Origin of the sequence: Arthrobacter alkaliphilus, assembly GCF_021483235.1 — a bacterium.
GTDB classification, from domain to species: Bacteria; Actinomycetota; Actinomycetes; order Actinomycetales; family Micrococcaceae; genus Arthrobacter; species Arthrobacter alkaliphilus.
The window spans coordinates 55,143-111,887 of the sequence record NZ_JAKEEC010000009.1 but is presented as its reverse complement, the minus strand read 5'-3'; the positions used below and the strand labels follow the sequence as shown (position 1 = coordinate 111,887).

At 64.6% G+C, this 56,745-nt stretch carries 50 protein-coding genes and 1 tRNA gene (1 of these 51 cut by a window edge); 31 read left to right on the top strand and 20 right to left on the bottom strand.

Translation table 11 applies throughout. The features are described from left to right. Nucleotides 1-798: the final stretch of a peptide chain release factor 3 gene (locus L0B83_RS08870; protein ID WP_234758043.1), read on the top strand. The gene continues 816 nt to the left of window position 1, outside the view; the window shows 798 of its 1,614 coding nt (coding positions 817-1,614); its start codon lies beyond the left edge, outside the window; the stop codon is at nt 796-798. Nucleotides 799-991: 193 nt separating this feature from the next. On the opposite strand, the gene radA is transcribed toward L0B83_RS08870, so the two are convergent. Together radA and L0B83_RS08860 are read right to left on the bottom strand one after the other, a co-directional pair. Further along, nucleotides 992-2,365 (bottom strand): DNA repair protein RadA, encoded by a 1,374-nt coding sequence (gene radA, locus L0B83_RS08865; RefSeq protein ID WP_234758042.1) that lies wholly within the window; start codon nt 2,363-2,365, stop codon nt 992-994. 41 nt (nt 2,366-2,406) lie between these two features. Next, nucleotides 2,407-3,537, bottom strand: coding sequence for an FUSC family protein (locus L0B83_RS08860; protein ID WP_234758041.1), 1,131 nt, complete (start codon nt 3,535-3,537; stop codon nt 2,407-2,409). Between the two features lie 282 nt (nt 3,538-3,819). Here L0B83_RS08860 and pstS point away from each other — a divergent pair, with 282 nt between their 5' ends. The 4 genes from pstS (at nt 3,820) to pstB (ending at nt 7,950) form a co-directional block, all read left to right on the top strand. Further along, nucleotides 3,820-4,941 (top strand): phosphate ABC transporter substrate-binding protein PstS, encoded by a 1,122-nt coding sequence (gene pstS, locus L0B83_RS08855; RefSeq protein ID WP_234758040.1) that lies wholly within the window; start codon nt 3,820-3,822, stop codon nt 4,939-4,941. Between the two features lie 139 nt (nt 4,942-5,080). After that, complete coding sequence (gene pstC / locus L0B83_RS08850; RefSeq protein ID WP_234758039.1) at nt 5,081-6,013, top strand: phosphate ABC transporter permease subunit PstC; 933 nt, start codon at nt 5,081-5,083, stop codon at nt 6,011-6,013. After that, the gene (gene pstA, locus L0B83_RS08845; protein ID WP_234758038.1) at nt 6,013-7,122 is read left to right on the top strand and encodes a phosphate ABC transporter permease PstA; all 1,110 of its coding nucleotides are present in this window, start codon (nt 6,013-6,015) and stop codon (nt 7,120-7,122) included. The genes pstC and pstA overlap by 1 nt, the downstream gene beginning before the upstream one ends. Before the next feature lie 48 nt (nt 7,123-7,170). After that, nucleotides 7,171-7,950 (top strand): phosphate ABC transporter ATP-binding protein PstB, encoded by a 780-nt coding sequence (gene pstB / locus L0B83_RS08840; RefSeq protein ID WP_234758037.1) that lies wholly within the window; start codon nt 7,171-7,173, stop codon nt 7,948-7,950. Between the two features lie 132 nt (nt 7,951-8,082). Here the strand turns inward: pstB and L0B83_RS08835 are convergent, their stop codons facing one another. The 3 genes from L0B83_RS08835 to L0B83_RS08825 are packed head-to-tail and all read right to left on the bottom strand — an operon-like array spanning nt 8,083 to nt 11,160. Next, entirely contained in the window at nt 8,083-9,633 is a 1,551-nt protein-coding gene (locus tag L0B83_RS08835) for a tripartite tricarboxylate transporter permease (RefSeq protein ID WP_234758036.1), read from the bottom strand. Between the two features lies 1 nt (nt 9,634). Continuing rightward, on the bottom strand, nt 9,635-10,156 hold the full coding sequence (locus tag L0B83_RS08830; protein WP_234758035.1) for a tripartite tricarboxylate transporter TctB family protein: 522 nt from the start codon (nt 10,154-10,156) through the stop codon (nt 9,635-9,637). Continuing rightward, a complete protein-coding gene (locus L0B83_RS08825) occupies nt 10,153-11,160 on the bottom strand; it encodes a Bug family tripartite tricarboxylate transporter substrate binding protein (RefSeq protein WP_234758034.1) in 1,008 nt (335 codons plus the stop codon). Before L0B83_RS08825 ends, L0B83_RS08830 begins: the two co-directional genes overlap by 4 nt. A gap of 240 nt (nt 11,161-11,400) precedes the next feature. Between L0B83_RS08825 and L0B83_RS08820 the strand changes: the two genes are divergently transcribed. Both L0B83_RS08820 and L0B83_RS08815 read left to right on the top strand, forming a co-directional pair. Beyond that, on the top strand, nt 11,401-12,978 hold the full coding sequence (locus L0B83_RS08820; protein ID WP_234758059.1) for a sensor histidine kinase: 1,578 nt from the start codon (nt 11,401-11,403) through the stop codon (nt 12,976-12,978). Beyond that, entirely contained in the window at nt 12,975-13,649 is a 675-nt protein-coding gene (locus L0B83_RS08815) for a response regulator (protein WP_234758033.1), read from the top strand. The genes L0B83_RS08820 and L0B83_RS08815 overlap by 4 nt, the downstream gene beginning before the upstream one ends. A 14-nt stretch (nt 13,650-13,663) precedes the next feature. Here the strand turns inward: L0B83_RS08815 and L0B83_RS08810 are convergent, their stop codons facing one another. From L0B83_RS08810 to L0B83_RS08800, 3 genes are all read right to left on the bottom strand, one after another. Beyond that, nucleotides 13,664-14,677, bottom strand: a complete 1,014-nt coding sequence (locus L0B83_RS08810) for an inorganic phosphate transporter (RefSeq protein ID WP_234758032.1) — start codon at nt 14,675-14,677, stop codon at nt 13,664-13,666. A gap of 1 nt (nt 14,678) precedes the next feature. Continuing rightward, complete coding sequence (locus tag L0B83_RS08805; protein WP_234758031.1) at nt 14,679-15,296, bottom strand: DUF47 domain-containing protein; 618 nt, start codon at nt 15,294-15,296, stop codon at nt 14,679-14,681. A 237-nt stretch (nt 15,297-15,533) separates the two neighbouring features. Further along, a complete protein-coding gene (locus L0B83_RS08800; protein WP_234758030.1) occupies nt 15,534-16,193 on the bottom strand; it encodes a hypothetical protein in 660 nt (219 codons plus the stop codon). A gap of 275 nt (nt 16,194-16,468) precedes the next feature. On the opposite strand from L0B83_RS08800, the gene L0B83_RS08795 reads away from it, so the two are divergent. Then, nucleotides 16,469-16,541: transfer RNA gene (locus L0B83_RS08795), tRNA-Lys, on the top strand. A 53-nt stretch (nt 16,542-16,594) separates the two neighbouring features. Here the strand turns inward: L0B83_RS08795 and L0B83_RS19880 are convergent. Next, the gene (locus L0B83_RS19880) at nt 16,595-17,986 is read right to left on the bottom strand and encodes a CoA transferase (protein WP_234758029.1); all 1,392 of its coding nucleotides are present in this window, start codon (nt 17,984-17,986) and stop codon (nt 16,595-16,597) included. Nucleotides 17,987-18,082: 96 nt separating this feature from the next. On the opposite strand from L0B83_RS19880, the gene L0B83_RS08785 reads away from it, so the two are divergent. From L0B83_RS08785 to L0B83_RS08745, 9 genes are all read left to right on the top strand, one after another. Continuing rightward, nucleotides 18,083-18,691 (top strand): DedA family protein, encoded by a 609-nt coding sequence (locus L0B83_RS08785; protein WP_234758028.1) that lies wholly within the window; start codon nt 18,083-18,085, stop codon nt 18,689-18,691. A gap of 204 nt (nt 18,692-18,895) precedes the next feature. Then, the gene (locus L0B83_RS08780) at nt 18,896-19,198 is read left to right on the top strand and encodes an urease subunit gamma (protein WP_078106942.1); all 303 of its coding nucleotides are present in this window, start codon (nt 18,896-18,898) and stop codon (nt 19,196-19,198) included. A gap of 9 nt (nt 19,199-19,207) precedes the next feature. Beyond that, the gene (locus L0B83_RS08775; RefSeq protein WP_234758027.1) at nt 19,208-19,564 is read left to right on the top strand and encodes an urease subunit beta; all 357 of its coding nucleotides are present in this window, start codon (nt 19,208-19,210) and stop codon (nt 19,562-19,564) included. Further along, nucleotides 19,554-21,299 carry an urease subunit alpha gene (gene ureC, locus L0B83_RS08770; RefSeq protein WP_234758026.1) on the top strand — a complete coding sequence of 582 codons (1,746 nt, stop codon included), beginning with the start codon at nt 19,554-19,556 and terminating at the stop codon, nt 21,297-21,299. Before L0B83_RS08775 ends, ureC begins: the two co-directional genes overlap by 11 nt. 18 nt (nt 21,300-21,317) lie before the next feature. Continuing rightward, nucleotides 21,318-21,803, top strand: a complete 486-nt coding sequence (gene ureE / locus L0B83_RS08765; protein ID WP_234758025.1) for an urease accessory protein UreE — start codon at nt 21,318-21,320, stop codon at nt 21,801-21,803. A 168-nt stretch (nt 21,804-21,971) separates the two neighbouring features. Further along, nucleotides 21,972-22,643 (top strand): urease accessory protein UreF, encoded by a 672-nt coding sequence (locus L0B83_RS08760; RefSeq protein WP_234758024.1) that lies wholly within the window; start codon nt 21,972-21,974, stop codon nt 22,641-22,643. A gap of 16 nt (nt 22,644-22,659) precedes the next feature. Beyond that, entirely contained in the window at nt 22,660-23,277 is a 618-nt protein-coding gene (ureG, locus tag L0B83_RS08755; RefSeq protein ID WP_234758023.1) for an urease accessory protein UreG, read from the top strand. Next, a complete protein-coding gene (locus L0B83_RS08750) occupies nt 23,274-24,269 on the top strand; it encodes an urease accessory protein UreD (RefSeq protein WP_234758022.1) in 996 nt (331 codons plus the stop codon). The genes ureG and L0B83_RS08750 overlap by 4 nt, the downstream gene beginning before the upstream one ends. Further along, nucleotides 24,269-25,315, top strand: coding sequence for a HoxN/HupN/NixA family nickel/cobalt transporter (locus tag L0B83_RS08745; protein WP_234758021.1), 1,047 nt, complete (start codon nt 24,269-24,271; stop codon nt 25,313-25,315). The genes L0B83_RS08750 and L0B83_RS08745 overlap by 1 nt, the downstream gene beginning before the upstream one ends. 228 nt (nt 25,316-25,543) lie before the next feature. On the opposite strand, the gene L0B83_RS08740 is transcribed toward L0B83_RS08745, so the two are convergent. Further along, nucleotides 25,544-26,572: a PHP domain-containing protein gene (locus tag L0B83_RS08740; RefSeq protein ID WP_234758020.1), complete on the bottom strand. Its 1,029-nt coding sequence runs from the start codon at nt 26,570-26,572 to the stop codon at nt 25,544-25,546. A gap of 317 nt (nt 26,573-26,889) precedes the next feature. On the opposite strand from L0B83_RS08740, the gene malQ reads away from it, so the two are divergent. Beyond that, nucleotides 26,890-29,082, top strand: a complete 2,193-nt coding sequence (gene malQ, locus L0B83_RS08735) for a 4-alpha-glucanotransferase (RefSeq protein ID WP_234758019.1) — start codon at nt 26,890-26,892, stop codon at nt 29,080-29,082. Here the strand turns inward: malQ and L0B83_RS08730 are convergent. Genes L0B83_RS08730 through L0B83_RS08710 form a run of 5 tightly spaced genes read right to left on the bottom strand, consistent with a single transcriptional unit; the run spans nt 29,079 to nt 33,849 of the window. After that, nucleotides 29,079-30,149, bottom strand: coding sequence for a lactonase family protein (locus tag L0B83_RS08730; protein ID WP_234758018.1), 1,071 nt, complete (start codon nt 30,147-30,149; stop codon nt 29,079-29,081). The two genes, malQ and L0B83_RS08730, sit on opposite strands and share 4 nt — an antisense overlap. Nucleotides 30,150-30,153: 4 nt before the next feature. After that, on the bottom strand, nt 30,154-30,984 hold the full coding sequence (locus tag L0B83_RS08725) for an aldo/keto reductase (protein ID WP_234758017.1): 831 nt from the start codon (nt 30,982-30,984) through the stop codon (nt 30,154-30,156). A gap of 20 nt (nt 30,985-31,004) precedes the next feature. After that, complete coding sequence (locus L0B83_RS08720; protein ID WP_234758016.1) at nt 31,005-32,009, bottom strand: SDR family oxidoreductase; 1,005 nt, start codon at nt 32,007-32,009, stop codon at nt 31,005-31,007. After that, on the bottom strand, nt 32,006-32,977 hold the full coding sequence (locus tag L0B83_RS08715; RefSeq protein WP_234758015.1) for an aldo/keto reductase: 972 nt from the start codon (nt 32,975-32,977) through the stop codon (nt 32,006-32,008). The genes L0B83_RS08720 and L0B83_RS08715 overlap by 4 nt, the downstream gene beginning before the upstream one ends. A gap of 26 nt (nt 32,978-33,003) precedes the next feature. Next, nucleotides 33,004-33,849 (bottom strand): aldo/keto reductase, encoded by an 846-nt coding sequence (locus L0B83_RS08710; RefSeq protein ID WP_234758014.1) that lies wholly within the window; start codon nt 33,847-33,849, stop codon nt 33,004-33,006. A gap of 165 nt (nt 33,850-34,014) precedes the next feature. On the opposite strand from L0B83_RS08710, the gene L0B83_RS08705 reads away from it, so the two are divergent. The 3 genes from L0B83_RS08705 (at nt 34,015) to L0B83_RS08695 (ending at nt 35,535) form a co-directional block, all read left to right on the top strand. Beyond that, nucleotides 34,015-34,911 carry a helix-turn-helix transcriptional regulator gene (locus tag L0B83_RS08705; RefSeq protein ID WP_234758013.1) on the top strand — a complete coding sequence of 299 codons (897 nt, stop codon included), beginning with the start codon at nt 34,015-34,017 and terminating at the stop codon, nt 34,909-34,911. 145 nt (nt 34,912-35,056) lie between these two features. Then, nucleotides 35,057-35,260, top strand: a complete 204-nt coding sequence (locus tag L0B83_RS08700; RefSeq protein WP_234758012.1) for a hypothetical protein — start codon at nt 35,057-35,059, stop codon at nt 35,258-35,260. Next, on the top strand, nt 35,260-35,535 hold the full coding sequence (locus L0B83_RS08695; protein WP_234758011.1) for a hypothetical protein: 276 nt from the start codon (nt 35,260-35,262) through the stop codon (nt 35,533-35,535). Before L0B83_RS08700 ends, L0B83_RS08695 begins: the two co-directional genes overlap by 1 nt. 87 nt (nt 35,536-35,622) lie before the next feature. Here L0B83_RS08695 and L0B83_RS08690 read toward each other — a convergent pair whose 3' ends face one another. Beyond that, nucleotides 35,623-35,832, bottom strand: a complete 210-nt coding sequence (locus L0B83_RS08690) for a dodecin (protein WP_059388369.1) — start codon at nt 35,830-35,832, stop codon at nt 35,623-35,625. A 340-nt stretch (nt 35,833-36,172) separates the two neighbouring features. Continuing rightward, nucleotides 36,173-36,874 (bottom strand): FadR/GntR family transcriptional regulator, encoded by a 702-nt coding sequence (locus L0B83_RS08685; protein ID WP_234758010.1) that lies wholly within the window; start codon nt 36,872-36,874, stop codon nt 36,173-36,175. A gap of 178 nt (nt 36,875-37,052) precedes the next feature. Here L0B83_RS08685 and L0B83_RS08680 point away from each other — a divergent pair, with 178 nt between their 5' ends. The 3 genes from L0B83_RS08680 to L0B83_RS08670 all read left to right on the top strand — a co-directional run bounded on the left by L0B83_RS08680 (nt 37,053) and on the right by L0B83_RS08670 (nt 39,930). Next, complete coding sequence (locus tag L0B83_RS08680; protein WP_234758009.1) at nt 37,053-38,549, top strand: four-carbon acid sugar kinase family protein; 1,497 nt, start codon at nt 37,053-37,055, stop codon at nt 38,547-38,549. Between the two features lie 17 nt (nt 38,550-38,566). Further along, entirely contained in the window at nt 38,567-39,466 is a 900-nt protein-coding gene (locus L0B83_RS08675; protein ID WP_234758008.1) for an NAD(P)-dependent oxidoreductase, read from the top strand. Nucleotides 39,467-39,537: 71 nt separating this feature from the next. Further along, entirely contained in the window at nt 39,538-39,930 is a 393-nt protein-coding gene (locus tag L0B83_RS08670; RefSeq protein WP_234758007.1) for a DUF1304 domain-containing protein, read from the top strand. Between the two features lie 13 nt (nt 39,931-39,943). Here L0B83_RS08670 and L0B83_RS08665 read toward each other — a convergent pair whose 3' ends face one another. Together L0B83_RS08665 and L0B83_RS08660 are read right to left on the bottom strand one after the other, a co-directional pair. After that, nucleotides 39,944-42,742, bottom strand: a complete 2,799-nt coding sequence (locus L0B83_RS08665) for an aminotransferase class I/II-fold pyridoxal phosphate-dependent enzyme (protein ID WP_308193970.1) — start codon at nt 42,740-42,742, stop codon at nt 39,944-39,946. A gap of 116 nt (nt 42,743-42,858) precedes the next feature. Next, a complete protein-coding gene (locus L0B83_RS08660) occupies nt 42,859-43,773 on the bottom strand; it encodes an AsnC family transcriptional regulator (protein WP_234758006.1) in 915 nt (304 codons plus the stop codon). Nucleotides 43,774-43,991: 218 nt separating this feature from the next. On the opposite strand from L0B83_RS08660, the gene L0B83_RS08655 reads away from it, so the two are divergent. The 4 genes from L0B83_RS08655 to L0B83_RS08640 all read left to right on the top strand — a co-directional run bounded on the left by L0B83_RS08655 (nt 43,992) and on the right by L0B83_RS08640 (nt 48,458). Continuing rightward, nucleotides 43,992-45,410, top strand: a complete 1,419-nt coding sequence (locus L0B83_RS08655) for an MFS transporter (RefSeq protein WP_234758005.1) — start codon at nt 43,992-43,994, stop codon at nt 45,408-45,410. 11 nt (nt 45,411-45,421) lie between these two features. Then, a complete protein-coding gene (locus L0B83_RS08650; protein WP_234758004.1) occupies nt 45,422-46,618 on the top strand; it encodes an amidohydrolase in 1,197 nt (398 codons plus the stop codon). A gap of 179 nt (nt 46,619-46,797) precedes the next feature. Beyond that, nucleotides 46,798-48,105 (top strand): acyltransferase family protein, encoded by a 1,308-nt coding sequence (locus L0B83_RS08645; protein ID WP_234758057.1) that lies wholly within the window; start codon nt 46,798-46,800, stop codon nt 48,103-48,105. Beyond that, entirely contained in the window at nt 48,102-48,458 is a 357-nt protein-coding gene (locus tag L0B83_RS08640) for a GNAT family N-acetyltransferase (RefSeq protein WP_234758003.1), read from the top strand. Before L0B83_RS08645 ends, L0B83_RS08640 begins: the two co-directional genes overlap by 4 nt. On the opposite strand, the gene L0B83_RS08635 is transcribed toward L0B83_RS08640, so the two are convergent. After that, a complete protein-coding gene (locus tag L0B83_RS08635; protein ID WP_234758002.1) occupies nt 48,398-48,829 on the bottom strand; it encodes a hypothetical protein in 432 nt (143 codons plus the stop codon). The two genes, L0B83_RS08640 and L0B83_RS08635, sit on opposite strands and share 61 nt — an antisense overlap. A gap of 222 nt (nt 48,830-49,051) precedes the next feature. Here L0B83_RS08635 and L0B83_RS08630 point away from each other — a divergent pair, with 222 nt between their 5' ends. The 3 genes from L0B83_RS08630 (at nt 49,052) to L0B83_RS08620 (ending at nt 56,738) form a co-directional block, all read left to right on the top strand. Then, on the top strand, nt 49,052-51,568 hold the full coding sequence (locus tag L0B83_RS08630) for a SpaH/EbpB family LPXTG-anchored major pilin (RefSeq protein ID WP_234758001.1): 2,517 nt from the start codon (nt 49,052-49,054) through the stop codon (nt 51,566-51,568). A gap of 261 nt (nt 51,569-51,829) precedes the next feature. Then, nucleotides 51,830-55,222: a beta strand repeat-containing protein gene (locus L0B83_RS08625; protein ID WP_234758000.1), complete on the top strand. Its 3,393-nt coding sequence runs from the start codon at nt 51,830-51,832 to the stop codon at nt 55,220-55,222. A gap of 19 nt (nt 55,223-55,241) precedes the next feature. After that, nucleotides 55,242-56,738, top strand: coding sequence for a SpaH/EbpB family LPXTG-anchored major pilin (locus L0B83_RS08620; RefSeq protein WP_308193969.1), 1,497 nt, complete (start codon nt 55,242-55,244; stop codon nt 56,736-56,738). The last annotated feature ends 7 nt before the right edge of the window (nt 56,739-56,745 follow it).

Below are 56,745 nucleotides of genomic sequence, written 5' to 3'. Positions count from 1 at the left end.
ATCCTGGACGCCCTGGTGGACTTCGCGCCTCCCGCAGCGCCCCGCCCCGACGTCGCGGGCGAGCCCCGTTCCGTTGACGCTCCGTTCGCCGGGTTCGTCTTCAAAGTCCAGGCCGGCATGAACAAGGCCCACCGCGACCATGTTGCATTCATCCGCGTGTGCTCGGGTGTGTTCGAGCGCGGCATGGTGGTCACGCAGACACGCACGGGGAAGTCCTTCGCCACCAAGTACGCCCAGCAGGTCTTCGGCCGCGAACGGGAAGTCATCGACGAGGCCTATCCCGGCGACGTGGTTGGTCTGGTAAACGCGTCCTCACTCCGCGTAGGGGACAGCCTTTTCTTGGACGAACCTGTGGAATTTCCCGCCATTCCGCTCTTCGCCCCCGAGCATTTCCAAGTGGCCCGGTCCCAGGACCCCAGCCGCTTCAAGCAGTTCCGCCGCGGCATTGAGCAGCTCGAGCACGAGGGTGTCATCCAGGTGCTCCGTTCCGACGTCCGAGGCGACCAGGCACCGGTGCTAGCCGCCGTCGGTCCCATGCAGTTCGAAGTGGTTGAAGACCGCATGGCGCACGACTTCAGCGCCCCGATGCGCTTGGAGCGCCTCCCGTACTCGCTGGCAAGAATCACGACGGCGGACGCCATGCCGACGCTCGCCAACGTCCCGGGTGCCGAGGTGCTTTTGCGGTCCGACGGCGAATACCTCGCGTTGTTCAATGACGTCTGGGCGCTGCGCCGGATCGAGAAGAACCACCCGGATCTCACGCTGGTTCCGATCGGAACGCACAACCCCGCGAAGTAGCTCGTCCTCCGGACATGCCCCCCGGGTGCACCCAGGACTGGACATGCTCACCTTTGCCTCTTGCACATGCCCCTCGGGTGAGCCAAGGAATGGACATATTACGTTTATGTCCAGTCCTTGGCCTGAACAGGGGGCATGTCCCGTGGAGAGTGAAGACGGGGGGCATGTCCCCTGGAGGGCGAGGATGGGGGCGCTACGCGATCAGCAGTTCCAGGGCCTCGGCCAGGTGTGCCACCTCGCGGACTGAGAAACCATCCGGGACGGGACCCGGCCCATTGGGGCTCGCGGGCACCACGGCATGGGTAAATCCAAGCCGCTGCGCCTCATGGATGCGCTGGTTGATCCCTGGAACGGGACGGACCTCGCCGGCCAGGCCAACTTCACCGAAGGCAATGAGCCTCTGCGGGAGTGCCTTGCGCGACTTTGCCGAGGCCACGGCAAGCGCCACAGCCAGGTCGGTGGCCGGTTCGCCCAATTTCACTCCTCCGACCGTGGCCACGTAGGAGTCGTCCTTGTGCAGGACGCAGCCGGCCCGCTGTTGAAGCACGGCCAGGAGCATGGCAACGCGTGAGCTGTCCAGGCCGCTTGTGGCCCTGCGCGGCTGGGAGCTCGCGCTTTCGGCCAGGAGCGACTGCACCTCGGCCAACAGCGGGCGCCGGCCTTCCATGGTCACGGTGATGCAGGTCCCGGACACCGGCTCGCGGGTCCGGGACACGAAAAGGCCGCTGGGATCGGCCAGGCCTTCGATGCCGGCCTCGTTCAGGTCGAAACAACCAACATCGTCCGTTGCTCCGTAACGGTTCTTGACCGCGCGCAACAAGCGCAAGCGGGAATGGCGCTCGCCTTCGAATTGGCAGACAACGTCCACCAGGTGCTCCAGGAGACGGGGACCCGCAATGGAGCCGTCCTTCGTCACATGGCCAACCAGCAGGGTTGTCATGTTGCGGCGCTTTGCGGCGGCGATGATGGACGCCGCGACTTCCCGGACCTGTGAGACTCCGCCCGCGCTACCTTCGACGTCGGCACTGCTGAGGGTCTGGACCGAGTCCACGATCAGCAGCTTCGGCTCAAGCTTCTCCACTTGCCCCAGCGCCTGCCCGAGATCCGTTTCCGCGGAGAGATAGAGGGAATGCGCAACCGCATCAATCCGCTCGGCCCGGAGTTTGACCTGGGCCGCCGATTCCTCGCCAGTGACATACAGGACGTCCTGGCCCGTGCGGGCGAACTTCGCCGCGACGTCGAGCAGGAGGGTGGACTTCCCGACGCCGGGTTCCCCGGCAAGCAGGATCACCGCACCGGGAACCAGGCCGCCGCCCAGGACGCGATCCAACTCGTCGACGCCGGTGGGCAGGAACGCGGCCGTGGTCCCGTCTACCTCGGCAATCCGGCGGGCCGGCTCCAAAACCGTTGTGGCCGCCGTCGTCCGCGCAACGACGGTTCCCGTTTCCTCCACGGTGCCCCACGCTTGGCACTCGCCGCACCGGCCTACCCACTTGACTGTGGCCCACCCGCATTCGGCGCATTTGTACGCGGGTGTCTTGGAGGTGCGTGAAGTCTTTGAGGCCATGCGTACAAGGCTAGTGGAGGGGTAGGACAGTCAAGGCCGCCTCACTGCAGGGGAGGCAGCACGTCCCGGGCTTCCCGGGGGTCCATGCCCGCAGCTTCGAGCAAGTCCACCATCAGAGGGCGGAAGAGCATCACCACTGCTTCGCCTTCGAGCTTGCGCACGTGCAGCATTTTGGGGTGCAGCCGGGTGGCAATGTCAGCCAGATCCTGGCGCGCACGGCGCAGGTGGGCCCGGCGGGCGCCGTCGTGCACTTCCGCGAGCCCGAGCGACAGCTCTTCGACGGCGGCGGAAGTGTCCTGCAGGACCTCAGAGATGCTGTCTGTTGCCTCGTCAGTCAATGCGGCATGGTTGATGGCGCTTGTGAGCCTTCGTGCGAACACCCTGCTGTTGCGCAGGGCGAGGTCGATGGAATCCAGTGATTCCGCCAACATGGTCAGTTCGTCGCGGTGCCGCCGGTAGGCCGGGGCGAGCGTGGCGACTTCACCGGATGCCTTGAGGGACTGGCGCATCCGGTCCACGAGGGGCTGGCAATTCCGTCCCCGGATGAGGGCATGCCAGGCCTGTGTGGAGTCGCTGTTGATCAATGCGTCGGCGCATTCACGGAGGACTTCCGAGAGTTCGTGCAGGAGTTTGCGGACGTCCTGGCGCGGCTCCCTCCGCGGGTCCTTCGGGACCAGCATCGTGACAAGCAGCGCGAAAACCCCGCCCACAACGGCGTCAATGCTGCGGGTGAACGGGCCGCCCTCGGGTGCCGGCAGCAGGACCACGAGAAGGGACTGAAGGCCGAGCTGGGTGGTGAAGATGGTGCCGCTGTCCAGGAACCGGGCCAGGAGAATAGAGAAGAGAAGCACGACGGCGGCTTGCCAGACACCCGAACCCAGCCAGTGGAGCAGCAGATCGCCGATGACGATCCCGAGGGTGCAGCCAAGCCCGACCTCCACGACCCGGCGAAGCCGCGGATCCCGCGAGAAGCCGAGTGCGATCAGCGATGAAGTGGCGGCGAAAAGTGGTCCCTTGTGCCCCAGGATGTATTCAGCGAACGAGTAGGCGCCCACGGCGCACACCGTCATCTGGACGGCAGGAACCAATGAGTTCCGGCTACGGACAAACCCGGTGCGCATCCGCGCCCGCACGAATTTCTTGCTGGCTGAAAGTCCTGCGGGGGCGGTCATGGCTCAAGTCTATTCAGGGAGCGGCTTGCGAAGTGCGGCCCGCCGAGGGGCCCGCAAAGTGAGGGGCGTCACTCAAGCCCTCACATCGTGCAAAACGCAAGGGCGACGCCGCATATGTAAACCAATGGCCCCCTGCCGTTAATCTGCCGTTCACCTTGGACAGCCGATCCCGTTACCTGCGGCTCCTAGCGTCAATAAAGGTACAAACACGTACCCATGTCTTTCGTATGCCGACTTCTCCTTCGGCACGCATCAGAGAATCCCTGGAAGGGGTACATCCCAGTGAAGGCAACTCGCTTCGGCCGCAACGCGGCAATCGCGGTCATCGCAGTCGGCGCCCTCGCGCTGACCGCTTGTGGTTCAGACAACGCAACGGGCACCGCACCGTCTGCCACGCAGAGCGCCGCGGGCGTCAAGGTTACCGGCACCCTGACCGGCATCGGCTCCTCGGCACAGGGCGCCGCAATGGACGCTTGGAAGACCAACTTCGCCTCCGCGAACCCGGGCGCCACGGTCCAGTACTCTCCTGACGGCTCGGGCGCAGGCCGCAAGGCCATCCTTGACGGCTCCGCACAGTTCGCAGGCTCTGACGCCTACCTGACCGACGCTGAGCTGGCCACCTCCAAGACCAAGTGCGGCACCGACGGCGCAATCAACATCCCGGTGTACATCTCCCCGATCGCCGTTGCCTTCAACATTCCTAACGTCAAGGACCTGAAGCTCGACGCCGACACCGTCGCGAAGATCTTCCGCGGCCAGATCGCCAACTGGAACGACCCCGCAATCGCCGCCCTGAACGCGGGCGTCACCCTTCCGGATCTCAAGGTCACCCCGGTCAACCGCTCTGACGACTCCGGCACCACCCAGAACTTCACGGACTACCTGGCTTCTGCCGCTCCCTCGGTCTGGACCGACAAGGCTGCCGGCCTGTGGCCCGCATCCCTGAAGGGCGAGAACGCCAAGGGCACCTCCGGCGTCGTCAAGACCGTCACCGACACCCCGGGTGCCGTGACCTACGCCGATGACTCCGCTGTCTCGGGCAAGCTTGGCACCGCACAGATCAAGGTTGGCTCGGACTTCGTCAAGATCTCCGCTGCAGCTGCCGCCAAGGCTGTTGAACTGGGCAAGCCCGTTTCCGGCCGCCCGACCGGCGACCTTTCCATCAAGCTTGACCGCACCACCACGGACTCCTCGGCCTACCCGGTAGTCCTGGTTTCCTACCACGTCGTCTGCACCACCTACGACAAGAAGGAAACGGCCGACCTGGTCAAGGCATTCGAGAGCTACGTAGTCTCCGACGCCGGCCAGCAGGCCGCGGCTGGATCGGCTAAGTCCGCCCCGCTTTCCAAGGCGCTGCAGGACAAGGCGAAGGCTGCTCTTGACTCCATCAAGGCCAAGGCCTAAGCACAACAAATAGTAGTGGTGCCGCGCACCGCCGCAGCACTACCCTTGAATATCAACGTTCCCCGTCCCGCGCTGGTGAGGTATCACCGGACGGGGCGGGGAACTTGGCCATTTTTGAGTGAATTTGAAGGATCGTGAAGTGACCACCAACTCCTTGACCACTTCCCGAGGCGCCGGCCGCGCCGGGGACAAGGTCTTCTCCGGAGCCACCCTGGCTGCGGGATGCCTGATCCTTGCGGTTCTCTTCGGCGTCGCACTGTTCCTTGTCATCCAGGCCATTCCGGCCCTCGTGGCTCCATCCGCGGACATCCAAGGCGGCCACGGCTTCTTCGCCTACATCGCGCCAATCGTCGTGGGGACCCTGATTGCGGCAGTCATCGCGCTCGTGATCGCTGCTCCCATCGCCGTCGGCGTCGCGCTGTTCATATCGCACTACGCCCCCCGCAGGCTTGCCTCGGGCCTCGGCTACGTGGTTGACCTCCTCGCCGCCATTCCGTCCGTGGTCTACGGCGCATGGGGCGCGGCGTTCCTTGCCCCCCAGATTTCGCCAGCCTATGGCTGGCTCGCGAGCAACATGGGATGGCTGCCGATCTTCCAAGGCCCGGCCTCCGCTACGGGCAAGACCATCCTGACCGCGGGCATCGTCCTTTCCGTCATGGTTTTGCCGATCATCACTTCCCTGTCCCGCGAGATCTTCCTGCAAACCCCGAAGCTCCACGAGGAAGCCGCTCTGGCCCTCGGCGCGACCCGCTGGGAAATGATCAAGATGGCTGTGCTGCCCTTCGGCCGTCCCGGCATCGTGAGCGCCATCATGCTGGGCCTGGGCCGTGCGCTTGGCGAGACCATGGCCGTCGCGCTGGTTTTGTCCTCCGGTGTCCTGACCGCAAGCCTGATCCAGACCGGCAACCAGACCATCGCCGCCGAAATCGCCTTGAACTTCCCTGAAGCCAGCGGACTCAAGGTCAGCACGTTGATCGCGGCAGGCTTGGTATTGTTCATCATCACCCTGGCCGTCAACATGATTGCACGCTGGATCATCTCCAGGCACAAAGAATTCTCGGGAGCCAATTAATGACTGTCACCGCCCCCGTGGCGCGCAAGCGCTCCGCATTGACCAAGGGCCAGTTGCCCGCGTTCGCACCGTATGTCGTGCTTGCCGTCGCCTTGGTACTCGGCGCGGCGATCCTTGCCCTGATCGGCTTCAACGCCTTCGGCTGGGGCCTGGTGTCCGCCATCTTGTTCGCCATTGGCCTGGTGGGCTGGAGCGCTCTTGTTGAAGGTGGCCGCAAGGCGAGCGACAAGCTTGCTACATGCCTGGTGGTCGGCTCTTTCCTTGTGGCGCTGCTGCCCCTGATTTCAGTGATCTGGACCGTCCTCGTGAACGGTATCCCGGGCCTCGTGACGCCGGGCTTCCTGACGACATCCATGAACGGTGTCACGGGTTCCCTTGACAACAAGAGCGTCGACGAAGGCACGAAGGTCCTTGGCGGCATCTACCACGCGCTCCTGGGCACCGTGCAGATCACCTTGCTCGCCACGGTCATTTCGGTTCCGGTGGGCCTGCTGACTGCGATCTATTTGGTGGAATACGGCAACGACCGGGCCCTCGCCCGCGCCATCACATTCTTCGTCGACGTCATGACCGGCATCCCGTCGATCGTGGCAGGTCTCTTTGCTGCAGCCTTTTTCTTCGCGCTGGTCGGCCCGGGCACCAAGACCGGTGCGGTTGCCGCCGTCGCGCTCTCAGTCCTGATGATCCCGGTGGTGGTCCGCTCGAGCGAGGAAATGCTCAAGATCGTCCCGAACGAACTTCGGGAGGCGGCTTACGCACTTGGTGTCCGCAAGTGGCGCACCATCATCAAGGTGGTCATCCCGACGGCGATTTCCGGCATCGCGTCCGGCGTCACCTTGGCAATCGCACGCGTGATCGGCGAAACGGCTCCGATCCTGGTCACCGCCGGGTTCGCCACAACGATCAACAACAACGTGTTCGGCGGCTGGATGGCTTCGCTGCCTACGTTCATCTACACGCAGATCCTGAACCCGACCTCGCCGTCGAACCCGGACCCGTCGAGCCAGCGTGCATGGGGTGCCGCGCTGGTCCTGATCATCCTTGTGATGCTCCTGAACCTCGTCGCCAGGCTGGTCGCCCGGCTCTTCGCCCCCAAGGCCGGCCGTTGAGCCGCCGGGCCCCACGCAAACTTCCAACCACAGCACCGAAGGAACACCATGTCTAAGCGGATCGACGTCAAGGATCTGAACGTCTACTACGGCAGCTTCCTGGCCGTTGAGGGCGTCAACATCAACATTGAAGCCAAATCGGTCACGGCATTCATCGGCCCGTCCGGTTGTGGCAAGTCCACTTTCCTGCGCACCCTGAACCGCATGCACGAGGTGATTCCCGGCGCTCGCGTCGAGGGCGAAGTCCTCCTCGACGGCGACAACCTCTACGGTCCCGGTGTGGACCCGGTGGCGGTCCGCACACAGGTTGGCATGGTCTTCCAACGGCCCAACCCGTTCCCCACGATGTCCATCCGCGACAACGTGCTGGCCGGTGTGAAGCTCAACAACAAGAGGATCAGCAAGGGTGCGGCCGACACCCTCGTCGAGAAGTCCCTGCGCGGCGCCAACCTGTGGAACGAGGTCAAGGACCGCCTCGACAAGCCCGGCTCCGGTCTCTCCGGAGGCCAGCAGCAACGGCTCTGCATCGCCCGCGCAATCGCCGTTGAACCGCAGGTCATCCTCATGGACGAGCCCTGCTCCGCTCTTGACCCCATCTCCACCTTGGCCGTCGAAGACCTCATCAATGAGCTCAAGGACGAATACACCGTGGTGATCGTGACCCACAACATGCAGCAGGCTGCCCGCGTCTCCGACAGAACCGCGTTCTTCAACATCGCCGGGACCGGCAAGCCGGGCAAGCTGATCGAGTTTGCGGACACCACCACCATCTTCAACAACCCGTCCCAGAAGGCCACGGAAGACTACGTCTCCGGCCGCTTCGGATAATCCCCACCGGCTCCCGGCCTTCGCAAGCTCAGGCCGGGGCCCTCGCCGGCGTGGGCCCCTTGTCTAAAGCCCGACGGCGACGGTCACTTGGAAATGCGACCGTCGCCGTCGGGCTTTCGCGTGCCTGGCGGACTACAGCCGGCTTTGGTGCAGCTCCTGCTCGATACCGGCCCCGCGAGCGGGTTCCTCTTCTTTCGCCGGCCGGAAGCGGTGCCATGCCAATGCCACCAAAGGCCAGCAAAGGATGAGTGCCACCAGGAGGTAGACCACCACGGCGACCGGTTCGTTCCACAGGCCGGAGACGTCGCCCGCGCTCAGCTGGAAGGCCTTGCGCAGCTGACTTTCGATCCGAGGACCCAGGATCAGGCCGATGATCAGGGGCAGGATCGGCAGGCCGAAGCGCCGCATCGCGAAGCCCAGGGCGCCCAGCACCAGAAGGATGACCAAGTCGAACGCCTGCAGGTTGACCGCATACGCGCCCAGCGTTGCGAAGAACAGGATCCCGGCGTACAAGTAGGGCCGGGGAATCCCCAGCAGCCTGGCCCACAAAGGAGCCATCGGCAGGTTGATCAGCAGGAGCAGGGTGTTCCCGATGAACAAGCTGGCGATGAGGCCCCAGACCAGGACGGGTTCGTTCTGGAAGAGCAGGGGACCGGGTTGGATGCCGAACTGCATCAAGGCGGCAAGCATCACGCCCGCCGTAGCGTTGGTCGGCAGGCCGAGCGCCAGCAGCGGCGTCAAGGTCCCGGCAGCGGAGGCATTGTTGGCGGCCTCGGGACCGGCCACGCCTTCGATGGCACCGTGCCCGAATTCCTCCGGATGCTTGGTGAGCTTCTTCTCGACCGAGTAGGACAGGAAAGTGGGAACCTCGGCGCCGCCCGCCGGCATGGCGCCGAACGGGAAGCCAAGCGCGGTCCCGCGGAGCCAGGGTTTCCAGGAACGCTTCCAGTCCTGCTTGCCCATCCAAGGCTGGCCCACTGGGATGGTGGACATCGTGTTGCGGCGAAGATGGGCGGCGATCCAGAGGGCCTCGCCGACGGCGAAGATCGCCACGGCAACCACAACGATGTCGAGGCCATCGCTCAGCAGGGGGATGCCGAACACCAGGCGCTGTTGGCCGGTCACCGGGTCCAGGCCGACGAGGCCGATGGCCAGGCCGAGGCCGAGGGATGCGAAGCCTCGGAGCTTGGAGGCTCCAAGGACGGCAGTCACGGTCAACAAGCCAAGGACCATGATGGCCAGATAGCTCGAAGGGCCAAGGCTCACCGCAAACTTCACCACCAAGGGGGCGAAGGCCGCTAAAAGCGCAGTTCCAATGGTGCCGGCCACGAAGGAACCGATGGCTGCCGTGGCCAGGGCTTGTGCGGCCCGGCCTGCCTTTGCCATTTTGTGGCCCTCGATTGCCGTGATCACCGTGGACGATTCGCCTGGGGTGTTCAGCAGGATGGACGTGGTGGAGCCGCCGTACATGCCGCCGTAGTAGATGCCGGCGAACATAATGAGCGCGCTGGTGGGTTCGAGGTTGTAGGTCAGGGGCAGCAACAGCGCGATAGCCATGGCCGGGCCGATACCCGGCAGCACGCCCACGGCGGTGCCGAGGAGCACGCCAAGGCAAGCGAACATGAGGTTCATAGGGGTCAGGGCGGTGGAGAAGCCCTGCAGCAAAAGATTGAAAGTATCCATGTCAGAGGATTCCTGCCAGGATGCCTGCGGGGAGCTTGATGCCCAGCCCGAAGTAGAAGCCGTAGAAGGCCAGAAGGGCCATGGCCAAGGAGACCAGCCCGTCCCGGAGGTAGTTGCGGCCACCGAGCGCCCACACGCTGCCCCAGAAGAGCAGGGTTCCGGAAATGACCCAGCCTGCAACGTCGATCAGCAGGATGTTCAGGACAAAGGCGCCCGCCAGCGGCAGGACGGTCTTCCAGTCCGCGGGGTGACTCAGGTCAACATCCTCTCCCTCTTCGGCCTGGCCGCGGCCGCCGCGCAGGACGTTGACGGCCAGCAGCACGGCTGTGACGAGAAGCAGGGTCCCGATGATGACCGGCAGGGTCTTGGGACCCACCGGATCTGATACGGAGTATGGGACAACGAGGCGGGACGCGTCCCAGAGAACGACGGCGCCGGCCACCCCGAGCAGGGCAGCAATGCCGAGCTCGGAACGGCCTTTGACTGCCGCCGGTTTACCGGTGGCCGTGGCTTGCTGAGTCACGCCAGCCCCAGTTCCTTCAGCACGTCGGCCACCCTCTTGTCCTGATCCGTGAGGAAGGACTTGAAGTCGTTGCCGGTGATGAACGCGTCGGACCAGCCGCGGGTCTTAAGTGCTGCCTTCCACTCATCGCTTGCGTGCATCCTGGTCAGGGCGTCCACAATACGGTCGCGGTCGGCGTCGGAAACTCCAGGAGGAGCCACGATACCCCGCCAGTTCGTGAAGACGAGGTCGATCTTTGATTCCTTGAGCGTCGGCGCATCGACGCCTTCCAGACGGGTTTCCCCGCTCGTGGCCAGCACGCGTACTTCGCCGGACTTGATCTGCTGGAGGTACTCGCCGGCGCCCGAGGCTGCGAATCCGACCTTGTTGCCGAGGATCGCCGGAAGCAGGTCGCCACCGCCGTCGAAGGAGACGAAGTTGACCTTCTTGGGGTCGATGCCAACTGCCTTGGCGAGTTGCATCGGGAGCAAGTGGTCAGGACCGCCGGGTGAGGAGCCGCCGCCAACGGAGACCTTGGAGGGGTCTTCCTTCCAGACCTTCACCAGATCGTCGATGGTCTTGTACGGGGAATCCTTGCCGACCATGATGGCACCGGGTTCCTGGATGAGCCGGGCGAGGGGAGTGGTGGCCGTCAGCTTCGCCTCGGACTTGTTGGTGTAGCTGGCACCGACCACACCAAGCCCCATGAGCATGGCAAGGTCCTTGTTGCCCTTTTCGTTGACCAAACGCGCCAAGCCGACCGTCCCGCCGGCGCCGGCAAGGTTGAAGACTTCGACGTTTGTAGCTGTCTTTGTATCACCCATGACCTTGGCTGCTGTGCGGGCCGTCGTGTCGTAGCCGCCGCCGGGAGTGTTGGGGACCATAATCCGGAGCCCGGTCAGCGGGCCGGCAGGGGCGCTGCCCGTCTTGCCGGCGTCGGCGCCGCCGGTGACGCCGCAGCCGGGGGCCGCGAGGGCAAGGCCTGCAGCGACAGCGATGGCGCGCAGTGCGTTCATTGGACGCATGTATTCCTCTTCTCATCATTGGTGGGAGTGTCTTCACGCTACGGGCGGCGGTGGGGCAGGTCACCGTTGTGTTCTCAAAGATCGTTGTGTTCATTGTGGTCACGGTCACACAAGGGCCCAATGGGCCGATAATGGACAAGACCCGCGCGGAAGCAGAATGGCCTGCACCCGGCTGGCCCCGATGCGGAAAGGAAATCTGTGCTCAAAGCTGCCCGAAGGCGAAGGATCCTCCGCCGCCGGATGTCGCTGGCGGGCCAATATCTGGGGCTGCAGCTTCTGATTGTGCTCGCTGTGCTGGTCGGGGTCATTTTCATCTCGCTCGCCCAATCGATCCAGACCTTCGAGCGCGTGGAAGGGCGGCGCGCCCTGTCAGCTGCCGAATCCCTCGCCGCGATGCCCGTGGTCCGTTCCCTGCTTCCCGGCGCGGAGCCAAGGCAGCACGCGGCGCTTCCCGCCGTCGCTGAATCCGCCCGAACTGTGTCCGGCTCCAGTTTCGTCATCCTGGCCACACCGGACCGCACGGTCCTGACTTCGCCCGACCCCTCCCAGCTTGGTACCTTGCTGGACCTGGGTGATAGCGACGTCCTTTTGGGGCGCGCATGGACCGGGGCAGTCAGCATGAACGGCAAGGTCTCCCTGGTGGCCCATGTCCCGGTGCTCAGTGATGAGGGCCGGATGGTGGGGATCGTCGCCGTCGGCTGGAATTACCCTTCGGTCTGGGAGAGGCTGGGCGACGCCGTACCGGACCTACTCACGTACCTCGGTGTTTCGTTGGCATTGGGCACGGCCGGTTCCGTTCTGCTGTCCCGGCGCGTGAAACGGCAGACACTCGGCCTTGAACCCGGGGAAATCGCCGGCCTCGTGGAGCATCGCGAGGCCATCCTGCATGGCGTGAAGGAAGGCGTTATCGCCTTGGACCAGCAGGAACGGATCACGGTTGCCAATGAAAGCGCACGGGAGTTCCTCGGCCTGCCGGACGACTGTGTTGGCCGCAAGCTCAACGACCTTGGAGTGGAGCCGGAATTGCGGGAGGTCCTGACCACGGAGCAGCCGGACCCGGACCGCTTGGTGCTGGCAGGAGAACGGGTGGTGGTTCTGAACCGCAAGCCTGTCCTTTCCCATGGGCGCGTCATCGGCTCGGTCACTACTCTGCGGGACCGCACAGAACTCTCCACCTTGGAAAAGGAGCTGGGAACGACGCGCACTGCCACCGACACCTTGCGTGCACAGACACATGAGTTCGCCAATCAGCTTCACACCATTTCGGGGCTGATCCAACTCAAGGAATACGATGAGGTGGTCAGCTTCGTCAGCGGCGTCAGCCTCAGCCGCACACGCCTGCATGACGACGTCACCTCCCGTATCCACGACCCCGCGCTCGCAGCCATGCTCATCGCGAAGGCGAGTCTGGCCGCCGAGCGCGTCGTCACGCTGCAGCTTGACCAGGACTCGCTGTTGGGGCGCGTTGACGAACGCTTCTCGAGGGACTTGACCACCGTCGTCGGCAACCTCGTGGACAACGCGATCGACGCCGTCGCGGGTTCCCCTCACGCAACGGTCAGCGTGAGGTTGGCAGAAGAGCCTGACAACGTGGTGATCACGGTGCGGGACTCCGGTCCCGGTGTAGCTGAGGACCGCATGGCGGACATCTTCCGGCAGGGATTCACTACCAAAGCGATAACGGCCGACGGCGGGCGCGGCTTTGGCTTGGCGCTCACCCGGCTGGCATGTGCGAGGCGGGGTGGAGAGGTTAAGGTCCACAACGAAGGAGGTGCGGTGTTCACCGCCTCCCTTAAGAAGCGGAGTCCGATCGAATGATCAATGTCCTGATAGTCGACGATGACTTCATGGTGGCCAAGGTGCATTCAGGATTTGTCCGGCAGACCCCCGGCTTCTCAGTGCTCGGTGTCGCACACACAGGTGCCCAGGCTTTGGAGGAGGCAAAACGGCTGAAGCCGGACTTGGTCCTCCTGGACATCCACCTTCCCGATATCAGTGGCCTGGACTTGCTGCATCAGCTCCGCGAAGCACTGCCCGAGCTTGATGTGCTGGTCATTACAGCTGCGCGCGAGGTCGACACCGTACGCCGTGCACTTCGTGGCGGCATTGTCCACTACCTTATGAAGCCCTTCTCGGCGGACGACCTGAGCGAACGGCTCCAGCACTACCAGCGTGCGTACAGCTCACTGGCGGCGTCCAAGACCACAGCCGAGCAGGCCGACGTGAACCGGGTCTTCGGGCTCAGCCGGCGCGAACGCCCGCTGCCCAAAGGTTGCAGCGCGGAGACGCTGCGGATGGTGGAACGGTTGCTGAAGGAATCGGACCGGGATCTATCCGCAACCGAGGCCGCCGATGTTTTGGGTACCTCCCGGGTCAGTGCCCGGCGCTACCTTGAGTACTTGAGCGAAGAAGGGCTGGTCACTGTCCAGCTCCGCTACGGCGGAGTAGGCCGGCCGGAGCGCCGGTACGTGTGGCGGAGCGCCGGCTGAGGAGGGCGCGCTGCCTAGTGCGACAGCGGCGAGAGAGCCAGCCCAAGGATGAACGCCATTGCGGCGGTTGCGATCGGCGTCGCGACCCAGAACCACAGGATCCGCAGCACCATCCTGCGGTTGGTGACGGAAAAGTTCTGGTTGGTTCCCGCGCCGAGCACCGCCGACGTCACAGTGTGCGTGGTGGAAAGCGGCAATTGGAGACCGATAGCGCCGATGAACAGCATCAATGACGTCAGGCTCTGGGCGATGAATCCCCGCATCGGGTCCACCCGCGTGAGCCGGTAGCCCAAGGTGTGCGAGATGCGCCAACCACCGCAAAGCGTTCCCGCCGTGAGCATGACGGCCGTCAGCGGGATGACCCAAAACGGCAGCTCGCCCGAGTCGGACAGCCCGGCTGCAACAGCGCCCAACAGGATCACCGCCACGGTTCGTTGCCCGTCCTGCAGGCCGTGGCCGAGCGCCACGGCAGCGGCCGAGACGGATTGTGCGTGGCGGAAGCGGCCATGCACAACATCCGGCTGGGTGTAGCGGGCGGCCCACGTGACAGGCCACACGAGAAGATAGGCGCCAAGGAACGCAATCAGTGGAGAGAGCACCAGCGGCAGGACCACCTGCGTCAGCAAGATACCGTCTACTCCAGTGATGGAGTTCCCTCCCATCACTGCGTGCGCGGTTGCGGCGCCCGCCAGCCCTCCCACCAGGGCATGGGTTGACGAGAGGGGCACGCCCCGCCACCAGGCGTAGATTCCCCAAAGGATGGCGCTGCACAGCCCGGCGGCGAGCATGATCAGCCCATGCAGTCCGGAGGGGAGAACCACCCAGGTTTGGCTGAACACCAGCGCGAAACCGCCGCTGAGGAGTACCCCGGCAAAATTGAAGATGGCCGCCAACACCACGGCGACTGACGGAGTAAGGGCGCGGGTGCGTACGGAGAGCGCGACGGCGGTGGAGACGTCGCGGAAGCCATTCAGGAATGCGAAGCCAGCCGCCAGAACCACCACGAGGGCGAAGAACGCGACTGCCACCTCATGCTTCCTTGACGATGATGCTGCCTACCTGGGTCGCGACGCGGCGCATGTCCTTGGTGACTTCAACGAGTTGGTTGGCCACTTCCCGGTTCCGCGAAAACTGCGTTGGCTTCATGTCGCGGAGCATCTCGGCCACCCAGGTGCGGTGGCTTCGCTCGGCCCGCTTGGCCAGGCGCAGCACCTCAATCCAGTAATCCTCGAGTTCGTCCAGGTCGTCCAGTTGGCGCATCGCTTCAACCGTGAGTTCCGCCTGACGGCTGATGATCTCCAATTGGTCCGCTGCGCGCTTGGGTAGCCGGTCAAGTTTGTAGAGGGCAACGACCTCGCCCGCGGCATCCAGCTTTTCCATCGCCTCGTTGAGGAAACGGGAGAGGGCATACATGTCCTCACGGGGGAGCGGGTTCACGAAGCTCGTGCGCATGTGGGTCAAGAGGGCGAAATGCAGATCCGTGGATTTCGCCTCGTGTTCGTGCATCTCCTCCACAAGCCGTTCGTGCTCCGCGACAGGAGCACCGAAGATCTCAGAAAGCGTCCCGGTTGCCTCAAGAATCTCGCGGGCCATTTGCGACAACAATTGCAATCCGGCGGGTTCTTGGGGGAAGAGACGCAGCTTCATTTGGCTTCCGGTAGGCGGGAGGGATCGGGACGGGGCGGCGTCTTCGCCGAAGGGCATAAAAATGGTGCCGAACCGGATACGCCTCTCGGCGGTAGGCCGCTCGAAGCGGCTAGAGGTTGAAGCCCGGGGGTTTCGCGGTTCGACACCAGCTTCAGTTTTCTACGTCGTCCGAGCTAAGTCAATCTTGACAGCTGGCGTCAGTGGTGGTTGCCACGAGGCTGATCCGGATGCTGCACGTCAGTCGAGTTCGCCAAGTCGCCATGCATTCGCTGCGTGTTCAAGGTCCTCGGCTGTCTTCACGAGCTGGTGGGAGTTCCGGGTCAGCTTGCTCGCGTGGCCTTCGTTGGAATGTTCGGCGCTGTCCGCCAGGGTGGCTTGGCCCAGCGCGACGACGCGGCAAAACGCCGCTGAGCGTTCCAGCGCTACGTCGAAATCGCCGTCGAACGCTCCGGAAAGGATGGCATCAGCCATCTGCTTCATTTCGTCCGCTCCCGGTGGCTCGGCTGCCCCCGCCACAACGTGGGAAACCTGGGCGGTGTCCCTGCCGGCCTTGAAGTACACGGAAATGCGCTCGGAGTTCTGCATCGTGGCCGCACGCAATGCATAGAGCCGCCACAATGCGCCGGGCAAAGACCTGGCCGGACTCTCTGCCCACATTTCGGCGATGGCGTCCAGGCCTTGCTCGTCAGCGAGCTTCACAAGGCGCCTGGTGATTTTGGGGTCATCGCTGTCCCGACCGCGCCGAACCAGCGCCTGGGCGGCAAGGTGCGCGGCTTCGGACACGCGCGCGGGGTCCGCACCGCCGGCAAACGGTTCGAAGTCAACCGGCGCGAAGGGTTTCGGCTTATGGTGCCTATTTGCTCCGCCGTACACCGGCGGTCCCGATTGTTCGTTCATGCCCCAACGCTACTCCTGTGTTTTCGCTCGTGCACTCTTTACCGGGGCTGGTTCATTGCGGGCTCGCGATGGCCGACGCATCCTCCCCAGGTTTGGATCAGCCGGGGCTGCGACACGCCGTCGCGGCCGCGCGCCGTCGTCGTAGTTTGGGCCAAAAGAGGGGAGAACGCTCCAGCGCCTGAGCAAAAAAGGTCACGACGGCGCCGGTTCCGCCCGTGTCTGAACGCCCGTTGAGGTTGAGGTACAGTATTTATGGCTGTTTCTACAGTCGGCAGGGGCCTTTAGCTCAGTTGGTAGAGCATCGGACTTTTAATCCGTGGGTCGTGGGTTCGAGCCCCACAGGGCCCACCCTTCACCCCCGGAACCCAACGGTTCCGGGGGTTTACTTATGCCAGGAGAAGCTACGGCGTGGCCCAAGCAGCCGGGTGCCGGCCGAGCGGTCCGGCTGGCTGCGACCAGTGCGCGGTGACGCCGTCGATTCGCCCCGGGAGGGGCGCGCGTCGCGCAGGCCCCCAGTATGTGGTGGTTGCCGTAAGGGCGAAGTCATCCGGTGTGGGTAAAGGCAGGTACTCGCTAGGCGGGGCCAGGGAGTACAACAGATTGGCCGTGCCGATGAGTGAGCCCTTGATGCGGGCGGTGACCGAGTGAGTAAGGCGCCGGCTCAGGGCACGGGCGACCGCCCCGGCCATTAGCCAGCCGGTCGCGTGGTCGAGCGCTTGAACGGGGAGCGGGGCCGGCTCCCCTTGGCCGGTCGCGGTGGCTCCGTCGTCGGCGATTCCGCAGCTCATCTGGACCAAGCTGTCGAACCCGCGGCGATTCCGCCATGGGCCGTCCCAGCCGTAGGCGTCGAGGCTGGCGATGATCAGGGCGGGGCTCGCGGCGGTCAGGGTTTCGTCGTCGTAACCCACGCGTTCCAGGGCGTCGGCACGCAGTCCCGAAACGAGCACATCGGCGCTCGCGAGCAGTTCTTCGAACGTCGCACGATCGGTTGCGGTGGTGAGATCCAAAGCGGCCGTGCGTTTGCCGAGCGTTGTCTCAGGCAGCAGCGACGGCACCTCCTCAAAGCCCGGCGGGTCAATCCGCAGCACGTCCGCACCATAGCCGGCCAGGAACTTGGTGCACACGGGCCCAGCGATCACCCGGGTCAGGTCCAGCACGCGCACCCCGTCGAAGGGCAGTTGCCCGACGGCGTTCGGCGTGCCGGTGCCGGGCGAACGACGTTCGACGACGGTCAGCGGCGGCGCGTCCGCGGTAGCCGCCCCCGGAGCCGAGGCGAGCCACTGGGCGCGACTGTGCATAACGGCAGCGCATCCGCCCGCCGCCACGATCGCGGCCTCCAACTCCTCGGCGGAGAACCGGGCCACTGCGGTCTGGACTGTTTCGCGGTCATAGGCTCCCAATACCCGCTCGACGGCGGCACGGTGGCTTGCGTAGTTGGTGTGCAGCCTGATCCAGGCGTCCGACGCACGATAGTTCCCGGCGATGGGGTCCCACAGGGGTGGCCGGCTCCAGCCGATCGGGGTGAACAGCCGCTCGGAGGCGAACGCGGCGCAGGATTGCCGGCTGTCTACTGTCACAGTTCGCGGCCCTGACCGGCGGCGGGCGGTGAGGAACTGTGCTGCGGCCGTCGTCGCGACGGCAACTGCTCCGGTGGCGAGTCCTGTCACGTCGAAAGCGGCCGGGAGCACCGCTCGAGGTCCCGTGATCGTCGGCTCAGCGTCCGGCCAATCGGCATCATCGGCGCCGGTCGCATGCCACAGGCGGGAGGCCACATCGGCGAAGCTGTCGTTCACACTCATCATTCTTGACGGGGCCGCACCAGACGGGCAATGGCAGCCGGATGCAACGCCTCCTGCCCAAGCGGGCCTTCAACTGCCAGACTGTTCTTCATGCAGGCACTATTGGACGGACTGTCGAACACCAACCCACTCGTGATTGCGTGCATCGTGTTCGCCCTGGTGTTCGCTGAGGATGCAATCTTTGTGGGGTTCGTGATCCCCGGCGAAACGGCTGCGGTGGTCGGTGGAGTGATCGCGAGCCGCGGGGTGTTCCCGTTGTGGGTCATGATCGCCATCGTGGTCACGGCCGCGATCGTGGGCGATACCGTGGGCTACGAGATCGGCAAGCACTTCGGCCCGCGGGTCATGGCCCTGAAGATCCTCGACAAACGCCGCGAGCAGTTGCAAAAGGCCGAGGACTTCCTCAAAGACAAGGGAGGCCTGGCGGTTTTCCTGGGCCGGTTCACCGCGTTCTTCCGTGCCGTCATGCCCGCGCTTGCCGGACTCAGCCGGATGCCATACCGGAGGTTCGCTTTCTGGAACTTCAGCGGCGGCATCGTCTGGGGGTCCTTGTTCGTGACCCTTGGCTTCGTGGCGGGCAACTCGTACGAGGAAGTTGCGCGCTTGGTGGGCCGGGGTTCCGCGGCTGTGGTGGCAGTAATCGCGGTGGCGATTCTGCTTGTGTGGCAGATCAGGAAACACCGCGCCAAGAAGGCCTGAGGCCGCAGGATCACGGAAATCTGACGGAAACCTCAAGGCCCTAGGCTGGTCACAATTCGTTCGGGAGGGGCGGTGAATAGTCGAACTGGATATGCCTGATGTTTGTCGTTATAACCGTAGTAGCTGCCCCGACGTCCTCGGCCGATCTGAGCCTCGAGTGATCTGATGTCCGCCTTCTGCAGCACAGAACTTTAAGGAGAATCGATGCACCTATTGCCCCGTGAGCAGGAAAAGCTCATGATCGTGGTCGCGGCCGACCTGGCCCGCCGTCGGCAATCCCGCGGCTTGAAGCTCAACTTTCCCGAGGCCGTGGCGATCATCAGCTACGAACTCATCGAGGGCGCCCGGGACGGAAAAACCGTCGCTGAGCTCATGAGCTACGGGACCACCCTGCTTCGCCGTGAGGACGTGATGGAGGGCGTGCCGGAGATGATCCATGACGTGCAGATCGAAGCCACCTTCCCCGACGGCACCAAGCTCGTCACCGTCCACGATCCCATCCGCTAGGAGGCCAACATGATTCCCGGTGAGTACCGTCTCCAGGCAGAGCCCATCACCTGCAACAGCGGACGCGAGGCAATCGCCGTCGACGTCGTGAACCGCGGCGACCGCCCGGTCCAGGTGGGCTCGCACTACCACTTTGCCGAGTCGAATCCCGCACTCGATTTTGACCGCGAAGCCGCTTACGGCCGCCGCTTGGACATCCCCGCCGGAACGGCCGCGCGCTTCGAACCCGGCGATTCCAAGACCGTCAAACTCATCGCGCTTGCCGGCAGCCGCGAAGTCTACGGCCTGCGGAACGGCGTCAACGGCCCGCTCGACAGCACGCCCGGCCCGGCGGACGGCAAGGAAGGACAGCCAAATGAGCTTTGAAATTTCGCGAAAGCAGTACGCGGACCTCTACGGGCCGACGACGGGCGACTCGATCCGCTTGGCGGACACCGAACTCTTCCTCGAGATTGAAAAGGACTACACGGCCTACGGCGAAGAGGTCATGTTCGGTGGCGGAAAGGTGGTCCGCGACGGGATGGGGCAGAACGGCCAAGTGACCCGGGACGAGGACGTTCCGGACACCGTCATTTCGAACGTTGTGGTCCTCGACTACACCGGGATCTACAAGGCCGATGTGGCGCTCAAAGACGGCCACATCTTCAAGATCGGCAAGGCAGGCAACCCGCAGATTGCCGACGGCGTGGACATCGTCATCGGGGCCAGTACCGAAATGATCGCCGGGGAAGGCAAGATCCTCACTGCAGGCGGGGTGGACACCCACATCCACTACATTTCCCCGGACCAAGTCCCCACGGCCCTGTGCAGCGGCATCACCACCATGGTCGGCGGCGGCACAGGACCAGCCGAAGGCACCAAGGCCACAACCATCACGCCCGGCAAATGGCACATTTCGCGGATGCTGCAAGCCGCCGAAGGGCTGCCGATCAATATCGGCCTCTTCGGCAAGGGCCACGCATCGGCGATCGAGCCGCTGGCCGAACAGATCCGCGCAGGCGCAGTGGGCCTGAAAGTCCATGAGGACTGGGGCGCCACGACATCCTCCATCGACATGTCCCTGCGCGTGGCCGACGAGTACGACGTACAGGTGGCCATCCACACGGACACCCTCAACGAGTGCGGATTCGTGGAGGACACGATCAAGGCGATCGATGGCCGCGTGATCCACACTTTCCACACAGAAGGCGCGGGAGGCGGGCACGCCCCGGACATCATCAAGATCGCCGGATTGCCCAACGTGCTTCCGGCATCCACCAACCCCACGCTGCCGTACACGCGGAACACCATCGAAGAGCATCTCGACATGCTCATGGTGTGCCACCACCTCAACCCGGACATCCCGGAAGACGTGGCCTTTGCTGATTCCCGCATCCGGGCAGAAACCATCGCGGCCGAGGACGTGCTCCAGGATCTGGGCATCTTTTCCATGACCTCTTCGGATTCCCAGGCCATGGGCCGGGTGGGCGAAGTGGTCACTCGCACCTGGCAAGTGGCCGACGCCATGAAGCGGCAGCGGGGCGTGCTCAAGGACCCGTCCGGCGCCAGCCATGGCGCTGAAAACGGCTTGGGCGCGGAGAGCGACAACTTCAGGATCAAGCGCTACATCTCCAAATACACCATCAACCCCGCCCTCGCGCAGGGCATGGCAGACTCCATCGGCTCCGTGGAAGTGGGCAAATTCGCCGACCTGGTCCTGTGGAATCCGGCCTTCTTCGGCGTGAAGCCGGACCTCGTCATCAAGGGCGGCCAGATTGCCTACGCACTCATGGGCGATTCCAACGGCTCCATCCCCACACCGCAACCGCGCACCATGCGTCCCATGTTCGCCACCCACGGCAAAGCTTTGCAGCAGTCTTCCATCACTTTCCTGTCCAAGGCCGCCATCGACGCCGGCGTCCCGGAAGAGCTAGGCCTTGGACGCGTCATCCGGGCGGTCTCCGGCATCCGGAACCTGGCCAAAGCGGACCTCAAGTTCAACGGCGAGACCCCCGATATCGCCGTCGACCCGGAAACCTACAAAGTGACGGTCGACGGCGAAGACGTCACCTGCGAGCCCTCCGACGTGCTGCCCATGGCCCAGCGCTACTTCCTTTTCTAGATCGCCGAAGGAACCCACATGATCATCGAAAAGATCCTCGGCAACCTGCACGAGCTGCCGCAGGCCGAGGCCGCGGAGCTCGCCAAACTCCACAAGGAGAAGGTGGTCCTGCCCAGCGCCCAGCTGGTCAAACGCATCCAGAGGGTCACCACTGACCACGGGAAGGAACTCGGGATCCGCCTTCCGGCCGGATCCGGGGACCTGCGCGACGGCGACATCCTCTCCGTCGCGGACGCGAACCTAATTGTCGTGTCCGTGCTGCCCACCGACGTCCTGGTCATCGCCGCCCGCAGCATCTACGAAATGGGCGTAGTGGCGCACTCCCTCGGCAACCGCCACCTGCAGGCGCAATTCTTCGACGGCGACTCCGAGTACGGGGCCGAAGTCATGGTGTGCCAGTACGACCACACAGTCGAGGACTACCTCAAACACGTCGGCGTGCCGTACGAACGCCAGGAACGCGTGATGCCGGTGCCGTTTCGCCATGCTGAACATACGCACTGAGTCCGTTCGCCGCAGCGGTCGGTCGGGTTGGGGCGCCGCCGACCCGGTCGGCTTGCCTCCGGCGGGTGATAGGGGCCGTGCCCGCTCCGCGGTGCCCGCCACGCCGCGGCCCCTATCACCCGCCTCCGCTCTGTACGTCACCCCAGCTGCGCTCGGGCGAGGCACCTCATGAGCGGGACTTATCGGCTGGCGCTTCAGCAGTTGTGCGACTCCGCGTTGCCTACTGGTGCATTTGCTCACTCCTTGGGGTTTGAGACGTACATCGAGCGGGGTTTGATTCACGATGAAACCTCGTTCGGGACGTGGTTGTCCGCGTTTGTGGGGCAGCAGTTGACTTATTCGGAGGGGTTGGCCATTCGCTTCCTTTATGAGGGCGTCGATGTGGGGGAGTTGGATGAGCACCTGAGTGCCCAGCTCTTGCCCCGGCAGGTTCGGGAGGCGAGTACGAAGATGGGCGGTCGGCTGCTGGAAATCGGGGCGGAAGTCTTTCCGTCGGCGGAGCTGGAGGCGTACCGGGCCTTGGTGACCACGGGCCGGGCCGCCGGCCACCAGCCGTTGGCGTTCGCCGTCGTCGCGCGCTCGCTCGGCGTGCCCGTCGAGGAGGCGCTCGCCGCGTACCTTTTCGCGACGGTCACCTCGCTGACGCAGAACGCCGTGCGCGCCATCCCGTTGGGCCAGAACTCCGGGCAGCGGCTGCTGCGCAAGGCGCACGACGACGTCGCTGCCGCGGCCGAGCAGGTCCAGCGCCTCGGCTGGGACGACCTAGGGGCCGTCAGCCCCGGACTGGAAATTTCGCAGATGCGGCACGAATGGCAACGTGCGCGCATGTTCATGAGCTAGAACCACAGGAGGACACATGTCTGAACCCATCAAGATCGGCATCGGCGGACCGGTCGGCGCCGGCAAAACGCAGCTCGTTGAGCGCCTCACGCGCCACATGAGCCGTGAAATCTCCATGGCCGCGATCACCAATGACATCTACACGATCGAGGACGCCAAAATCCTCGCGGCCAACGGCATCCTGCCCGAGGACCGGATCATCGGCGTCGAAACCGGTGGCTGCCCGCACACCGCCATCCGCGAAGACACGTCCATGAACACGGCCGCCATCGAGGAACTCAAGAAACGCCACCCCGAGCTGCAGGTCATCTTCGTCGAATCCGGCGGCGACAACCTCTCCGCGACGTTCAGCCCCGAACTCGTCGACTTCTCGATCTACATCATCGACGTCGCCCAGGGCGAGAAAATCCCCCGCAAAGCAGGCCAAGGCATGATCAAGTCGGACCTGTTCATCATCAACAAGACCGACCTCGCCCCATTCGTCGGCGCAGACCTGTCGATCATGGAGCGGGATTCCAAGGAATTCCGCGGAGACAAGCCCTTCTGCTTCACCAACCTCAAGACCGACGAAGGGCTGGACAAGGTCATCGAGTGGATAAGGCACGACGTCCTGATGCTCGACCTGGCGTCATGAGCGCACCCGCGAACGCGACAGCGACGTCGGCACAGGCGCTGGACCCGCTTGCTGGCGCTGCTTTCGGCGCTTCGCCGGATATAGAGGGCCGTGCCCGCTTCGCGGTGCCCGCCACGCCGCGGCCCTCTATATCCGGCTCCGCGGCTGCTGTCGTCTCACCACGCGGGGAGCTCAGTCTGCGGGTCGCGAAGCGTGCGGGGCGTTCCGTGGCCGTGCAGCAGTTTCATCAGGGTGCCTTGCGGGTTTTGAGGCCGCACTACTTGGATGAATCCGGGCAGGTTTGCTACGTCATGGTCAACCCGGGCGGGGCGTATTTGGGGGCGGACCTCTACGTTGTGGATGTGGAGGTCGAGGCCGGGGCTTCGTTGCTTTTGACGACCCAGTCGGCCACGAAGATCTATCGGACGCCGGCATTCCACGCGGAGCAGCGGATGACCATACGGCTCGGAGAAGGTGCCGAACTGGAGTTGGCGCCGGATCAGCTCATCGCCTACAGGGAGGCCAGCTATCGGCAGGATACGCGCATCACTGTTAGTCCGACGTCGAGCTTCGTCATGGCGGAAGTGATCACTCCCGGTTGGTCGCCGGACGGCGCGTCTTTCAAGTACCGGGAACTGCGGCTGCGGAACGAGATCCGGGTGGAGGGCGACGACGGCGCGGCGTTGCTTGCGCTCGACAACCTCCTCATCCGCCCACCCCAGAGCGATGTGACGGGATTGGGCTTCATGGAGGGGTACAGCCACCTGGGTTCGCTCGTCGTCGTGGATCCGCGCGTTGACCAGGCGCTCGCCGACGAACTGCGCCAACTGACGGCGGGGTACGACGCGTATACGGGCTTGTCGTTGACGCGAACCCTTGCTGGCACGACAGGACTGGTCCTACGATCCCTGTCGAACAGCACCGAGGAACTGAATCGATTGCTCGGTGCCTGTACCGGCCTTGTGCGCGGACGCTGGTATGGCAGGGCGCCGCTGAACCTTAGGAAGTACTGATGACTTCACTTGCCGAGTTCGCTTCGATGTACCGCCAGCGTGAGCATCTGCCCATGAAGTCGCGCCTTGCCTTCATGTTCGGTTCGGTCGTCCTCCTGCACTTTGCCGCCGTCGTCCTGCTGTTCGTGGGTGGTACCGGTGGCGGGCAGCCGCTCGCGCTGGGCCTCGTGCTGACGGCCTACGTGGCCGGTATCAAGCACAGTTACGACTGGGACCACATCGCCGCGATCGACAATTCCACCCGAAAATTCGTGGCACAGCGCAAAGACCCGGTGAGTGTCGGCTTTGCCTTCAGCCTGGGCCACAGCTCCGTGGTCATCCTGGCAGGTGTCATGGTGGTCGGGGGCGCCGGACTGGTGGGCCAGCTCATGGAGGACGGCACCACCGGGCACCTCGTGCTCGGGCTGATCGGCAGCGTCGTCTCAGGGCTCTTCCTCTTGGCCATGGGCATCTTCAACGGCTCGGCATTCGTCCGCACCGTGAAGCTGTACCGCACCGCCCAAGCCGGCGGCGCGATCGCCGTCGAGGACCTCGAGACCAAAGGGGCCATCGCACGGCTCCTGGCCAAGCCGCTATCCAAGGTCCAGCGTCCGCGGAACATCTACGTGATCGGGTTCCTGTTCGGCCTGGGATTCGATACCGCCACCACCATCGGGCTGCTGGTGCTTACGACGGCGGCGTCGCTCGCCGGTGTGTCCGTGCTCGCCCTCCTGGCGTTGCCGCTGGCCTTCACCGCGGCAATGACACTGTGCGATTCGGTCAACGGCGTGGCCATGATGCGCATGTACAAGTCCGCCATCCACGATCCCCGGCGCAAGCTCGGATTCAACGCCATCATCACCGGCATCTCGGCGTTCTCGGCACTCTTCATCTCGGTCATCACGCTGGGCGGGTTCCTCAACACGGCCTTCCGCCTCACGGATCCCGTCACCACATGGCTGGGCGATATCGACCTCGGCGACGCCGGGCTGGTGCTGATTGCGCTGTTCGCGGTCGTGTGGGCGGTTGCTGCCCTGCGGCTGCGGGCATCGCGCCGCCGCGCCTAACCCGGAACTGCTAACCCCTAAACGGGACGCCCGGTCACCTTTGGGCCGAATTCTGACGACGCCCGGTCACCTTTGGGTCGGATTTCAACGACGCCCGGTCACCTTTGGGTGGAAATCTGACGACGCCCGGTCACTTTTGGGGCGGATTCCAACGACGCCCGGTCACTTTTGGGTCGGATTCCAACGACGCCCGGTCATCTTCGCCTCCGACGACGCCCGGCCGAGGGGCTATTTCTTGGCCTGCAGCCACTCCAGCAGCCGGGCAAGCGGCCACGTCGTGATGATTCTCTCGGCTGGGACCCCATTGGCTTCCGCCCGCTCTGCGCCGTACTGCAGGAAATCGAGCTGGCCGGGAGCGTGCGCGTCACTGTCGATGCTGAAAAGGCAGCCTGCATCGAGGGCGATCTGGATTAGTTCGTCCGGCGGATCCTGGCGCTCGGGCCTCGAATTAATTTCGACGGCGACCGAGTGCTCGGCGCACGAAGCGAAGACTTCCCGGGGGTCAAACTCCGACGGCGGTCTAGTTCCCCGCGATCCCTTAACCAAGCGACCCGTGCAGTGGCCGAGGACATTGGTGTGCGGGTTTTCGATGGCCGCGAGCATCCGCCGGGTCATCGGCCCCTTTTCGGAGCGGAGCTTGGAGTGCACACTGGCCACCACGACGTCCAACTGACCGAGCAGGTCCTCGGACTGGTCCAACTCGCCACCTTCCAGGATGTCTACTTCGATCCCGGTCAATAGCCGGAAGCCCGGCTCCTGGCCGTAGCGCTCGTTGATCCCATCCACAACGGTGAGCTGCTCCATCAAGCGCTCCGGACTCAGCCCGTTTGCGATCGTGAGGTTCGGAGAATGATCGGTCAACGCAATATATTCCCGACCGAGTATACGAGCCGCATCGGCCATGACCTCAATCGGCGAGCCGCCGTCTGACCAGTTGCTATGGCTGTGCAGGTCGCCTCGGAGCTCGGCGTTCAGCTTATGTCCACCGTTCGCCAAGGGCTCGGCGCCGCGACGCCGGAGGTTCTCAAGGTAATCCGGAACGCGGCCGTCCACGGCCTGGCTGATCACCTCGTAGGTCCTGCTGCCGATTCCCTTGGTCCTTTTGAGGCGGCCATCTTTCAGCCGGGCAGCCAGCTCCTCCTGGCTCAGCTCCGCGATGATGCCCGCAGCTCGGCGGAACGCCTGGACCTTGAAGCTGTCTGCAAGTTCCCGTTCCAGCCAGAAGGCGGTTTCGTTGAGCGCGTCGATTGCGTCCATGGCTCAATCATGTACCACGCCGCGCCCCTATGTACGTGACCGGGCGTTTGGGTTTGGGCGCCCATACGTGAGTGGGGGTTCCAGTTTGGGCGCCCGTATGTGACCGGGGGTTTGGGTTTGGGTGGTTGGTTGTGACCGGGCGTTTCGGTTTAGGCGTCTGTATGTGAGCAGGCGTTCCCGGGTTTGGGGCGTCATGCTGACGGAAATAACTGGGCCGGCCACCACCCCCCTGCAATAATCGGAACCAGTTGCCTCGCTCGAGTTGGATGCGGGGCGGTATGCACCTTCGGACGAATCACATCGCAGACGAGGCGGACATGACCAACACTCCCATCCAGCAGGACACCTACACCACGGCGATTCCATCCACTTTGGACTCCGCCATTGACGAGGATCTGCTTCACCGGCTCGCGGATGTCCATGGCGTCGGGACATCGTTCAATGGCTGGGATGGGCTGCAACACGACGTTTCACCCGCCACATTGATCCAGGTACTTGGTGCCCTCGGAGTTGCCGCGCATTCCAACGAACAGATCGAGGCGGCGCTCGCGGAAGCGGAAGTGGCGCCGTGGCGGCGGATGCTGCCACCCGCCGTCGTCGTCCAGGAGGGGACTGCGACGGCTGTGCACGTCCACGTCCGCGACGGTTCGCCCGTCCGCCTGACCATTTCACTCGAGGACGGAACGGAACGTGCCGCGGTTCAACAGGAGGACTGGGAACCGCCGCGCGAGGTGGACGGAGTGCCCACAGGCCGTGCCACGTTCGAGGTGCCCGCCGGGTTGCCGCTCGGCTGGCACTCGCTCACGGCCGAGTCCGACGGCGTGTCGGCCACCGCCGCCCTCGCAGTGGTTCCAGCCAAGTTGCAGACGGCATCGCAGCTCGAGGAACGGCGGGGCTGGGGACTTGCCACGCAGCTGTACTCCGTTCGCTCGAAGCGCTCTTGGGGCATTGGAGATTTCGCGGATTTGGCCGACTTGGCCGCATTGACCGGCGCTCGCGGGGCTGACTACATCCTCGTGAACCCCCTGCACGCCGCAGATCCGGTGCCTCCGGTCCAAGCATCGCCGTATTCTCCGTCCTCCAGGCGATTCTTCAACCCCCTCTACATCCGGGTAGAAGATATTCCCGAGTTGGCATATCTAAAGCCACGGAAACGCGCCACGGTGGATCGGCTCTTGGATCACGTCCACGCGCTCAACAGGGATGCGGAACGGCTGGACCGGGATCAGATCTTTGCCGCCAAGCTTGCCGCCTTGGAACTCCTTCATACCGTCAAGCTTTCTCCGGCCCGGCAACGCGCCTTCGAGGAGTTCTGCCGCGAGTCCGGCCCGGGACTGGATGACTTCGCTCTTTGGTGCGCGATCCGTGAGGACCGCTCGCCGGAGGACCGCTTCTGGCAGGACCCCGGGACCACCCTCGGTTCGCCGATTGTTGAATCGATGCGCCAGGCATTGGCCGATCGGATCGGTTTCCACCGGTGGCTCCAGTGGATCTGCGATGAGCAGCTCGAGTCAGCCCAGGCCGCGGCAAAGCGGTCTGGCATGCGCTTGGGAGTGGTGCACGATCTCGCCGTCGGGGCGGACCTGAGCAGCGCAGACGCATGGACCCTGCGCAGCAGCTTCGCGCCGGGTGTCAGCGTTGGCGCACCGCCGGACATGTACAACCAGCTCGGCCAGAACTGGAACCAGCCGCCGTGGCACCCGATCCGTTTGGCCGAAGCGGGCTACGCGCCCTTGCGCGCGATGCTCTCCACCGTCCTCCGCCATGCCGGCGGAATCCGCGTGGACCACATCCTGGGGCTCTTCCGCTTGTGGTGGGTGCCCGCCGGCAACTCCGCCCGCGACGGCGCCTATGTCCGCTACGACCACGAGGCCCTCATCGGCATCCTCGCCTTGGAGGCGCACCGCGCGGGAGCGGTGGTAATCGGTGAAGACTTGGGCGTCTTCGAGCCGTGGGTGCGGGACTACCTTGCCGCGCGCGGCATCCTGGGCACGTCCATTCTCTGGTTCGAGTACGACGGCGACTCGCCCCTGCCGCCTGAACGCTACCGAACGCAGGCCCTCGCGAGCGTCAACACCCATGACCTCCCGCCGACCGCGGGGTATCTCGCCGGCGATCACGTGGAACTCCGCAGCCGACTGGGCTTGCTCGAACGGAGCGTAGCCGAGGAACGAGCCGAGCACGAGGCCGGCCTGGACAAAATGATGGCCTTGCTGCGGGAACGGGGCCTGCTGCCGGCCGACGGACAAGCGCTTGGCGAGGAGCAGGTCATCGAGGCGCTGCATCGGCTGCTGGCCCTCGCGCCGTCGGTCCTGCTGGGCGTCGCGTTGGTGGATGCCGTGGGGGAACGGCGCGTGCAGAACCAGCCGGGAACGACTTCGGACGTATACCCCAACTGGCAAGTACCTCTGGCCGACGACCGCGGACGCGCCGTGCTCATCGACGACCTCGACGCGAACCCTCGGTTCAACTCGTTGCTTGCGGCAGTGGATGAGGCTGTCCGCGGCTAGGTAGCCAGGACCAAAGCCGTGGGCGAGCCCGTGGCCAGCTGCTCGCGGACCACGCCCGGGATGCCCGTGGCACGGTCCAGGGCGAACGTGGTGACTTGGTTGGAACGCTCGTGCGCCACGTGGAGCCAGCCGTCGCGGACCAGGTGGTGGCGGGGCCAGTCTCCTCCGCTGGGCACGTCAGCAACGGCACGGAGCCGGGTTCCGCTACCTTCGACGGCCAATACGGAGATCCGGTTGGAGCCTCGGATCCCCGTGTAGACGAAGCGGTTGTCCGGGGACAGCGCGATCTCCGCTGCGGCGTCGCCGTCGGCGGCTCCGCCGGCAGTCGCGGGACCGCGATGGTGGAGGACAAAGCGGCCGTCCGCGCCGGGCAGGAGCACCGCCACTTCGATGGAGTATTCGGTTGCCACGAAGACCGCGTCGGCGGTGGGGTGCTGGACCAAGTGCCGCGGGCCGCTGCCCAGGGGGAGCGCGACTTGGTGGTCGGGAAGCAGCCCTGTGTCCGGGAAGTAGTTCCACACCCGTACGAGGTCGAAGCCGAGGTCCGTGGTCATGACCCGGCCGTCCTCGAGCATGAGGCTTGCGTGGGCCCTGCTCACCCGCGGACCGCCGGTAGCGACGTCGACGGCTCCGTCGACGCCGGCGTGGGGGTCCTTCGCGGGTGGCGCGGCAAAGCGCGAGATGATGCCGCCGTCGTCGTCGAGGCCGTAGAGCAGCACGTTCCCGTCGCCCCAACAGTTGACCACGATGAAGCGGGCGGAAGGGTCGACGGCGACGTGGCAGGCCGCGGCTCCGGCCGGCCAGGCCCCGCCGAGCGGCTCAAGGCCGAACGGTCCAGTCCGCCGGTATGCCCGGACCGTCTGCGCGGCCTCGGCCACCGCATAGACCACGGGCAGCGTCGGATGGACGGCAAGGAACGACGGCGACGGCGCTTGGACCGCGGTGCCCAGCCAATCCAGGCTTCCATCTGCCCGGGCGGCAATGGCACCGATGCCCGCTCCGTGCCCGTCGCTGTCCGCCGTGTATGAGCCCAACCAGATCAGCGTTCCGTCGGTGTCCTCTGCCATGCTTTCAGTGTCCCTGAACGTCCGAGTCGACTCCCGCGTCGGCACCGGCGTCCAAAGTGGCTATCGCGGACAGATCGTCGTGATCCAACGTGAAGTCGAAAACGTCCAGGTTCTCCTTCATGCGCTGCGGGTTTGCGGACTTCGGGATGGCGACGAGCCCCTCCTGGATGTGCCAGCGCAGTACCACCTGTCCAGGAGTCTTTCCGTGTTTCTTCCCGATCGCGGACAAGACCGGCGCGTTCAGGAGATCACTGCCGGCACCCAACGGACTGTACGACTCTGTGGCAATGCCGTGGCTGCTGTTGAATGCACGCTCATCGATCCGCGTGATGGACGGCGAGACCTGGATCTGGTTGACGGCCGGCACCACCGATGTTTCCTTGAGGAGCCGCTCAAGGTGCGTGGGCTTGAAGTTGGACACGCCGATCGAACGCGCTTTCCCCTCAGTCTGGAGGCGCTCGAAAGTCTCCCAAGTGGCCACGAATTCATTCCGTTGGGGGAGCGGCCAGTGGATCAACAAAAGGTCCACGTAGTCCAGTCCGAGCCGCTTGAGGCATCCCTCAAGCCCCTCGACGGCGCGATCGCGGCCTTGGTAGGTTCCGTCCAGCTTGGTGGTGATGAAGAGTTCCTCGCGCGGGATGCCACAGTCCCGCACGCCTTGCCCGACGCCGGCCTCGTTACCGTAGCGGTACGCCGTGTCGACGTGCCGGTAGCCAAGTTCGACGGCGGACACCACCGCCGCGGCGACCTGGGCGTCGTCGAGCGGCCACGTGCCGAGGCCGATTTGCGGAATGGCGTTGCCGTCGTTGAGCCTAACGGTAGGAGCGGGTGCCATGGTCCTGTCCTTTCAGTTCGCTAGATCGGCCTCCGTGCCCATTGGACCAGTTGATCGCTGAGTTTCATGAAGTCCTGGTTCACGTGCTTAATGCCTGGATGTTCATCATGCCACCGGACGATCTCCCGGGCCCCTGCGGCGAACGGGATTTCTGCCCGGTACCAAGGCACCAGTGTTTTGACCTTGGTGTTGTCGAAGACCACGGAGTGGGACCTGTCCCCGAGAAGGCCAGGGCCAAGTTCGGGGGAGTGCGCGGCGATGGTCTCAGAAGCGATGTGCACCAGTTCGGGTGCCGGTACCCCTGCCGCCGTTGCGAAGAGGCGGTAGACCTGGTCCCAGGGGAGTGCTTCGTCCGAGGTGATGGTGTAGCTCTCACCCACAGCCTGCGGACGCCCGAGGAGGCCAACGAAAGCAACCGCAAAATCATCCGTGTGCGTGAGGGTCCATAGCGACGTACCGTCGCCGTGGACGATCACAGGCAGGCCTTCCCGCATGCGGTGGATGTCAGTCCAGCCGCCCAGCAAGGCGATCCGCGTACGGTCGTAAGTGTGCGACGGCCGGACGATGGTCACCGGGAATCCCTCGTTGCGGTACGCCTGCATGAGGGAGTCCTCGCACGCGATCTTGTCCTGCGAGTACTTCCAAAACGGGTTTCTCAGCGGGGTCGACTCGAGGATCGGCAAGTGCGCGGGCGGCTTTTGATAGGCCGAAGCCGAACTGATGAAGACGTACTGGCCGGTCCGGCCGCGGAACAGCTCCACCGCCGTGGCTACGTGGTCCGGCGTGAAGGAGATGAAGTCCGCGACGACGTCGAACTCGCGGCCTTTCAGTACCTCCGCCACCTCGGCCGGGTTGCGGATATCCGCCTGGAGCAACTCCGTGCCGGGAGGGGCCGGCCTTTCCGAGCTGAGTCCGCGGTTGAGCATCGTGAGCCGGTGACCCAGCGCGATTGCGCGCTCCGCCGCCGCCGCGCTGATGGTCCCGGTCCCGCCGATGAACAGCAGGCGCAAAGGCGCCGACGTCACCACGCGTAGTCTTCCGGCGCGGTCCGGTGGCCGGGGAAGATGTCGTCGAGCCGCTTGAGGGCGTCGGCGTCGAGGGTCACATCCAAAGCCCTGATGGCGGCGTCCAACTGCTCCTGGGTGCGCGGTCCCACGATCGGCGCGGTCACCGCCGGCTGGTGCAGCAACCAAGCCAGTGCCACGTCGCCGGGCTCCTGGCCAAGGTCGTCGGCAAGGTCCTCGTACTGGCGGATCTGGTCTTCATGCTTCTTCAAAGTCTCGGCCGCGCGGCCTTCAAGGCGACGGACGCCTTCGCGCTCTTTCTTCAGCACCCCGCCCAAAAGCCCGCCGTGGAGCGGCGACCATGGGATGATCCCGAGGCCGTACTGTTGGGCGGCCGGGATGACTTCCAGTTCGACATTCCGGGTAATCAGGTTGTAGATGGACTGCTCGCTTACTAGTCCGTTGTAGTTGCGCCGCGCCGCCGCTTCCTGGGCCTGGGCGATGTGCCAGCCGGCGAAGTTGCTGCTTCCGGAGTAGAGGATCTTGCCTTGCTGGACCGCGACCTCGATGGCCTGCCAAATCTCGTCCCACGGCGTGTTCCGGTCCACGTGGTGGAACTGGTAGATGTCGATGTAGTCGGTCTGCAGGCGCTTCAGGCTCGCGTCCAAGGCACGACGGATGTTGAGTGCGGAGAGCTTGGACTCGTTAGGTCGCTCAGTCATGGTGCCGTAGAGCTTGGTGGCCAGGACCACGCGTTCGCGGCGCTCGCCGCCCCTGGCAAACCAGCGGCCCAGGATTTCCTCCGTCCAGCCCCGATGGTCCTTGCCGCCGTAGACGTTGGCGGTGTCGAAGAAGTTGATGCCGGATTCCAGGGCGGAATCCATGATGGAGTGGGCGGCGGATTCTTCCGTCTGCGGGCCGAAGTTCATGGTGCCGAGGCACAAGCGCGAGACGCTGAGGCCTGAGCGGCCGAGGTGGGTGTATTGCATGGGGTGTGTTCCTTACGCTGTCTGTTCTACATCTGGCTGAAGGACGCGACGGCGGGATCGGCGCCGATGCGGCCACCGGCGTCGAGCGCTGTGATAGCCGCCAGTTCGTCCGGGGTGAGCTGCAGCGACGCCGCCGCCAGGTTCTCCCGGATCCGCTCGGGGCGGACCGACTTGGGGATGACGATGTTGCCGGTTCCGAGGTGCCAGGCCAGCACAATCTGCGCCGGGGTGGCGCCGTGCTTTTCGGCAAGTCCGGTGACCGTTTCCGACTCAAGGTCCGCTCCCTGTCCGAGGGGGCTGTAGGCCTCGACGGCGATTCCGTGCGAGCGGCTCTTCGCCGCCAGCTCCCGCTGTTGGAAGGTCGGGTGCAGTTCGATCTGGTTGACGGCCGGCACGACGTCGGCCGACGCCAGGAGGGTGTCGAGGTGGTCCGGCAGGAAGTTGGAGACGCCGATAGCCCGGGCGCCGCCGTCGGCGTGGATCTTTTCAAGCACCTTCCACGCGTCCACGAAGAGGCCTTGGGATGGCACGGGCCAGTGGATCAGGTAGAGGTCGATCACGTCGAGGCCGAGTTCGCGGCGGCTGTTGTCGAAGGCCGCCGCGGCCGAGCCCTGTTCGCCGTTGCGGAGCTTGGTGGTGATGAACAGTTCCTCCCGGACGATGCCGGAGGCCTTGAGTGCCGCCCCGACGCCGGATTCGTTCCGGTATGCCGCAGCGGTGTCGATGTGCCGGTAACCGGCCTCGAGGGCGTCCTCCACGGCCTTCTGGGTCTCGGCAGGCGGGACCTGGAAGACGCCGAAGCCGAGCTGCGGGATGGTTACCGAGTTGTTCAGGACGAGCCCGGGAACGGTTGAATTCTGAGCGTTGGACATGTCGGTCCCTTTGGTCGCTGGTGGTTTGCTTGTTTGACTGGCTTTTTCGAGCCTATGCACTTTCGGGACAACAATCAGCAGTTTTGACGCCCCCTGTTTTTCCTAGGACTCGTAGTCCTACCTTTGCCGTAGAAAGGGGGCCTTGCGGGAGGGAAGAATAGGGACATGGGTCAAAGTGCCGAGTTTGGAAAATTCCTTAAAGCAATGCGTGCCCGGATGTCCCCGGAGGATGCCGGGTTGCCGGAAGCGTCCGGGGCGCGCCGTGTTCCGGGGTTGCGCAGGGAAGAGATTGCCCGCTTGGCCGATGTCAGCACGGACTACTACACCCGCCTCGAACAGGGCCGCCACATCCATCCGTCGCGCGCAGTGCTTGAATCGGTTTCGCGTGCTCTTCGCCTCGACCCAAGCGAGCACGCGCACATGATGGACCTCCTGGAGCACTGTGCCGAAAGTGCCAAAGCGCCCACTCCGGCGCCGCGCGTCCGCCCGGCGCTGCGCCAGCTTCTTGACGCCGTGGGCGACGTTCCGGCGCTCCTGCTTGGCCGGCGCAGCGACGTCCTCGGCGCCAATCGCATGGCGATCCTGCTGTTTGCCGATTTCCCGGCGATGCCTCCTGCTGAGCGGAACCTCACCCGCTGGCTCATCCTCGATCCCCAGGCACGCGAACTGTTCCGGGACTGGAAGACGGTGGCCGCCGAAGCCGCAGGTTCCCTGCGGGCCGATACCGGCCGGCACCCCGACGATCCCCAAGCCAACCAGCTCGTGGGCGAACTCGCCGTGAACAGCGAACACTTCCGCCAATGGTGGGCCGGGCACCGAGTGGCGGCGCGTTCGGCAGGAACAGTCCGCCTGCACCACCCCACGGTGGGGGACATCGAATTGAACTTCGAGAACCTGGCACTGCCGCAGGACCCGGACCAAGTCCTGCGGGTCTACTCCGCGAAGGCGGGCTCGCCGTCGGACGATGCTTTGAAGTTGCTGGGCAGCTTTGGCGCCGGAACGGCGTTTGGCGCAGGAGATAGCCCGCACGTGTCCGAACGTCACGCAATGGACGAAAGCTGAGACCGTTTCCGGAAAAAGTGGTCCACGTCACTGTGCTCTTGCATAATGCTTTGGTGTGATTCTGTCTAAGTGCCCATTGGGCGGCTTTTGAATCGCGTTTACGCTGAATCCAGACCTTTTCGGATATCAAGGATGGAATTCAACGATGAAGCGCATCGCCCTGCTGAGGGAACGGGCAACAACCGCCGGGTCCGTGGGGTCCACTGGCTCGCATTGCCCCGCGTCCGGTCAGTGGAGCCCTGAAGGTGAACCGCACGTGGTGCACACGTTCTTCGAAGGCCACGTCTTCCCGGCCCACAACGGTGCGGCAACGGTCTGGCACCGCCAGTATTTGGACAACGAGTCTTGATGCGTCCCAAAACCTTGGGCGGAGCGTGGGCCCCAAGCCACTTTACGACGTCGGACCAACAGCCGGCTGGGGCGGTGCTCCGCCTGCCGCCGTCGAAATGGTCCGAGCTCAGCCCGGGCGAAACTGTCTGGATCCACGAGGACAAACGGGGTTTCGATGCCGGCATTGTGGACGACGTTTCTTCCGACCACGAACTTCTGTGGATCGATTTCGCCGGGCGTGGCCGGCGACTCCTCTGTGGCGGTGACCCCGTCCAAGTCTGGACCCGCGGGTGAGTCCAGCCTCGCAACTGATGGCCGCCAGCCTTTCCACAGAAAGGGTGGCGGCCATCGCGCGTGTTGAGGGTTGTTTGCGCTGGCTTCCTAACGCTCGAGGCGGAAGCCGAGCTTGATGGTTACCTGCCAGTCGGCAACGGCGCCCTCGCTGAGGTGGCCGCGGATTTCCTTGACTTCGAACCAGTCGAGGTTCCGAAGAGTCTGGCTAGCAGCCGCGATCCCGTTCCTGATGGCGGCGTCGACGCCCTCGGACGAGGTTCCGACAATTTCGGAGACGCTATATGTGTGGTCAGCCATTCTTGCTCCTCATGATCGTCCTTGATGCCTGAACTGCGGGCCTGGCAGGCCGTGAAAGCAGACTAGCCGACGCACGGCCGGGGGACTAGGGGTGCTCCCTCCCGACCCCCGGTCACCTTTGCGCCTTTTTCGACAGACCCCCGGTCACCTATGACGCCAAACGGCGGAACGCCCGGTCAGATGATCTGACCGGGCGTTGGGGGAAAGGGCCCGAGATCTGACCGGGCGTCGGGGGAAAGGGCCCTAGATCTGACCGGGCGTCGGGGGGGAGGGCTCTGGATGTGACCGGGCGTCGGGGGGAGGGCTCTGGAGGTGACCGGGGATCCTGGAAGCCCGGAGGCTAGGCGTCCAGGACGTAGGTCCTGAGATCGTCCAGGGTCTGCTGCATGTGCGCGTCCATGGCCGCACGGGCGCGGTTGGGGTCGCGGGCCTCTAAGGCTTCCAGGATGTCCCGGTGGTGCCCGATCGCGTGCTTCTGGATGTCGGGGATTTTCGAGGTCTGGGTGCGCCGGGTTTCGAGGACGCGGTGCAGGGGTTCGAAGAGCACGGCAACAAAAACGTTGCCGGAAGCGTGCAGGATGACATCGTGGAACGCGAGGTCGGCTGCGACGAACGCGCCGAGGTCATTCGACTCGTGGGCGTCTTCCATGGCGGACACGTGGGCCTGCAGCTGGTCGATTTCTTCGGGGGAGACCCGTGATGCGGCGAGTTCGCACGCGCCGGTCTCGAGCATGCGGCGCAGCTCGATGAGCTGGACGGCTGCCGCTGTGTCGTTCTCTCCTTCCGAAGCTGCACGCAGCACTGCTTCGAGCGAGGCCCATCGGTTCAGCGGGTTGACGAACGTTCCACGCCCACGTTCCACGCTAAGGATGCGCTGGGCCTCGAGCGTCTTCATGGCCTCGCGGACCGTCATGCGGCTGACTTCGTGCTTGGCGCTCAGTTCGAGCTCGCCGGGGACCACCGTACCCGGCGGAAATTCGCCCGCGACGATGCGGTCCAGCAGCTCGTCAGCGACGACGCCGACCAGCGACTTGCGTGCCATGGTGCTCCGTTCCTAGATGTCTGACATCTTACGCTGGCGCTTGGCTGCTCTCGCGCCAAAACTCGCCGAGCGCCACGGAACCCACATTTGCTCAAGCGAAGGCGCATGTGCCAAACTACCTACAAATATTTAGATGTCTGACATCTTACATTTATCCCGAACCACGATGGAGTGCACAGTGACCCTTGAAGCCGATGTTCTGGCCGCCTTCCCGGCTGAAGTCCAGATCCCCGCTCAACTGGTTGCCGATGCCGTTGCCGCATCTTCCGCAAGCTTGCCCCGCGTCTTCGTGGTCCTCGACGACGACCCCACGGGAACCCAGTCCGTCGCCGACCTGCCGGTCCTGACGCGCTGGGAGGTCGCAGACTTCACCTGGGCATTCGCGCACATCGAGGAAAGCCAGTCCCAGCCCGCCGTCTACGTGCTGACCAACACCCGCAGCCTGGACCCGGCTGAGGCTGCCGCCCGCAACGAGGAAGTTGTGCGCAACGCCCTCGCGGCCGCAGACGGGAAGCTGCGCTTGGGATTCGTGAGCCGTTCCGACTCCACCCTCCGCGGACACTACCCGCTCGAACCGGATGTCATCGCCGCCACCGTGGCCGCCGAAAGCGGCGAGGCGACGGACGGCGTCGTGATTGTTCCCGCGTTCCCCGACGCCGGGCGGGTCACCATCGGCGGCGTGCATTACATGCGCGGCAGCGGGGACGACGCCGGCGAGCTCACCCCGGTTTCCGAGACCGAGTTCGCCAAGGACGCAAGCTTCGGCTTCGCCAACTCCGAACTGGCCAGGTATGTGGAGGAGAAGTCCCAGGGCCGATTCACTGCCGGCGAGGTGATTGTCCTGGACTTGAACATCATCCGCGCCGGTTCCGCCGCCGGCGGCCTCGGGGACCCGGCATTGTCCGCGAAGGCGATCGCCGACGCCATCGAACCCGCCACGGACTCCACGCCGATCGTCGCCGACATCGTGACCGAGAACGACTTACGCGCCCTGGCCCTCGGACTGGAAGAAGCCGAACGCCGCGGCAAGAAGCTGCTCTACCGGGTGGGTCCGCCATTCGTCCGCGGCCGGATCGGCCAGGAAATCCGCGCTGCGCTGACTTCCGAGGAAGCGTATGAAGGCAACACTCCCTCCACAGCCGGCGGCCTGATCGTCGTGGGCTCCCACGTCGGGCTCACCACCCGCCAGCTCAACGTCCTCCGCGCCGAGCACGGCTCGGCGCGCATCATCGAGATCGACGTCGAAAAGCTATTCGGGGACAACGCCGCCGATTACATAGACACAGTGGTTGCCGCCGTCGTTGGCGCCCTCCACATTGGTGACGTCATCGTCCACACGAGCCGCCTGCTCATCAAGACCGACGACGCCGCCGCGAGCCTGAAGATTGCCCGCACCGTCTCGGCCGCCGTCGTCGCCGTCGTGAACCGCACCCTGAAGACCTTCCCGCCGCGGTTCGTCATCGCCAAGGGCGGCATCACGTCCTCGGACGTCGCCGCGCACGGCCTGGAAATCCGCCACGCGATTGTCCGCGGACCCATGCTGCCGGGGATCGTCTCGCTTTGGGAACCGGTGGACGGACCCGCCAAGGGCATCCCCTACATCGTCTTCGCCGGGAACGTAGGCGACGACCAATCCCTCGCGCAGGTCACGCGCAAGCTCAGCAACGCCTTCTGACATACACGGAGAACACCATGACCAGCAATTACACCGTAGCCGTCCTTGGCCTGGGCGCGATGGGCCTGCCGATGGCCACCCGCCTGGGAACGCGACTGACCGTCCACGGCTTCGACATCGCCGAACCACGCCTGAAGCTCGCCGCCGAGGCCGGCATCCGCACTTTCGCGTCCGCGCGTGAAGCTTCGGAAGGCGCCGACGCCCTGCTCCTTGCCGTGCGCAACGGCGAACAGCTGGACGAGGTCCTCTTCGGCGAGAACGGGGTGGCCCCGGTGCTCAAGCCGGGCGCGGTGGTGATTCTTGGCAGCACTGTGGGCACCGAAGCCATCCCGGCAACCGTTGAGCGGCTGGCCGCCTACGGCGTCGAGCTCGTTGACGCCCCGCTTTCCGGCGGCCCGAAGCGAGCCGGCGAAGGCGACCTCTTGATCGTCGTTGGCGCAACGCCGGGCGCCCAGGAAAAGGCCCGCCCCGTCTTGGAGCTTCTGGCATCGACCCTGAGCATCGTGGGCGACAAGCCAGGCGACGGCCAGGCCCTCAAGACCGTCAACCAGTTGCTGTGCGGCGTGCACATCGCCGCGGCCGCCGAGGCGATGGCCCTCGCCGATGCCCTCGGGCTTGACCAGGCAAAGACCCTCGCCGCCCTGGAAGCAGGCGCCGCCGGCTCGTTCATGCTGTCCAACCGCGGGCCCCGCATCCTCGAGGCCTACACCGCGGACGGTGCCGAGGTCCTCAGCCGGCTCGACATCTTCGTGAAGGACATGGGCATCGTCGGAAAAGCCACCCGCGCCGCCGGCCTGGCCGCCCCCGTTGCCGCAGCCGCCGAACAGCTCTACCTCCTCGGCCAGGCCCAGGGCCTCGCCGCCGCCGACGATTCCGCCGTCATCAAGGTCGTAGCGCCCGCCAAGCGCACAGCCTGACAACCACAACCCAACGTGCGACGACGACGGACCCGCTCCGCCGTCGTCGCCCCTAAGGCTAGGATCAGCACATGACCCTGGCCTCCCTCCTTTTTGCCCTCGTCGCCGGCTTGCTGCATGTCTACATCTTCAACATGGAGTCCATCACCTGGACCCGTCCCGCCACGTGGAAGCGTTTCAGCGTTGCAACCCAGTCCGACGCTGAAACCACCAAGCCCCTCGCCTACAACCAAGGCTTCTACAACCTCTTCCTCGCGATCGGCGCGCTCGTCGGGATTGTCTTTGTGATGCTCGGGCACCCGCAGGTTGGCTGGACCTTGGTCTTCAGCTCGTGCGGCTCCATGCTGCTGGCCGCCGTCGTCCTTGCCGCAAGCGGCAAAAAGTACCTCCGCGCGGCGGTTCTTCAAGGCACGACGCCGTTACTCGCCGTCGTGCTCGGCATCCTCGCCGTAACGCTGGGCTAAAGCGGACGCTCTCTCACGAGGGCTTGCCCGTCAAAACCCTGAACCCCAGCTCTGGATTGAATCCATGGATTTCCCGTGTGTCCAACGCGGACATGAAGGCAAGGATCTCGGCAGTGATCACTTGCCCGGGAACCAAGACCGGGAAGCCGGGCGGGTAAGGGGTGACGAAAGAGGCAGACACCATCTCCTCGCCGGCAGCCACCCTGCGGGCGAGTTCGGCGGCGCTGAAGTATTCACAGGCGCCGGGCTTGTAGCTCTCAAAATAGGCGTCACGCATGTTGCCGTCCGGCGTCTGTGCATCCACCCGGAAGCGATCGGCGAACCGGCTGAAATCGGGCAGCGGAGGCGGCGTGCTGGTAAGTGCCTCGACGCGCGCCTGGTGGGCTCGCAGCCCCAAGCCACTCAGGCCCGATTGTTCGTCTTCGAAAGTCTCGGCCAGCTTGACCAGGACCTCCACGAGGTAGGCAACGGCACTTCGGGAGGTGCCGATGTTGGTCATGAAGAGAACGCTGTTCCTTGACGTCTTATTGACCTGGATCCCGTACTTGTCCATCAGGAAGTCGTGCTTGAATGTATCGCCATCCACGCCCGTGAGGCCGATATGCAAGGTCAAACGGCTCGGATCAACAACGAATTCGTCCCGTTCCCATGCTTCCGCCATGGCTCCCAGCCCGTCGCGGAGCGGCATTTGCCGGTTGGTTTCGCGGTACTGCGAGGGTATGAGGTCCCGCGTGCCGAGGATCCGGAAGTACTTCTTCAGCAGCGGGTGCCTCGCCACTGCGTTCGCGATGCTGACTGCGAGGTCGGCCTGGCGTTGCACGAGTTCGTACCCTTCGAACTCCACCTGCCGCCGGCCCATGTCCAAGGAAGCAAGGATCTGGTAGTTGGGCGAGGTGGAGGTGTGGGTCATGTACGCTTCGTGGAAGCTCTCCGCGTTCAACTGACCGAAGTCCTGGTCATGGATGTGGATCATGGATCCCTGCCGGAGCGACGTGAGGGTTTTGTGGGTCGACTGCGTCGAGTACACCCTCACACGGGCCTTCGTCGGATCGGGCAGCAGCCGGGTCTTCAAGAGCAGCTCATCGCTGACATGCCCGACGCCGGAACCCGGGAACCCCTGCATTTGCTCGGCATGGCGCCTCGCATAGGCCGGATCGGCGAACTTCGCCTCGAGTGCCCGGGCGGAAGCCATGGCTGTCCGGCGGCGGTAGATGTGGTGGAAGCCCGCGAACGCGAACCAGGCCTCGTCCCACAGGAAGACCAAATCCGGTTTGATGGCGAGGCACTCTTCCATGACCCGTTCAACGTCGTACACGATTCCGTCGAACGTGCAGTTGGTGAGGGCGAGCATTTTGACCTCGTGCAGCCTGCCTGCCCGGCGGTAATCCAGGAGCATCCGTTTGATACTTTCCAACGGAACCGCGCCGTAGAAGGAGAAATCGTTCAAGGGGTAGGCGTCCAAATACGACACCTGCGCGGCGGCGAGCATGAGGGCGTAGTGGTGCGATTTATGGCAGTTCCGGTCCACCAGGACCACGTCGCCGGGAGCCAGGATCGATTGGTGCACGATCTTGTTGGCCGTCGACGTTCCATTGGTGACGAAGAGCGACTTCTGGGCGCCGAACGCCCGTGCTGCCAGTTTCTGGGCCTTCTTGAGGGAACCATGCGGATCCAGGAGTGAATCCAGCCCGCCGGATGTGGCGGAGGTTTCGGCAAGCAGCAGGTTGAGGCCGTAGAACTCGCCCATATCGTTGATCCACTTCGAATGGATGACCGATCCGCCCCTGGACACCGGAAGGGCATGGAAAACGCCGGCGGGTTTGCGGCTGTATTGCTGGACCGCGTGGAAGAACGGCGCCTCATATCGCTCGGCGATGCCGGCCAGCAAGGACAAATGGAGCTCCAGTCCATCCTGCCGGCGGAAAATGCGGCGGAATTGGCGGGTCAAGGAACCGGCTAGTTCTTCGATCCCCACGCCCGCCACCAGGTAGAGATCAAGCTCCGGGCGGAGTTGGCCCAGCTTCTCCGCCAAGCCCAGGATGCGGTCCAAGGGTCGCTGGGGGAGCGGCTTCCCCAGGAACCTGTCCAGGAAATTGCGCACGTCCCGGCCCAGGCGCTGCCTGCTGTTGGGGACAAATCCTGGCCGCAGCACGCACGCCTGGATGTCCGGGTTGAGCAGGACGGCTACGATGGCGTCCTCGAAGCTCGGCACGAACACGAGTTCGTAATGGTAGGCGTCGGCCGGGCGGCGCTGGCTGTGCAGTTCTGTTTGAAGGGCTTCACGGTCGGCGCTGGAGACGTCGTCGATCACGAGGACCTCGAACCGCTTGCGCGATTCGACCGGTTCTTCCTGCCGTTCCGTTTCGCGTTCGGGGTCCGCTGCAGGTTCCTGGACATGCTGATGGTGGCCGGCAACCCGTCGCGCGACCGGTTCGATCAGGCTTAGCGCCTCGAGAAATGCCCCAGCTTCCAAAAGTCGCCGCAATTCCATGACAAACTGCTGCCCCGGAGACGACCAATACATCTCGAGGGATTCCAGTAGTGGCAACAACCTTCGGACATCCCGTGGCAGTTCCCGCGGCGTCCTGCCTGCGAGGGGTGGAGCGGCAGAGAGCTGTTTGACTGCGTAGCCAAGGAACTCCCAAGCGTCGGCACGCACCCGCCAGGCGCTGCTGGGGACCTCGCCGCCAGCCTCGCTATCGTCGTCGGCGTTCGGCCTAGCCGCCGAACCGGACCCCTTGCCACCGGCAAGTGCGGCTGGAGCGGGAGGAAATGGGGCTGACTGCACTGTCGCGAAATCGGCGCGTGCCACGATGACTCCTTTGTCATGGATTGATAGCACTATCAACTAAACGCGGGCAGTCGCGGGAGCGCACGGACATTGTTCGGGTTGCCGTCTGGGTTTCCAGACACGCGCGATCCTGGGGGTTACGCCTCCCTCCACAGCGGCAAGGGGACAACGCTGAGGTTGCGCCCGGACCCGTCGAGCACATGGCCGAGTCGTTTGTAGATCCGCACCACAGCCTGCCGGGAAATCACGACACTCCCCGGGGCCCGCTCCGCGAGTTCCCGCTCGTGGCCCTGGACTTCGAGGTAGTCGCGCACCCACAACGTGACCAGCAGGTTCTGGGCACCAAGGACTTGCGCGCTGAGCCTGCAATTCGGCAAGGCGGCGAAATAGCGTCCGACGGCGTCCACGTGGTGGGCGGGCACGTTCAGGATCAGGCTCACTTCCCTCAGTCCTTGCTGGGCCGAGGCGGATGTATCGCACCTCAGCGTCATGTAGCCGGACCCCAGGAACCGCTCCACCCGCCGTCGTGCGGTTTGGGGAGAGACGCCACAGGCGGCGCCCAATTCCGCCCAGCTGGCGCGCCCGTCACGGGCCAGTTCCGCCAGCAGCGACGCGTCGAGATGGTCGGGGGCGTAGGCTTCCGGGGCGGGCAGCGGCTCCGCGGACATGAGCCTGGCACGCGCCGGCTCCAAGGTCCCGCTCCGCCAATCGGACGCCTGCCGGTAGAGCTTCGTGACGAAGACGACCTCCCGGTGGGTGACGCCCGGAAGTCCGGCAAATGAGCCCGTAACGATCTCCATCAACTCTTCGTGGCTTGAAGCGAAACAGTCCACGAAGAGGTCGTGTGAACCTGACACGAGCGACACCGTGCCGAAGGCCGGCTCTGAGCAAAGCTTCCGGACGAGGGCTTCGTGTTCGCTCGGAAGCGAAGACAGGCTGATGAACGCCGACCAGCCCGCGCTGAGGTAGCGCGGCCCCGGGGCCGGCGTGATCCACGCCAGCCCCTGCTCTGCGAGGGCGGCCCACCGGCGCGCCACAGTAGGGCCGGACAAGCCGAGGGCATGCCCCACCCTGCTTCAGTCGGCGCGCGGGCTGATCTGCAGCGCATTGATGATTTCAAGGTCAATCTCGGAGATCATGGCTGATTCTTTCAGTTTTCATGGCTCTCAGGGGATTTTGAACAAATTCCGAGCCGCCGTAATCGGCGGACCTAGCGTTGTGACTCGCATCACCGGTCTCGCATCAAGACCCCCGACACTCAAGGAAGCTCATGGAAAGCAAAACTGCACCACCGGCCACAGCGGCCATCGCCCGCCGGACGATCACCGGAATGATCGTGGCGATGGCACTGATCGAATCACTCAGTGGAGTCACCCAGGGATACCTGAACCCCATCCTCCCCGCATTGGGGCCGACCTTCGCGATCGACGACCCCACCATCAACGGAATTTTCCTGATCTCCAACGTGAGCTTCGCCGTTCTTACGCCGATCATCTCGCGGCTCGGCGACAGTTACGGCTACAGGCTCGTCCTCCGCTGGTCGACGGCGGTGGTGGCCGCCGGCGTCATCATGATGGCCTTGTGGCCGTCGCTGTGGACGGTGACGGTCGGCGTCGTAATGCTCACGTGCGTGGTCGGTTTCATTCCGCTCATGATGGGGATCCTGCGGGTGAGCAGCCCGGCGCAGACCCGTACGGGGGTCAGCGTGATGATCGGCATGCTCATGATCATGGTCGGAGCGGGCGGACTGTTCGCCGGGATCATCGGCGTCGACGATCCAACCCTTGGTTTCTGGGTCGCCGTGCCGTTTGCGCTCGTCGCGCTAGTATGTTCCTTTGTGCTGCCCGACGCCGGGACCCCCACCCGCGAGGGCCTCGCCCTGGTGCCGCTCCTGGCATGTTCGCTCGGGCTGATCGGCTTTGTGGTGGCGCTTTCGATGGGCCCGGACTGGGGTTGGCTGGATGCCAAGACCCTCGGAGCCGGAATCCTTGGCCTCGCCCTCCTGGCCTGCTGGGTAGTGCTGGACGCCCGAGGCACCAGCGCGAAGCGGTTCATGGACCTGCGCCTGCTTGCCATTCCGCGCATCCGCACAGTCTCGTTGGCCACGTTCTTCTTCGGCTTCGCGTCCATCAGCTACTTCGGCACGAACGACATTTTCCTCCACGCAAACCCGGAGGACGCCGGCTACGGATTCGCGTTGAGCCCGCTCATGATCGCCATCGTCCTGGCAGTGGCTTCGGTCCTCTCACTGCTGTCCTCGCTGCTTACGTCACGGGCGCTCAGCCTGTTCGGCGAGCGTGCCACCTTGGTGTTCGCGGGCCTCCTGCTGGCCGGCGGGTTCCTGGTCATGGCCTCTGCGCACGGTTCCTTGGCCGAATACTGCGCCGGATTCGCCATGTTCAACCTGAGCCTTGGGATGTACCAGGCGGGTACCCGCGCCTTGTCCGTGGAGGGTGTACCGCTGGAGGAAACCTCGACGGCGGCCGGCCTCAACGAACTGGCGCTGTCGGTCGGCATCGCGGTGGGCGCCGCCGTCGTGAAGCTCATCTCCTCGTCGTCCGTCCAGTCAGGGCACATCAGCGAAGGCGGGCTGCTGTCGATCTGGATGGCGCTCGCCGTCGCCGCGCTGATCGCGGCTGCAGCGGCCGCCCGATACCCGAAGCGCCAGGCCGCGGGGGCCGCCGTATGAAAGTTGCCTCCATGAAAGCCGCAACACCGCAGACCGCCACCCACGGCACCGTGTCTGCAACCGCCGTCGAGCGCTCCATCTCTGCCGCGCTGGAGCGCTGGGAGCCGGAGATCCTCGGCCTGAGCCACGCCATCCACGCCGACCCTGAGCTCAGCGGACAGGAATTCCGGGCCGCCAAGCGGGTTAGCCGGCTGCTCCGGAGCGCGGGGTTCAGCTTTGATAGCACTCAACCGCAACTCCCGGCTTCCTTCGCCGGGAAGTTCGGGACTGGCGATCTGGTGGTCGCCCTATGCGTCGAGTACGACGCGTTGCCCACCATCGGACATGCCTGCGGACACAATGTGAACGCTGCCAGCGCTGTGGGGGCGGCACTCGCGCTCGCCGCCGTCGCAGACCAACTCGGGCTCACTGTCAAAGTCCTCGGCACTCCGGCGGAGGAGACGAGCGGCGGGAAGGTGGATCTGATTGGCGAAGGCTTCTTCGAGGACGTCTCCTTGGCCATGATGGCCCATGCCGCCGGCGAGGATGTCATCGGCGGATCATCGCTGGCCATGGGAATGTGGGACGTTCTCTTTGAAGGTCGTCCCGCACATGCGGCGGCCGCTCCGTCGGAGGGGGTCAACGCGCTCGACGCACTCCTGGTTGCACAGACCGCGATTGCCTTGGCACGGCAGCAGCTTCCGTCAGGGTCCATTGTTTCGCTGATCGTGACGGAAGGCGGGAGCGCCGTCAACGTCATTCCCGAGCGGGCCCGCGCAAGCGTGGAAATGCGCTCGCCGAGCCTCAGGAACCTCCGCATCATCGAGGAACGCGTGCGGCGTTGCCTTGAGGCAGGCGCACTAGCCAGCGGGAGCACGCTCAAGGTCACCCCGACAGGCAATGCGTACGCCGAGCTCAAACAGGACCGCTACCTTTCCGAAGCCTATCGGGAAGCCATGTCCGCCCGGGGGAGGACTGTTGTGTTCAACGAAGAACCAGTAGCCTCCACGGACATGGGCAACGTCTCGCAACTAGTCCCAAGCATCCATCCGCTCCTCGGTTACGAGGTCGGTGGCGCCGCCCACCACACGGCCGAGTTTGCGGCTCATGGCTCCTCTGTTTCAGCCGACCGGGCGGTTCTGGACGGTGCCTTCGGCTTGGCCATGGCCGCGAGTGCTGCAGCGCTGGATGACCGCCAACGGGAACGGTTGCTGAACGTCCGCCGCTAACCGCCGAGACCGTGGGTGCGGCCCGGTGGCTGTGTTCCGGAACGCAGCTCCCGGGCCGCACCCACGAATTCGCGCCGGCCTCCGCTCTGGTTCCCGCTGGGGAGCGGGGGCACAATGATCTCAGCAGGTCGCGAAGGAGTGCAGTGGAATTCTCGAGGCAAGATAAGACGTCGGCGGACATGGCTGCAGTTGGCCGTCCTCGCGATCCCGTGATCGATCTCGCCCGGTTCTTCTGCCTCGTCCTGGTGGTGGTCTCGCACACCATGATGGTCAGTCCGGTCCTGCACCCCGACGGCACGGTCACCACCGAAAACACGCTCATGCAACAGCACTGGTTCGAGCCGGTCCTGTGGGTGTTCCAGGTCATGCCCCTTTTCTTCGTCCTTGGCGGGATTACGGGACTGGAATCGTGGCGGCGCTTGCGTGCGCGCGGAGGTTCGGGCGTCGACTACGCGCAACTGCGCCTGCTGCGCCTCATCCGTCCGGCAACTGCGCTGCTGGCCTCGATGTTCGTGGGACTGTGGGCCGCGAGCCTCTTTGGCGTCCATCCGGAAGTGGTCCAGCTCGTGGCGACCGGGGCGGGCATGCCCTTGTGGTTCCTGGCTGCCTACCTCGCAACCCAACTGAGCGTCCCTCTCCTGGCCCGGCTGCACGGACGTGCCCCATGGTTGACCCTCGCCGGGCTCGTTGCCGCCGTGATCACCCTGGATTCCCTCCGGGGGGCATTCCCGCTGCTCGCCTCCGTCAACATGCTCTTCGTCTGGTGCGCGGTCCAGCAATTCGGCTTCTTCATCGCCGACGGCATCTTCGCTGGACGCAGCAGGGGCTGGTTCGTCGGGTTGATTGCGGGAAGCAATCTGCTTCTGGGGCTCGTGACCGGGATCGGGGTCTACTCCGGAAACATGATCGTGGACCTGAATCCGCCCAACTTCTGCATGCTGCTTCTGGGCTTATCCCAGGCGGCAACCCTTCAATTGCTCCGCCCCGCTCTTGCCTGGGCGGCGGGCGTGCGCTGGATCGCCTGGGTGGTTGCCGTCGCGGGCCGCCGGTCCATGACGGTCTACTTGTGGCATTTGCCGATGCTTGCAGCCATGTCCGGGCTGGTTCTGCTCACGGACTTTCCCAAGCCGGCGGCCGGCACAGCCGAATGGTGGTGGGCCCGCCCGCTGGTCCTGTTGGGTGTCCTCCTGCTCTTGCTTCCAGTCCTGCTGCTGTTCGGCCGTCTTGAAGAGCGCCCGACGGCGGCCAGCCACGCGCGCGGGAGGACGCACGTCGCCGTGGTGACTGCCGGCGTCGTGGTTTTCATTCCGGTGGTGGACGCCGCCTTGAACGGACTCACGGTGACCCTTCTCGGTGGAGGAGCGGCGTGCTTCGCGCTCGCGGTCTTGCTGTTGGGACGGGTACCTGCTGACGTCTTGCCCCCGGTTCCCGGCGCCTCCGAAGTGCCATTGCCAGAGCCCGGTTTACGTGCGAATCTCGACTCATGACGGAGTTCACGGATTCAACCGCAGAGTCGTTCAGCCCGCACGTCACAACGGTCAGGAACGACAAATTCCACCGTTACGAGCTTCTTGTCGACGGTGAAGTAGCCGTGATCTCGCAGTTCATGGACAAACCCGGCCACATCGATTTCCTCCACACAGAGACGCGCCCGCAGTTCAAAGGCCGCGGCTTGGCCAAGGTCCTGGCGCACTTTGCCTTGGATGACGTGGTCGCCTCCGGCAAACGGATCATCCCGCATTGCCCGTTCATCGCCGCCTATCTTCGCAGGCATGAGGGCTACGAGCTCGACGTCGATTGGCCGCCGGAAGCGCCGATGGGGGACCCCGACAACGAATAGGGAACCTCGTTGAGAGCCACAAATGCATCGTGTTCGTCGCGGATTATGCGGCCGCGGGACATGCCCGTTACCTCCATGGCGCTAATCAGCTCGCCGCCGTACAGGTGATCCGCGGCACTGACCACATAAGAAAAGCTCAGCATCGCCGATTCTCCGGCGGCCAACGTTCCGATGTGGAGGTCCGCTTCCGGGGGCTTGGCGCTGTACTCGAGCCTTTCCAATGCTTCATTAGTGAAGGACCGCGGGACGAGGCGCACATTGTGGAGCCGGCCCCCGGAATCATTGACGATCCATGCCGTGAAGATGATGGTCTCCCCCCTTGTAGCCACCGGCTTGTCCGCCACATAAATGAGGACGACTTGTGGTGGCACGCTTCGCCAACGGAGTCCATTCATGTCCGTTAAGTGTGGTTCGGAACGGGTTCGTGTTGCAGAGGGTTGAACCCACTGCCTTTGAGTAGCCCGCATGGGGTGTGATTCGAGTCACATCCCCTGTTTCTGTCACACTGGGCTGCTATGGGGCAAGTTTCAAAGGACGGGTCAAATGGCGCAACGTCGGCCGGCGGGTCTCACAGCGATCCGCAAATTCTGGCCATGATGCGCGACGGCGACCCGGCGGCGTTCGATGTACTCTACCGGAGGCATGTGGCAGCGGCTCGATTTGTGGCCCGCGCCCAGACGGACAACCCCAGTGACGCGGAGGACGTGGTCTCGGAGGCGTTCGCCTCGATTTTCCAAGCCCTCAGTGAAGGCAAAGGACCGGACCAGTTCTTCCGCTCGTACCTTCTGACTGCCGTGCGCCGGATTGCCCATGACCGGAACCGGAAGGCCCGGCGCACGCAGGCCGTGGGTGACGACGAATTCTTGGACAGCGTTGCCGTTGACGAGGACACTGTGCTCGAGGCCTTCGAGTCCAGCACCATGGCGAAGGCGTTCAGGTCTCTTCCGGAACGCTGGCAGGCCGCGCTCTGGCATGTGGACATTGAAGGCCTGAAACCTGCCGCAGCCGCGCCCTTTATCGGATTGACCCCGAATGGCGTCTCCTCCCTCGTGATCCGGGCACGCGAGGGGCTCCGGCAGGCCTACCTGCAAAACCACATCAGCGTGTCCGGCGACGACCCATGCGTTGAATTTTCAAGCCAGCTCGGAAAATACGTCCGGGACGGCCTGAAACGCACGTCGCGCGAAAGGATAGCGGCCCACTTGGAGGAGTGCCCGAAGTGCACGGCCCTGCTGGTGGAACTCAATGATGTCCAAGCGGGCATGAAGGCATTCGTCTTCCCGTGGGTGGCCGGGATTGTCTTCACACCGGCAGTGGCCGCCGGCTTCCTCCCTGGAACGGCTCTTCTGGAGACCCTTGGCCCTGAAGGGGTCTTCTCCGACCCTTTCTTTTCCGAGAGGTTCCTTCCGGGAGGGCACGAACGGGCCACTGCGGGTCTTCGTTCGGCGGGTGGCTTGTGGAAGGTTGCAGCAGCTGCCCTGTTCGTTGCTGGCCTCGCGGTTGCCGGCGTCCTCATGTGGCTTGGACAGGCCGGCCCGGCGCCCTTTGCTGGAGCCGAGGTCCCGAGCAGCGCGCCATCCGCCCTTCCGGTACCCGTCCCGACAACGACGGCGGCACCCCCGCCGAGCATGGCGCCAACGTCGAACCCGTTCGCTAAAGCGGTGCCCCAACCCGCCGCGCCAGCGCCAGTGGTGCCCGAGGGGGTTCCTGCTCCGCAGGAGACGGTTGATTCCGGAACCGGTATCACGAACCCCGTTCCGCACACCGGTTCGTTGACGATCCACAAGTACCAAAAGCCGGCGACGGCGACCGGCCTGCCGAATAACGGGACGGCACTGACGGCGTCGCAATTGCAAGGGCTGACGCCGATGGCCGGGGTGACGTTCACGGTGCAGAAGGTGGACAACATTGACCTGACGACCAACGCTGGCTGGACTGCCGCGGCCGGCTTGACCCCCGCCCAGGCCGCCGCGCAGGCGGCTCCCCAAGGTTCCACGGCCACAACAAACGGCGCCGGAAGGGCAACTTTGGAGAACCTTCCGCTGGGCCTGTACCTGGTAACGGAAACGCGATACCCGGCGGGTGTGACTCCCTCGGCCCCGTTCCTGGTGACGCTGCCGATGACTGACCCTGCCGGCGGGGGACGCTGGCTGTATGACGTGAATGTCTACCCGAAGAACGCCGTAACCACGGCCACGAAGACTGTTGATGATGCGTCTGTGGTCAAGCTCGGTGACAACGTTCGGTGGACCATCACGAGTGATGTTCCGAACGTGATCCCGATCGATGGGTACCGGATCGTCGACAAGCTCGATGCGAAGCTGAGCTACACCAACTCGACGGTGGCGCTGTCCAACCGCGCCGCGTTAGTGCTGAATGCCGACTACACCATCGCGTTCGACACGGCCACCCACACCCTTACGGTCGAGTTCACGGCCAGCGGCCGGGCGATCCTGGCCGCCAACCCCACGGCCAAGGTCCTGGTCACGGTGAACACTGCCGTGAATACCGTGGGTGAGATCACGAACACGGCCGTCGTCTATCCGAACGCGGCCAGTTTCGCCATCGCCCCGGGCCAGCCCGGCGGCCCGCTGGTGACTCCTCCCGTGAGCACCACCGAGTGGGGCAGCATCGTTTTGCACAAGAAAGATGCCCAGAACTCGGCGGCCCTGGCCGGCGCTGTTTTCTCGGTGTATCCGAGCAAGGCTGACGCCTTGGCCGGTACCAATGCGATCAGCGTCGGAGGCGCCAGTTCGTGGACCACTGATGCCCGCGGCAACCTGGTGATCTCCGGCCTGCGTTACTCCGGACGGGCCAATGGAACCGACGTCGGCCCGGGCGAGGCGGGTTACCGGTCGTACTGGCTCGTCGAGACCAAGGCACCGGACGGCTACGCGCTGCTCGGCGAGCCCGTGGAGACGGCAGTCACGAGCAGCGACCCCTCCGTTGTGACAGTGACGATCGACAACATCAAACAGACCGCCGGGTTTTTCGAGCTGCCGACCACGGGTGTGGGGACCTGGGCGCTGACCGCCGGCGGGATCCTGGTACTGGCAGGTGCGGGCCTGTTCATGGTCTCCGGCCGCCGGAAGCGCCCCGTAGCGCGGTAAGGGCAGGCGCCGCCGGAACGTGACCCGGCCGGTGGCAGGCCGTCCGTTTCATGCCCCGCGCCAGCTACAGCGTGGCCCTGCGAAAAATACTTTCGATTTTCGCGTCACGAATCGCGGTTACCGCCCACTCGTTGAGTGGGCGGCAGTTTCTCCGGACTAGCCCCTAAAAATTTGATCTGTTTTCTGCGACACATCTCGCCGGAAGCGCGCACTTGAAGAGTAGAACCGTGCCCGCTCCCGAAAGTGACGCAAGAAAAGCCAATGAAGAAGTCCTTACCAGCCAAGCTGCTGGCGATTCTCCTCGCTGCCACGATGCTTTCCCTCGGATTGGGCAGCGTCCTGCCTTCACCAGCGTCTGCAACGACGCCCGGAACGCCGGGTGTGCCCCAGGCAGGTACGCCGGTCTATACCGAGGACTTTTCCAACCAGAACGCCTCGGCCGCCGCCGTCGACATCAGGAACTACGTGGGCGGTGCCGCGGCGGCGTTCTCCACCTACAGGGCGGACCCGCAGTACACGCCCGCCGGAGGACAGTGCGATGGCTGGATCCTCAACTCGTTCACGCCGCAGCCGCCAGCGTCGTTGGACAACGGATGCGCCAACAACGCGCCAACAGCGTGGCAGCAGCTTCAACAGATGGCGGTGCAGCTCGGCTTGGCGCAAGGGCAGACACCGGCGCAGGCTGCGAGCAACCAGGTTCTTTCGTCGCTCACCAACACCGGATCCGGTCTTATCGACGCCGGCACCCAATTCAGGACGGCCAGTTCGAATGCGATTCCGGCTATTCCGGGGCACTACTACGCAGTTTCCGCCTATTTCGCTGCGATGAACTGCCCTGCCCAAGGCGGCGCGGCCCAGCCGAAGGAGAGGTTCGCCATCCTCGTGAATGGCACTCCGTATGTGCTCAGCGCCGGGCTGAACCCATGTACCAACCCCACGTATTGGGGCGCGCAGGTCACCAAGCTGCAGTCCGCGGCTTACCAGATCCCGGCCGGCCCCGCGCCGTCACTCGGTTTGTGGCTTTACAACGCGACCGCAACCGGTAACGGCAACGATGTCGCGTTCGACCTGCCGCAGATCGTTGACGTGACCCCGCAGCTGGACAAGTCTTTCAGCCCGTCGCTCATCGCCCCTGGCCAGACGTCCACCGTGACGCTCACCGTGACCAACACGAGCGACCTGATGGCGAAGAACGACTGGAGCATCACGGATACGCTGCCTGCCGGCGTCGTGATCGCACCTGACCCCGCGATCGGTGGGACCTGCGCCCAGCAGGCAGATGCGGCCTTTGTCCGTACGGCAACCGCAGGTTCCAACACTTTCAGCGCCACCGGCGGCGACCTTGCCTTAGGTCAGGCCTCCTGCACGATCACCTTCAACGTGACGGCGGCGGCAGATGGCACCTATGTCAACGGGCCTGGCAATGTCGTCACCAATCTGAACCCGCCGGGGAACGCCACTTTGACCGTGCGGGCTCCCCGGATCACGTTGACGAAGGCGCTCGGTGCGCCCCGGGAGGCTGCGACCGACCAGTTCACGGTTCAAATCCGTACGGGCGGCGCGGCCGGCGCGGTGGTCAACAGCACCGCGAACTCGACCACAACAGGCACGGGGTCGGCGGTCACGGCCGGAACCGGCACCACCGGGGCCTACGTGGCCGCTGCCGGAACTCCGTATACCCTGACGGAGGCTGCTGCCGGAACTGCCAATCTTGCGAACTATGCCAGTACCGTCACGTGCACGGACTCGTACGGTCTGCAGCCCGGCCTGCCGAATGGTGCCACCTTTACCGGATCGCTGGGCATCACGCCGGTGGCCGGAGCGAACATCACCTGCACCTTGTCTAACAATGCCTTGCCCATCATCAACGTCGCGAAACAGGCGGGAACGGTTACTGGTCCGGACACGAACGGCAACTATGTAGCCAACTACACCATCACCGTTGCCAACACCGGGTCAGTGCCCGGCAGCTACGGACCGCTGACGGACACGCCGGCCTTCGCTTCAAACCTGGCTATCACGGGTGCGGCCTGGACGACGTCGGGGAGCGGGGCACCTGCTGGCGGCTCGTCATCGACCGCCGGCCCGTACACGCTGGCTCCAGCGGCTTCCGGCATCGCCCCGGGTGTCACGCATACCTTCGGCCTCGCGGTGACGTTCCGTTTCACGAATGCCTCGTCACTTTCGGCGTGTGCCGGCCCCGGGTCTGGCCTGTACAACTCAGTTGCGCTGCCAGCAGGGCAGGAGCAAGGCCCGACGACGGACAACTCCGCTTGCAGTACCCTCGCGCCCAACCTTGTTGCTTCCAAGACCGTTGACCCGGCCGCCGGGACCATGGTCCAGTCCGGCCAGGTGCTCACCTACACCCTGACCTTCGATAACACGGGTGGCACTGCCCCGGCTGCGGTCAGTTACACCGACTGGCTCGGGGACGTCCTGGATGCCTCAAGCTTCGTAGCCAATTCCATCACCACGACCACCACGAGCGGAGCTTCCCTTACTGTGGTCAACAACTCAGGAGCGCCGGCGAAGACTTTGAGTATCACGGGGGCGGTGGCTGCCCGCGCAAAGAGCGTCGTCACCTACCAGGTGAAGGTCAACGCTGCCGGCAGCCTTGGTGATGCCGCGCTTGAGAACTATCTGACCCCGTCGACCACTGTCACTTCGCCAACGAACTGTCCTGCAGGCAGTGCCACCTGCACAGTCAATCCGGTCGGTTCGTGGACGCTGGGCAAGGCCGCGTCTCCGGCATCGGGCACGTACATCAATCCGGGAGATCCCAGCGCAAACAGGGTGATCACCTACACAGTGACTGCCACCAATTCCACCGTCAACCCCATTACGGGGGTCACCCTTAGCGATGACCTCAGCCAGGTAGTGAACAACGCCGTATTCTCCGCCGGTTCGGCAAAGCTGAGCATCAACGGCGGCACCCCGGTATCGGTTCCGGACCCCGGAGCCGGCAGCAAGCTGCTTACGTCCTCGTTCACCCTCCCCGGCAATGCCACCGCGGTGTTGACGTACTCGGTGACCGTCAATTCGAATGCTTGGCTGGTCACCCTAAGGAACGGGGCCACGGGCAACGGGGTGGTCCCGCCGGCACGCTGCGTCACCGGTAGCGCGGCGCCGCTCGACCCTGCATGTTTCACCACGAACCCCACCACGGGCCACCTGTTCGTGCAGAAAGCAGGAGCCGGTGCGACCCAAGGTTCCACCGTCCCATTGACCGGTTCGACGTTTGAGATCCGCAATGATGCAGGCGGCCAAATGGGACCCACGGTGAGCGGGGTCAGCAGCGCCGTCTCCGGGTCACCTGGATTGGTCGAGGTCAGGAATCTTACTCCGGGAACTTACTGGCTGTTGGAGACCAAGGCTCCAAATGGCTTCTCACTCCTTGCCACCCCTGTGAAGTTCACTGTTGCAGGCAACGGCAGCATCGCCTTGGACCCGGCCACCGCCGGCAGGGCAGTGACTGTGAGCGGTCTGACGATCACGGTCCTTGACACAGCGGCGATCAAACTCCCATCCGCCGGCGGCCCAGGCGCTCCCGGCCTCCTTGGAGCGACCCTTGCCGGGTTCCTCCTCCTCATGACTTCCTTCGCCCTCCTCATCCTCAGGCGAAGGAACAAGACCCCAGAAAACCAGACTCCGTAGCGCAGCTCGGCGCAAATCAATGGGGGAACCAGAAAGGAACACAATGAAACCATCGAAGGTGGGGCGCGGCCTAGTAGCATCTCTGGCCGCACTAGCCTCAGCCGGGATGCTCGCCCTCGGAGCCGGAGGTGCATACGCGGCTAACACCGCGAACATCGATCCGTCCAAGACGGGTTCGCTGACCATCCACAAGTACGAGAAGCCGGCGACGCCGACCAACCTGCCCAACGACGGAACGGCACTGACTCCCGCCCAGACCGCGGCACTCAAGCCGATGGCCGGGGTCACGTTCACCGTGCAGAAGGTGAACAACATTGACCTGACCACCAACGCCGGCTGGACTGCGGCGGCTGCGTTGACCCCGGCCCAAGCCGCCGCGCAGGCGGCGAGCCCCGGCTCCACTACGACGACGGACGCCACGGGAACGGCGAGCCTAGGGAACCTTCCCCTCGGCTTGTACCTAGTGACGGAGACCGGCTACCCCGCCGGTGTCACGCCAGCGGCCCCGTTCCTGGTGACTCTTCCGATGACCGACCCCACCGGCGCGAACAGCTGGAAGTACGATGTGAACGTCTACCCGAAGAACGCCGTGACAACCGCGACGAAGACGGTGAGCGACACCTCCGCGATCAAGCTCGGCGACAACATCCAGTGGACCATCACGAGTGACATCCCGAACGTCAACCCGATCGACGGGTACCGGATCGTTGACAAGCTCGACCCGAAGCTCACCTACGCGAACTCGAGCGTGGCCCTGTCCAACGGCGCCACGCTGACGCTGAACACCGACTACACCATCACCTTCGACGCCACCACGAATACCCTCACGGTTGATTTCACCGCAAGCGGCCGGGCCATCCTGGCTGCCAACCCCACGGCCAAGGTCCGAGTCACGGTGAACACCGCGGTGAACACGGTCGGCGAGGTCACGAACACGGCCCTCATTTACCCTAACGCTGCCAGCTTCGCGATCGCTCCGGGCCAGCCGGGCGGCCCGCTGGTGACTCCACCGGTGAGCACCACCAAGTGGGGAAGCATCGTCTTGCACAAGAAGGACTCCCAGTCCGCGGCGGCACTGGCCGGCGCCACATTCTCGGTCTACCCCACCCAGGCGGACGCCGTTGCCGGCACCAACCCAATCACCGTCGGCGGTGCCAGTTCCTGGACCACCGACGCCACCGGCAACCTGGTCATCTCCGGGCTGCGCTACTCCAACTACGCTAACGGCGCGGCTGTGGCACCCGGCCAGCCCGGTTACCAGTCGTACTGGCTGGTGGAGACCAAGGCCCCGGCCGGTTACACACTGCTTGCCCAGCCAGTTGAGACCACGGTCACCAGCAACGATCCCTCAACCGTCACCGTGACGATCGATAACGTCAGGCAGAACGCCGGATTCCAGCTGCCACTCACCGGTGGTGCAGGGACCTGGGCGCTGACGGCAGGCGGGGTCCTCGTGCTGGCCGGGGCAGGCCTGTTCATGGTCACCGGTCGCCGGAAGCGCAACGAGGCAAAGTAGGCTTCCC

What these genes read in the sequence shown, in the direction of transcription:
- radA (WP_234758042.1), bottom strand. Translation starts at nt 2,365, where the DNA reads ATGGCCTCAAAGACTTCACGCACCTCCAAGACACCCGCGTACAAATGC.
- L0B83_RS08860 (WP_234758041.1), bottom strand. Translation starts at nt 3,537, where the DNA reads ATGACCGCCCCCGCAGGACTTTCAGCCAGCAAGAAATTCGTGCGGGCG.
- pstA (WP_234758038.1), top strand. Translation starts at nt 6,013, where the DNA reads ATGACTGTCACCGCCCCCGTGGCGCGCAAGCGCTCCGCATTGACCAAG.
- pstB (WP_234758037.1), top strand. Translation starts at nt 7,171, where the DNA reads ATGTCTAAGCGGATCGACGTCAAGGATCTGAACGTCTACTACGGCAGC.
- L0B83_RS08835 (WP_234758036.1), bottom strand. Translation starts at nt 9,633, where the DNA reads ATGGATACTTTCAATCTTTTGCTGCAGGGCTTCTCCACCGCCCTGACC.
- L0B83_RS08825 (WP_234758034.1), bottom strand. Translation starts at nt 11,160, where the DNA reads ATGCGTCCAATGAACGCACTGCGCGCCATCGCTGTCGCTGCAGGCCTT.
- L0B83_RS08820 (WP_234758059.1), top strand. Translation starts at nt 11,401, where the DNA reads ATGTCGCTGGCGGGCCAATATCTGGGGCTGCAGCTTCTGATTGTGCTC.
- L0B83_RS08815 (WP_234758033.1), top strand. Translation starts at nt 12,975, where the DNA reads ATGATCAATGTCCTGATAGTCGACGATGACTTCATGGTGGCCAAGGTG.
- L0B83_RS08805 (WP_234758031.1), bottom strand. Translation starts at nt 15,296, where the DNA reads ATGAAGCTGCGTCTCTTCCCCCAAGAACCCGCCGGATTGCAATTGTTG.
- L0B83_RS08800 (WP_234758030.1), bottom strand. Translation starts at nt 16,193, where the DNA reads ATGAACGAACAATCGGGACCGCCGGTGTACGGCGGAGCAAATAGGCAC.
- L0B83_RS08785 (WP_234758028.1), top strand. Translation starts at nt 18,083, where the DNA reads ATGCAGGCACTATTGGACGGACTGTCGAACACCAACCCACTCGTGATT.
- L0B83_RS08780 (WP_078106942.1), top strand. Translation starts at nt 18,896, where the DNA reads ATGCACCTATTGCCCCGTGAGCAGGAAAAGCTCATGATCGTGGTCGCG.
- L0B83_RS08775 (WP_234758027.1), top strand. Translation starts at nt 19,208, where the DNA reads ATGATTCCCGGTGAGTACCGTCTCCAGGCAGAGCCCATCACCTGCAAC.
- ureC (WP_234758026.1), top strand. Translation starts at nt 19,554, where the DNA reads ATGAGCTTTGAAATTTCGCGAAAGCAGTACGCGGACCTCTACGGGCCG.
- ureE (WP_234758025.1), top strand. Translation starts at nt 21,318, where the DNA reads ATGATCATCGAAAAGATCCTCGGCAACCTGCACGAGCTGCCGCAGGCC.
- L0B83_RS08760 (WP_234758024.1), top strand. Translation starts at nt 21,972, where the DNA reads ATGAGCGGGACTTATCGGCTGGCGCTTCAGCAGTTGTGCGACTCCGCG.
- ureG (WP_234758023.1), top strand. Translation starts at nt 22,660, where the DNA reads ATGTCTGAACCCATCAAGATCGGCATCGGCGGACCGGTCGGCGCCGGC.
- L0B83_RS08750 (WP_234758022.1), top strand. Translation starts at nt 23,274, where the DNA reads ATGAGCGCACCCGCGAACGCGACAGCGACGTCGGCACAGGCGCTGGAC.
- L0B83_RS08745 (WP_234758021.1), top strand. Translation starts at nt 24,269, where the DNA reads ATGACTTCACTTGCCGAGTTCGCTTCGATGTACCGCCAGCGTGAGCAT.
- L0B83_RS08740 (WP_234758020.1), bottom strand. Translation starts at nt 26,572, where the DNA reads ATGGACGCAATCGACGCGCTCAACGAAACCGCCTTCTGGCTGGAACGG.
- malQ (WP_234758019.1), top strand. Translation starts at nt 26,890, where the DNA reads ATGACCAACACTCCCATCCAGCAGGACACCTACACCACGGCGATTCCA.
- L0B83_RS08730 (WP_234758018.1), bottom strand. Translation starts at nt 30,149, where the DNA reads ATGGCAGAGGACACCGACGGAACGCTGATCTGGTTGGGCTCATACACG.
- L0B83_RS08725 (WP_234758017.1), bottom strand. Translation starts at nt 30,984, where the DNA reads ATGGCACCCGCTCCTACCGTTAGGCTCAACGACGGCAACGCCATTCCG.
- L0B83_RS08715 (WP_234758015.1), bottom strand. Translation starts at nt 32,977, where the DNA reads ATGCAATACACCCACCTCGGCCGCTCAGGCCTCAGCGTCTCGCGCTTG.
- L0B83_RS08710 (WP_234758014.1), bottom strand. Translation starts at nt 33,849, where the DNA reads ATGTCCAACGCTCAGAATTCAACCGTTCCCGGGCTCGTCCTGAACAAC.
- L0B83_RS08705 (WP_234758013.1), top strand. Translation starts at nt 34,015, where the DNA reads ATGGGTCAAAGTGCCGAGTTTGGAAAATTCCTTAAAGCAATGCGTGCC.
- L0B83_RS08700 (WP_234758012.1), top strand. Translation starts at nt 35,057, where the DNA reads ATGAAGCGCATCGCCCTGCTGAGGGAACGGGCAACAACCGCCGGGTCC.
- L0B83_RS08695 (WP_234758011.1), top strand. Translation starts at nt 35,260, where the DNA reads ATGCGTCCCAAAACCTTGGGCGGAGCGTGGGCCCCAAGCCACTTTACG.
- L0B83_RS08690 (WP_059388369.1), bottom strand. Translation starts at nt 35,832, where the DNA reads ATGGCTGACCACACATATAGCGTCTCCGAAATTGTCGGAACCTCGTCC.
- L0B83_RS08685 (WP_234758010.1), bottom strand. Translation starts at nt 36,874, where the DNA reads ATGGCACGCAAGTCGCTGGTCGGCGTCGTCGCTGACGAGCTGCTGGAC.
- L0B83_RS08675 (WP_234758008.1), top strand. Translation starts at nt 38,567, where the DNA reads ATGACCAGCAATTACACCGTAGCCGTCCTTGGCCTGGGCGCGATGGGC.
- L0B83_RS08670 (WP_234758007.1), top strand. Translation starts at nt 39,538, where the DNA reads ATGACCCTGGCCTCCCTCCTTTTTGCCCTCGTCGCCGGCTTGCTGCAT.
- L0B83_RS08655 (WP_234758005.1), top strand. Translation starts at nt 43,992, where the DNA reads ATGGAAAGCAAAACTGCACCACCGGCCACAGCGGCCATCGCCCGCCGG.
- L0B83_RS08650 (WP_234758004.1), top strand. Translation starts at nt 45,422, where the DNA reads ATGAAAGCCGCAACACCGCAGACCGCCACCCACGGCACCGTGTCTGCA.
- L0B83_RS08645 (WP_234758057.1), top strand. Translation starts at nt 46,798, where the DNA reads ATGGCTGCAGTTGGCCGTCCTCGCGATCCCGTGATCGATCTCGCCCGG.
- L0B83_RS08640 (WP_234758003.1), top strand. Translation starts at nt 48,102, where the DNA reads ATGACGGAGTTCACGGATTCAACCGCAGAGTCGTTCAGCCCGCACGTC.
- L0B83_RS08630 (WP_234758001.1), top strand. Translation starts at nt 49,052, where the DNA reads ATGATGCGCGACGGCGACCCGGCGGCGTTCGATGTACTCTACCGGAGG.
- L0B83_RS08625 (WP_234758000.1), top strand. Translation starts at nt 51,830, where the DNA reads ATGAAGAAGTCCTTACCAGCCAAGCTGCTGGCGATTCTCCTCGCTGCC.
- L0B83_RS08620 (WP_308193969.1), top strand. Translation starts at nt 55,242, where the DNA reads ATGGGGGAACCAGAAAGGAACACAATGAAACCATCGAAGGTGGGGCGC.